This is a genomic window from Xanthomonas sp. NCPPB 2922, from assembly GCF_041520885.1.
In the GTDB taxonomy this organism is placed as follows: Bacteria; Pseudomonadota; Gammaproteobacteria; order Xanthomonadales; family Xanthomonadaceae; genus Xanthomonas; species Xanthomonas campestris.
Genome location: NZ_JBGOFY010000021.1, coordinates 1 through 56,082 on the forward strand (window position 1 = coordinate 1; position 56,082 = coordinate 56,082).

The following is a 56,082-nucleotide window of genomic DNA, read 5'->3' on the forward strand; positions in this document are numbered from 1 at the left end:
CTATCAGAGATAGTCCGTATCGGTGGTCTCGACGCATCTTCTTTTTCAAAAGAACACCTTACAATATGCAGCTCTCTTGCCTGCCATCATTTTCTTTACTGGTCTCCCACCGAAAGCAATTGTCTATTGAGTTACGGCCATTTGATCGTGGAGCCATACGTGAAAGCGACAGCTCGCCTAGGCGGCTTCGCTACCGCAGGCAAAAAAGACAATTTACAAAATCCAGAGTTGGAAAGCGGCCTGGCAGCGGTTGAAAAATATTATCCCGCTTACATCACAGATAATAATGACAAGATCAATGAGGATTCAACAGCACTTCTAAAGACTGCGCGATTCACCATCACCCAAACTTTAAGCGAAACCGCCGTAATTGCATGCGATAATGGTTCACTGCACTCAGATTACTTAAACTGCGGACTTGAACTGGCAGAATTTCAAACCTATGTTAATTTTCTATGCGGAAATGAAAGCCATGCCATCCATGCGCTTGTCATATCACAATACGGAACGCTAATTGAGTTAGTTCGAAGCACCTCGAATCTAAAGTCCATTTTCGATTCAATTGATAATGATGCGACACCCCCACCACCGCCCCCTGAGCAGACGGGACCCGTTATAAAAGGAAAGAAATTTAAGTTTTAAGATCTTGCATGGAGATTTTTTTTGCATATCGTTCTTCCACGGCTGCTTGTATGGAATTTAGGAAGGCGCCAGGATCGGCGCCTTCCGGAATATCGATTCTCCATTTTTCGAAATACACTCGGACAGCATCATCAGCCAGAGCAGAAGCATTCCCAATACTCTTGCTCTTTAGTGCAGCGATGTAAGCGGCAACCCAGATCGAGTGAGCAACGTCATCATCTATCACATACCCACAAGATATCTTTTTCAAAATAAAATACTCCAAAAGCGATGAGCAAATTTATTTAAATAAATAAAATTGTCAAGACATTCACCTGATTCTCGGCTTCGGAGTTTGGAATTTTAATGCCATCTCTTTATTTGAGTCGAAACATGCATGGCCATCATTTTCCATCGTTGTTGTTTTAAGAGATGATCCGATATCAACAGCTGATAGTGCTTCCACCATTAGTTTCCTGGCACGGTCGGTCCGCCATTGCCTCAATTTCATTACTCGCTTTGAGACCATATGCTTTGCTTTCTGAGCTTGGCGATTAGCTAACGCTGACTCCGCCGTTGGCGCTTCACCATCGAACTCCGAGAGCTTAGCCTTTGCGGCAAGGTAGTCACATTGCGCACGGTAGGGACTGACCAGCATGCGTGCGTATCGCACCATGCATCGGCCCAGCTGCTCAGTGTCCTCGAACAGAAACGGCTTGGTCGCATAATGATCCACTCTCCGGCATATCAAGGCGTCATACGTTTGGTTAAAGCAGTCCTCAATTTGAATGCCCGGAATGCTGTTGAGGATATCCAAAGCTTGCCTTGCGATTTCATGCTGAGCTTCCAACCATTGCTCAATCAGTTCTGCTTCTTGATTTAAAACCTCTGCATCTTTTCCGGTCGCTCTCGCCAAGCGTGTGACCTTGCTGGCTTGTCTGGTCAATGGGCTGTATTGAGTATGGATGCGGTTTAGAACCTGCTGACTCGGCTTTTGAACAGAGTTCGAGCGGTCAGATTGTGGGAAGAACGATTGATTTCCTCTCTCTCGTAAGCGCTCCCTGAGTGCTGCTTCATGGCTATGGCTTGCTGGGACCGCATGAACATCTCTCCCCTGCTGAACTTCTCGACGCTCCCTTAAAATTTGAGCAAAACGTCGATCCGCTGACGTTACCCTTTCTCCTAAGGCAACAGCTTTCTGATGGCGCTTAGCCTGGAAGAATTCACCCCGCGAGATGCGTTTTTTCGGGGCTCTGGTGAGCGCTCTCGCCCTCTCGTAATCGCCTTGCTTGAACGCATCTTGCGCTTGGGCTCTCAGTGTTCGGTGGTCCACTCGTACTTCAACGCCGGCCATGATGAGATGCGCATTGATCACTGATGCGATCTTCCCACGCAGGACTTTCATCTCCGTTGCCCCTGCTCCCCGCCTTGCATCGAACTCAGCACAAGCTCGCTCCCCTAACCCGTTGGCATCGACCTTCCTGGCGGAGATGAGTAGATGCACATGATGATTGCGTTGGTCCCCTCTTCGACCAGGTGAGTGAACAGCCACCAGCACAGCAGCTTGATAGCGATCGACAAGAAGCTGACCAAGATCGAGGGCAAGCATTCTGCGCTGTGGAGCATCTAGACTGTTGGGTAAGGAAACTTCGACTTCCCTCGCCACCCGAGCATTTGCTCTCGTTTCTTGTTGCTCATTAATATCCCAGAAGCTTCGAACATCGAAACACCATCTCGGTGCTCCATCGGGAGCAAGCATTTGTTGTGAGACAACGCCCGATCTTTTCCCATATTTGTGCGTCGTTTTGTGAGCTGTATCCCGCAGATTGATCCCTGCACGATAAGCAGCCGCTGCGACTGACGATTGACCTTTTCCACGACTAAACGATTTGATGCTGACATGATAAATTGCCATTGATTTCCCGGTTGAGGTTGGTTGATAGTGGGAATAACAAAATGGCTAAACTTTCTTTTGTCCAGATCAAACCACTCGACCCGTTTTTGAGAGATAAATCACGGGGTTTTGGTCATTTCTAAGCAGAGCTTCTAGGCCAACTCGATGCGCAAGCAGCGGCTTTTCATCGCGAAAGCGATGCCCACGGTTTTTGCGGATCAAATAACCATATGTGGGCCCTTGACCTTCTCTTTTTTAGGTATTTGTCCTAGGGAATATTAGGTGTGAATTTAAAAAATATTTCACAGGGCGCAGATGGCCAGCGTCCAAGATGAAATGAACATGAACCAAACCTGTACGGACTGGGTATAATGTGATCCCAATTGCCGCAATCAAACGGCAAACAAAGACCGCCAATCACAACCAGAAGGCAGCTACAAAAAATGGAATGGCTTAAATTTTTAACAGGCGAGATCGCTGCTGGCTCCATCATTGCTCTTCTTTCGGCAGCTGTATTTGCATGCTGGCGCTCGGGCTCTCTTCATCCTATCAACACCCGTGTGCTACGTCTTTTTATCAGTAAAGACGACATCGAAGACGAAGTCATTCGGAAGAATTTGGCGGATCACTCAGCACTTGCTGAATTTCGAATGGCACATCAAATTCGCGTCCAAACGCTTAGAGACGCCAAGGCCCTGATTGGTTTTTCGGATTTGCACAATATCCCGCTCAAACTCATTGGGCATGCCGGCTGGGCATTTGATCTCAAAAGCCATGTCATCCACCCGAAGCGAGTTCACTCTAAGTGGTGGGTGATCCTTCCATTCATCCCTCTCGCAGCATCGATTTTTCTTGCTGTCGTCTTGGGTGTGATTGCAACAAAAGATAGCTTATTGGTTAGCTTGAAAGAGACAGGGACCGATTTATATATTTCAGAAACTGAGGCAAAAACGACAGGGCTTTTTTCAAGCAGGAGCGACACTTTAACTATCGAACAGTGCAAAACACTGCCGACAAACAAGTCATCCCGCCCACATTCGACCCAAGAGATCTTAAAATCCTTTGCGAGGTGTGGAAAGACCCTGTCCTCAAATCACATTTAGCGAAAGAAGTGCCTAAGCAAAAGCGTGCGTCACTGTTTGCCTTCCCGGTCTTGCTATGGTGCGCTTGGCTCTTCTATACCATATGTAGAGAGTTGATCTCTGCAAATAAACTTAGAGATCTTCTAGAAGAGCGTCAGCTGGGCACAAGCCAATAGCATCGCATCTAGCTTAAACCCGCGCAAAAAAATGAGGAGGGCCTCGCCTCCTCATTTTATATTTCTGATTCTAATTCAGCTTAGGGCGTAGCACTGTCCAAACTATGCGGCTTTTAGACGCGGTGTCAGTCGAGGCGCTGCAAGCCCAACATCTTTTGTTAGCTGCTAGCGACAACTTTTTGACACGTGACATTGGATTTAACGGCAGCCACCTTGACGCCATCAGCATCCACCGCTGTTGTTTCGACGCCGTAGGTGATGGATGCAGCCGACGCGGATGAGTTACACCCGAAGTTCCAAGTGAACGTATTATCAGTAGTTGAATTAATAGTAAAGTCTGCATCATTGCAAGTGCCAGTCGGACAGCTGGCCACATGGGCATGGACTTTGATCGGATATTGTGGAAAGCCTTCGAACTTTACTACGACCGGCGGACGAGTTCTATTGGGACCACTAATGTTGGCAGCGCTGAGCAACTTAAATGGCTTACAGACTTTTGACTCTCTTGAAAGGCGCGCACCTTTCTCAATACCCTTAGCCATCAGCCCTTGAAACACTGTGTCGGCCATCGCAGTTGCGTCGTTGACATTATCTTTAAAGCCTACCTCAACGACCACTGCCGGAAGATTTGCGAAGTTATTCTCACCGTAAAGAGTCGTCGGCTGTTGAGTCGTAACAGCCCAATTTGCATATGTCGAATTCGAATTGATGATCTCTTTCATGGCACAAGTAAGATTTGATGCCAACGTGGAAGCACCGGCTTTACTATTATTATAAAATCAGCGACTACCTGAGGCAGTGGTCTGGGGAGTGCCTTCCTTGGATGCTGCATTCGTATGAATGGTGATCATCTGGTCAGCTTGAACATGATTCGCATACAAGCCTCGCGAACGGATGTCATCATATTCATGATCTTTGGAGTTCCGCTTGTTTTCCGCAGAATAGCTGTTCCAGATCTCCGGGTTATCCGGCAGCAAACTCTTGATATAGTATCTGCCGGCCATATTTTTGAAAGGCGGGCAGACCACAGGGGTCCCAGAGCATGCCTCGTTATAAGCGTCGTTTGAAGTAGATCTTGCAAGATACTGTGTGACGTTGCTACTGCGTGCAGAAACGCTCGTTGCAACTGCTGATGCAAGAACAGATGTTTGCAGATCTTCAATCTGATTGTTGATTGTAGGCCGCTGGTATGCCCACGCGGCTTTGGCAGGATTGGTGGCATTGACCAGCACAAGCCCATGCCCTGCTGAAATGAGCATCACTGGGTTTGCGGCAGATTTCTGTGAGCGAGCCGCCATGCCTTTGCCTGGATTTTCCACCGGAATGCGATCTTCGGGAAAATAATGATAGATATCAAAACCGCCGAAGAGAAACTTAATCTCGGACACGGGAACAGATTGGCCTACGGCATCACTGACGGTTTGAAAAATGAGTTGCAAATCTTCGTCGAATGAAGGGGTGTGTTCTTTAGGGATCGCAGATTTATCGAAATCGATATAGATCGTATCTTTCAGCTGGTCGTAAGTCAGCTTAAATTTAGTTTTTCTTGAAGGCCCATACTTGAAATTATTTTCATTTAATACGTCTTGCACCAACCCAGTCAGATCCGACTCCAATTGCCTTTTCTGTCCTGTGGTCATATTTTCTTGCAACACCTTTTCCTGAGCAAAAACGCCGCCACTCAGGGAAAGCATGAAAACAACGGCAATGCTATGCAGCGAGGCTTTTGTAAGACCAACTTTCATTTCGATATCCTTCCAGTGGACTACGATTTCGGGGGATGGGTCGCGCTATTGTCCTGACGCTGCGCCCGTCGTCAGTATAGTGAAGTTCCGAGCGGTGTCACCATAAGACCGCGCAATCACCGTCGGCTTAACAAAATGTATGGTGATGTCCCACAAGTCTGCAATCGAGGGTAACGTGACCATCTTCACGTTTGATCCAAAATCCTATCGATTATCAGAATTTCCCTACCCAACGATGCGCCAGCCGTCCCTGGACTATTTTTTCCGCGACAGTTGCGAGCGTGACTTGATGTCAGCCAAAAGCGCGTGCTGATCTTTGGTGGGAAGCTGCATGAACTCCTGGATGAGTTCTGCTAGTTCTTCCGTCTCTGCATAGAGGTAGGCAAGAGAGACGCCCAGCGCATCAGCCATCTTCTGGGCGGTCTCGCTGTCGCACTCGTGCACTGCCCGCTCGTATCGATTGATTCGAACGGCTGCAACATCTTCTGGTAGTCCCATGAGCACTCCTAAGGCCTTCTGACTGAGCCGAAGCGTCTTCCTCCGCTTCTTCATGCGGGCGGCGAAGACGACACGAACACTGCGGGCGTTGGGAGAAGTCATGCCCCAAGGATGAACGTAAGCTACGATGCTCGTAAATTACGTTGCCCGTATCTTACGTGTAGCGTATCTTTTGCTTCGTTGCAACCCTCGTGGTGTGCACCCACCTAAGGCAAAGGACCAACCATGTCGAAGCTTCGTATCGCACTCATCATCCTGCTCATTGCCGGGCTGGCAGCCTGCTCAGGAGGCGGTCCAGCTCAGACGGAGAGAGAGCATGCGTTCTTGCAATATGTAAAAGACAACGGCAGTGACGACGCCAGGATTGAAGACTTCAAGAGTGGCAAGTGCACGAAGGCAGAAGGCGCCCCAAGCTATGCCTGCGATGTGAGTGCGGAAGTCACAGCCATGGGACGAAAGTTCGGCCATGAGATGGACGGCGTCTACACCTTTTCGGAAATTGGCGGAGTTTGGAAGGTCACTGGCCGCATCCAGTAATCCTCTTCTCATTGGTATCCCCTCCGCCTTGGAACTTCGATGACTGTCTGGACTTTCCTCCTTCTCCTGTTGGTTGGTGGTGCCCTTTTTATTGTGATTGGATCTGTGGTGGCCTTGAAGCTGCACGGTGAGCGTGCGGCCTTTAAGGAAAATTATCAGCGGACCCATTTCAACAAGCGCACTGGCATCGCGATTTCCACAGCCCGCTCGTCCATTAAATTTAAAATGGTCAGCGCTTCCAAGGCTTATCAGTTCTCGGATGTTCGTTCCTGGGATAAGCATTGGCACCGATCGAAGCATGAGGGAACGATTACTGTGAATGTCCGGGACATCGAGCACCCGAATTGGACGATCCATTTTGGAAATGAGCGCGAGATGGACAAGTGGTATGAGCTTATTCGACAAGCCGTCAATGAAGGCTTGAAGCTTTAATTTAATTTGACGCATTAAAAAGTTGGCCCCAGCCGGGGCCTTTCTTTTAATTTGAACAAGGTCGTCAACTCGCACGGCCGCCTAGGATTTCCTTCTCCCACTCGTTCTTCATTTTGTTCAAGTTTGCAGCCTCGATCCAAAAATTCTCATCTATCTTATCCAAGTCGGTCATAAGCCATGATGTAAAAAGACCGATCTCAAAGCAGCAGAAGAGTGAAGTCTCAACTCTACTAGGCAAAACTAGCCCCAGCCCAACCTCAAAATGTGTGTTTGTTTCCTCCATTTTGATGGAAGGAATGATGGATCTGACATTAGGATGAGCATCGTCATCGATCATTGAGTCATACATGTCAGTGATGAGACCTGCACTTTCTGGCATCAACTTACCGAAACGCTTGCATGTTTTCTTGACTGCATCGCTAAACTCAGCGCGGCACCTTTTTCGAGCATCCTGGTCTCGATGCCGTTTAGCCCACACATCGCCAAGCTCTGGCTTCTGTTCGATAACTTGTGCGTAGCAGGCTGCTTCAAGACACGCTCTGAGAGTAGGGAAGATCGCTGCACGGTATCCAATGAGAGCAGTGTTGATCGATGCACAGAACATGCCTCTGGCACTCAACCGCAGAAGGGCCGCAACGGGCACTTGCAAAGGAGCTGCTGCTGACTTCTCAATGAAGGCGTCCAGCTCAGCGCATCGCCTTACCGCGCTTGCATTCGATTGAATTGCGTCTTTTGCGCAATCGGAAGCAGCTTAAAGAAATTGATAAAGGGATCGCGGGGTATCCAAGATCTGAAAGCTCCGTAGAGGGCCGTAAATGACACCTAATTCATAAGAATCAGGTTGGGCGTGTTGCTTCCCGGTGATTCTTATAATGACTCAGGAATCACCTTGACTGAAGTTGATTCCCGATTATAAATGTGGCATGGGTAAAAAAACAACATCGACTGATTATCACCTCGCCGAGCCTCTTCTTGACGAAGAAGAGCGCGCGTTCCGCACTAAAATGGTAGAAACAACTTATCGAGTCCTCAAAGCCAATAAGGTCCGCCCGCCTAAGCGCGTGAAGCACCTCTCCCAGCTTTATGTCGATGGCCTGATTAGCGATAAAGAGCTAAGCGTGCTCTTGAACGCTCTCACTTCAAAGTGATTGAACAGCGCAACAAATCTAACCCACTTATATAACATTGTTCGCGGCTCCTTACACTGCTGGGGATTTTAAATTTAGCGCAACAAAACAAACTGCATCAAAAATAGCGTTTTCGACATGGGTATTGACAGCCATCTGCTCGACGTTAGTGTCGGGTGCAGAAGGAAACTCCATGCCCGATCATACAAAACAAAGCACATCTTGCAGATGCATCATTAGAAATTTGCCCCTCGGAAATACCGTCATCGGTGAGATTATTGTTGAGGGGGTAGATGCAGCCGAGTGCTTTGACAAAGTGCTGAAAACGCTCACGCGAAGAGCTAGGCGCAAGAAGTCTGACTACAGCGAAGAAAAGCCAACTCTCAAAGTGCGCATGCTTTCGGATGAGATCACGGGATATATCTCCGATCTGAAACGGACAAAAATGACGCTCACACACATTCAATCCAATGAGCAAACGCTTGGTGTCATGTTTGCGGCCATTGGCGATAAACAAATAGCGTCAGTCACAGACACCGATATTCGTGCCGCGTTGGACAGCTATAAGTTTTGGCCCAAAAATGCCAGGCGAAAAAAAGCCTACAAATATCTAAGCTTCCAGGAAATTCTGGAAATAGGCAAAAAGGAAAAGCATTCATCCATAAACGCTGCAACCTACAACAATCACGTTAAGCGGATTAATGCCTTTTTCAATATGCAGCTTGATGCCGAACACATTGAACGCTCACCCGCGAAAGGCATTGCTGTTGAGGTGGATACCTCGACATTGGTCAAAACTCGCCGACCTCTCAGCAGAGATAACCTAGCCCGCATTTTCGAATTAGAACCCTACGCCAAATGGAGCAAGGATATGCCCCACCGATGGTGGCCCGAGTTACGCGCGTATGCGGAGACACTTGCCAAGTTCAATCCCGGCATTGAGATCCCGATCTATACGCCAGGGCAATTTGCAAAAGCGCTATCCGACAGAAAATGCTTCAAAAAATAGCCCCGCGATGCGGGGCTCTTCGTTATCCCGGAAACTTCGGGAATTTTTCGTCCGGATGCTTTGCCTTCCATTCTTTATAAGCCGCCGATCCTTCGTAAGCTGCAAAAGCACGTGGGGTCCTACCACGACCAGACCAAGTTTCTTGCGTGTGGGGAAGCCAATACTTGGGAGCCACTTCCTTACGAGTGCCGGCTGCTTTCTTCGGACGGCCAGGTCCGCCAGCAGAAGCTCCAAGCTGAGCTGCGAGATCTGCTTTCTGCTTGGCGGTAAAGTGCTGGCCGAAGCGGCTCAGCAGATCTGACACTTCCTGAAAAGCGTTCGCTGCTTCTTCTTGCAGCAGATTGGCCTCTTGCTCTTCCAACTTTCTTAGCTCTTCCGCAAGCTTGGCTTTGGCTGAGGCAATTGAATCGAGGGTTTGCTTAATCATTTGCTGATATCCAGTGTGATTAAAAAGTATTCAAAATTGATTGCACCACTCATTTTAACAGCGGTAAGGCAAAAAATTTCGTCCATAGCAATTTCAAAAATGATACTGTAAGTCAGGTCTACCTGCCAATTCCGTTTTGGAGCGTTGTTGCCCAAATTGGCAGGCCGGCTTACCAAAAACGCTGCCATACTGTCCATGTAGAACCCAAATTCATTAAAGATTTGACCTGATTATACTAAATCGAAATTTTAATTTCTGAATATTTAGTGGAGCCCATGATTAATACCGCTTTTTTCGATGAATCTGGCAACACAGGTGCGGATTTCTTACACCAAGCTCAGCCTATATTTGCGCTAGCCTGCACAACCCTTAGTCCCGACAGTGCAAAAGCTCTGACACCGCCTTTGCTTAGGCAAAGTCAGGCAGAAGTAAAATATTCAAAACTCAAACATTCTGCATCCGGAAGAAAATCAGTTATCGCCTTTCTAAACCTGGATATTATCTCACAAGAAAATTTTTTGGTATCAGCAGCGGACAAAAGATTCACTATTGTCGCTCAGTTCGTAGATAAAATAATCGAACCCTCGCTTCATAAAGATGGCATTGACATGTATGCCAACGATATGGCCGCAAATTTAGCCGCGATGCTCCATTATGCTGGCCCCCACGCATTCCCTGATAGTAGATGGGATGAATTTCTTCGGGCTTTCGGCAATGCATTACTTCATCACTCCACCGAATACTATGACAAATTTTACAGAGTCTTGTTAGATATAGTTCAGTTCGAGAATCCAAGATTCAGCATCAAGAAATTTTTACTTACCGGCTTCGGAACACTTGAAGAACGTCTTCAAGTGTTCGAGAGCAATACAGCCTTTGATCCTGCGGTCGATAGCTTTGTTTTGCTTGTTTCCCATCTGATGATGCGAACTCCTAATCGGTTCAGCGTTATCCATGATGTTTCAAAACCACTTAGGAAACAGGAGGACATGCTTCGTTTACTAATGGATTCGGATGCAACTCCAACGAATTTTGGCTATCCCGGCCGAGAAATGGATCTTCCTCTTAGAGTATCAAGCCTCTCATTTGAAGACTCTAAGAACCATCCAGGGCTTCAACTCGCTGACTTAGTAGCGGGCGCAACAACAGACTTTCTTGCTGCTAAAATGGGCTACGCTTCAATGGACGATTTTAAAATAGCCCTCTCTGAGAGTAATTTACCTAAAATTATTGTAACCGTCACTGCTGCTCAGGCTAAAATATCTAAAAGTGCCTCCGCCGCTCCTGGTCGAAAGAGCCTTGCGGATGGAATGGCGTCGTTTTTGGATAGGGCTGAAAGTAGAAAATAAATTAAACCCGAGCGTAATAACTCACAAGTGATTACTTCTTTCACAGCATTATCCTGCACGACGTAGACTGGATCGCTTGGCACGCCTCTTTCTTATTGGAGTAGGCTTGACCTTTGCACTGGAAACACCAGTGCTGCAATCCACCTTGGCTAACATCACATTTGCATATCCCAGCTCAACTAGCCTTGCATGAACGCTTTTGAGGATCACCTTTGCAAAAAAAAGGTAGGTGGAGGCCTGGCTTATTCGACTGGCTAATGATTGCAAAAACAATGGTGTATGGTGCTACATCCCGAACAGAGAACTTCTCACCAGCAGGATCTAGCGGAAGCTGGTGAGTCATTAAAAGCTCTTTGTTCGCGAGGGAAACATACGGCTCATGCGAACGAAGTAGTTCACCAGATACAAGGCCCTGATTGAACAAATGGGCTAGGACAGCAGAACTTCCGTAATGCTTGACATGGATGATTTCTCCACTGCCATAGAGATCGCAAAACTCGACCTTGTCGTGAATTCCTCCGACGCGGAGCATCTTTTTATCCATCAGACACCAGCGGCCACCACTTCCAGCCACTGCGGACTCGTTGTATTGCCCTTCGTCTTCATGATTATAGACAGGTAGAGAGCCGGGATATTTCGCGATGTCTTTAAAGGAACTCTCTACTGCGCTTACAAAGTCTTTGTCAACTTCAAACCAGCGCCCAGCTGAAAGAATGTAAGACTTCCCATCATCATCAATTTCACAATGAATGCAGCGATAAAGCGCCCATCTGTCCACTGTTTTTTCGTCTTCATCAACAGACATCGCATAATGTTTACGGAGAAAAGAAAGACTAGGCTCTTCGCCAGGATGCGCAGCAATCAGAGCCCGAAAACGTAGATCACTCCACACACCCTCTCCCTTTGCGCTTGTGAATTTAAACCCATCGACCTTTTCCCAATCCACAATATCGGGAACTGCCAGCCAGCAACCATCAACAACACCGTTGTTGTGCCAAGCTTCTTTTACTTTATCGACAAGCATGGCATCTAACTTGGTGGCAATTGTTCCTTTGGGGATCAGCTGGCGGACTTGGTCAATCCACGGGAAATTGGCTTGGTAGTCTTTGGACTCGAATTTTTTGAGATAACGCCGCAATAAAGCTCTGAGGCCAGGAACTCTGACGTCAGAGGTGACGGTTAAAGCATCAGTACCGGCCAACCTTCTCCCAAGTCTGAAATCCACTGGGCGACCCACAATGCCGCGAACTAAATCGCGTTCGATATCAACTCCAAAACTTAACGCTGACGCGGCTTGTGCTGTTTGGACTCTGCTATTTTGGTCTTCGACAAATGCCCGCTTATCAATGCTTCGCAGCGCATCGGAATTAATTGAATTGAGCGTTACGATCAATCCGAACCGTTCTTCATAGGCATCCGGATGAAGCAAGAAACGCCCTTGTCCAAAAGTTAGGGCAAAAAGACGCTGATCGACTGGAATTATAAAAGCTGCCGAAGAGGACTGGACGGTCCCAAGAAGCTTTTTATCGATGTAGCTTTCGAACAGCTCAGCCCATTTGGGTGGCTTAGGCTTTGTGTCTTTGACGAACAGCTGTCCATAATTTGAAAGCCCATCTTCAATGGGATGTTCTTTGGCACCATCGATGACAGCATCTCGTGCCGTTTTGACAGACTCACGCAGCAAATAGATCGTAAATGTAGCCAACGTCTCTCCCCCCTGGATGACGCCACAGACTCCGTGTCCCAAGGCTCCGCCTTGGCAGTTCACCCGAGTGTGCCACCAATTTGGCCGGTTGGGTCGTAGGAAAAACCTGATGTCTGCTGAGCCGGTCGAATTGTCTACTCACCTCGCAGCATCTGGGCGCATCTTCTCCCCCCATTTCGAGGTATCAAAGCAGGCACATCTGTTGGACCCAAATTTCTTTAGGTTCAAGGGGTTATCTGAGGGCGTTTACAGGCTCCGCCCACCTCCACCAAACAACGGTCCTAAGACGACCGACCAAGGCCAGGCGTTCTCGAGAGAGACGACTGGCCTTTTTCATGTGCGGTGTTGAGCGTTTGGAGAGCGCTGCCGTGCAGGTCAGGCCGGTCCGCAAGAAGGTTCCGGCACCTGGGTTTGTGCAGCCCCGCCCTGCCTTGCTCAAGAGTGTTTACAGTGCCCCCTCGTTGACGGGCAACCGTGCAAAGCGATGTCACCGGTGTGGGCGGCACAGCAGGTCATCAGGAGACGACCGTGATGCGCCTCGCCCAGCTCCGACAGTGGACACAGCGCGTCAGAGAGTGACGTCACCGGTCTGTGGCGCATGCGCGCGGACCGGCTCGGCCGCATTGCCCTGCATCGGGGTCGCTGGCGCGGTATCGCAGCATAGGCGGTCGAACAGGGCCAGCAATTCGGTGGCTTCCTGTCGCAGCATGACGAAGGCCTGCTTGGTGTGCTCTTCCATTCCCGCTCTCTTTGGCGCGCTCCCCAGCGCTCTTAGAGAGACAGCAGCAAGTGGCGTGCCAGTGTGTTCGCAGAACAGTCATGCCTGCCGGCAGGCAATATGCGCTCGGCAGACAGCTCGCTAGAACAAGTCAAAAAGGGAATTTCCACCGCCGGTTCGGCTCGTGCGCATACACCGTCGAGGCGGGCGATATGCCCTCCCAAGCCCGGCCTCGCCCGCCGGCCTTTGATCGCGTCGGCCCGAGATCAAACGCCGAAGGCCTTGGAATTCAGGCGGCGTCGGCGAGAAGCGATGCCAGTGCTCAGGCGTACTCAAGCTGCCGCTGGGCGTCGGCGTGCATGGCTTCCAGGATCACCATGCCGGCGGCACGGGCGGCGGCCATGGCGCTGCGGTGGTCGGCAAACAGGGGCGAGAGCTCGCCGCGGGCCAGGTCGCCGGCCTTGGATGCACCCACCTGCTGGATGCGCCAGTCCGCGCGCCACCCTTGGGCAGGGTGCGGCAGCGCATTGCACGACAACTGGTAACGCCCAAGAAAAATGACCAACGCGTGCTCGGCTCGATGACTCGCCACAAGGATACCGCCGCCTCCGCGCGCAGGCGACCCCGTGCCGCCACCGGGCAAGCGAAGTGAAGCATAGGCACAGCGCTTGCATCGGACTCGACCAGACGATCGTTGTTTGGGGAACACGGTGTTGACTAGAAAAGCAAAACGCCACGCCGCCGGGGCCTTGATGCTCGGCGGGCTGATCTTTGTGTTGATCGGCGTCGGTGGCTACATCACCTCGCGGCAGTCGCTGACGGCGGCCGCGTGGGTCTCGCATACGCAGGAAGTCATCGCCAGCATCGACGAGATCCAGGCCGGGCTGCTGTCGGCGGAGTCGTCGGCGCGTGGCTTCGTGCTGACCGACAACGAGGCCTTTCTGGGCGTGCATGCCGACGCCATCGGGCGCCTGCCCGGGCGCATTGCACGGCTTGAGGTGTTGGTGCAGGACAACCCCCTGCAACTGCGCAACGTGGCCGCGCTGGACAAGCTGGTGGACATGCGCCTGGTGCAGATCAACGACCTGTTGCACAGCTATCGCGCCACCGGGCTGGATGGCGCGCGCGCCTCCATCGCCAAGGGCGTGTTCCAGACCTCTTCGGCCCTACGCCGGCAGGTGCAACTGATGGGTGAACTGGAGCGCCGGCAGCTGGTGTCGCGCACCCAGGCCAACCACGACAGCGCGCGCTGGGTGCTGTGGATGACGGCGATCGGCATTTTGTCCGGGCTATTGGTCATGGTGCTGGCCTACCGGCTGTTGTCGCGCGAATTGGCCCGCCGTGTGCGTGCCGAGGAAGAAGCCAGCACGAGCAGCACGCGGCTGGCCGAATCGTTCAGCACGTTGGAACGCACCTCGGCAGGCTTGGAAGCCCTGGCGCGCTATTCGGGCCTGCTGCAGAACTGCCGCAACGCGGAAGAAGCCCTGGAAATCACGGCACGCACGATCGCGCCGCTGGTGCCCGGTGTGTCGGGCGCGGTGTATCTGCTGCGCGCCTCGCGCGATCGCGCCGAGCAGGTGGCGGCGTGGGGAACGCTGGCCGATGGCGAACGCGGGAACATTGCGCCCGATGAGTGCTGGGCACTGCGACGCGACCGCACTCACCTGGTGGAGGACGCCAGCGTGGGCATGGTCTGCCAGCATGCCGGCGTCAATCTTCCGCCGCATGCGAGCACGGTCTGCATTCCATTGTCGGCACAGGGCACGCAGCTGGGCATGCTCGCGCTGCGCGGCGACAACGCGCAGGAGCTGGCCTCGCTGACAGTGGCCGAGGCGGCCGCCGAACAATTGTCGTTGGCGCTGCACAACCTGCGCCTGCGCGAGACGCTGCGCCAGCAATCCATCCGTGACCCGCTGACCGGCCTGTTCAACCGCCGCTATCTGGAAGAAGCGCTCAACCACGAGCTGTCGCGCTGCACCCGACGCGTGCAGCCACTGTCGGTACTGATGCTGGACGTGGACCATTTCAAGCAATTCAACGACCTGCATGGCCATAGCGGTGGCGACCGCGTGCTTGCTGCGATCGGCGAACTGCTGCTGGCGCAGACCCGCGGCGAAGACATCTGCTGCCGCTACGGCGGCGAGGAACTGACCATCATCCTGCCCGAGGTCGATCTGGCCACCGCCAGCGCGATGGCGGAAAAATTACGCGCCGGCATCGATGGCCTGCAGGTAATGGCCGATGGCGTGTCACTGCCCAAGATCACTGCCTCGTTCGGCGTCGCGACCTTCCCCGGGCATGCAGGCAACGCCGCGCAGTTGCTGCGCAAGGCCGATGAAGCGCTGTATCGGGCCAAGCAGGCCGGGCGCAATCAGGTGGTCAGCGCGGTAACGCCGGGCAGCGTTTGACGCCAGGCCCGTGCTGTCAGCGACAGGCCTGGCCGTTGTCGTCGGTCGGGATCAGCCCGGCGCTGGCCAGCATGTCGTCGATGCGGCCACGCACATGCGCGGCGTCTTCGGGTGCGGCGCTGTGCAGGACGGCCTCGGCGCGGGCCTGGAAATCCAGATAATCGAAGTCGGCGTCTTCATCGGACGCCACGTTCGGCAGTGCGTCCTGCAGCGCATCCAGGCGCGCATCCAACTCTGAGCGATTAGGCATCGGTGACTCCACGGCAAAGCCCCAAGGTTGCCGCTGCGCCGTCAAGGATCTGCGAAACCGCACAGCGCGTGCGGGATGCGGCATCTGATCGGCTACGGCGTACCGAGGTCCGTGGTGATCAGCGTCGTATGCGGCATCGGCATCCGGCAACGTTGCGCACGCACGAGGCGCTGCCGGGTTGCGCACGCACGAGGCGCTGCCGGCGCGCGCCACCTTCCCTCAACTTTCGCACGCGTCGGCCGATACTGATGCCGACTCCTCCAGAACTTCGCCCGTGATCCTCGATTTGCGGCGGGATTTCCGCCTCGGCATCGTCAAGATGCTCGGGCCGATCACCGCGCTGTTGCTCTGCCTGTACGCGGTGTACCTGGCCATGCATGGCCAAGGGGTGGCATGTGCGTTGACTGCCGCGCTCGGCCTGGTCGCGGTGTGGCGTGGCTGGCGCATGCGCAGTGCCGAGCGCACCGGACGCGGTGGAGTGTGGCTGGCCTCCATCAATGTCGCTGGCTGCCTGATCGGCTGCTGGAGCGGCGGCGACGGCGCCCTGCCCTGGTTGTTCCCGGTGCTGGCCACCAATTATTTTCTCTGCGGCCCGCAGCGCGCGGTGTTGCTGAGCCTGCCATTGCTGGCGGCCTTGCTGTTGCTACCCGGCTTGATCGTCAGCCCTGGCCAGGGCATCTCCACCGTGATGGTCACCTTGGTGACGCTGGCGGTGGGCTACGCGTTCTCGGTGCGCATGCAGGACGACCGCGTGCATCTGGAAGAACTGGCCTCGCTGGATGCGCTGACCGGGCTGCCCAACCGGCGCATGCTCGAGCGCGCGCTCACCCATCAGATCGATCAGCGCCAGCCGCAGGATCGGCTCAACAGCCTGATCATCCTGGACCTGGACCACTTCAAGGACGTCAACGATCTGTACGGGCATGCCGCCGGCGATGCGGCATTGGCTGACCTGGCCACGATCCTGCGGTTCGAGGTGCGTGAGCCGTACCAGGTGTTCCGTTTCGGCGGCGAAGAATTCGTGGTGCTGCTACGCGCCGGCTCGCTGGCGGAACTGGAAGCGGCCACCGAGCGCTTGCGCAAGGTGATCCGCAACGGATTACGCGGGCCCGGCGGACGCATCACCGTGTCGCTGGGCGCGGCCCGCCACGATGGCGAGACGCACTGGCAAGACTGGTTTTCGCGTGCGGACGCTGCGCTGTATCTGGCCAAGAACGGCGGCCGCGACAGCGTGCGCATCGCCGACTGAGTCATCCAGCGCTGATCGGCGATTGCCGATCAGCGATTGATACCGTAATGCATGGGCGGGACGGCCGCGCGGCCGCCCGCCCTGCCATCTCAGCGCTCGGCCACTGCCACCGGCGCGGCCGGTGCATCGCCTTGCTTCCAGCCACCCAACGCCTTGTAGACGCCGACCACGCCGACATTGACCGCCGCTTCGGCCTGCGCCAATGCATCGTCGGCCGCCAACTGGGTGCGCTGTGCATCCAGCAGGGTCAGGAAGTCTTCCGAACCCTCGCGGTAGCGGATCTGCGCCAGTTGCTCGGCACGCCGCGCCGCGTTGGCCTGGTCCACCACGATCGCCAGGCGCGCCTGCTGACGCCCGTAGCCGGTCAAGGCATTTTCGGTGTCTTCCAGTGCCAACAGCACGGTCTGCTGGTACTGCGCCAACGCGCCTTCGGCCTGCGCCTTGCTGGCACGCAGGCGTGCACGTACGGTGCCGAAGTCGAACGCGGCCCAGCTGATCGACGGCGTGATCGACCACGCCTTTGCGTTGCCCTGGGTCAACCTGGCCGCATCGCCAGACAGAAAGCCGACAAAGCCGCTCACGCTGATGCGCGGGAACAGATCGGCCGTGGCCACGCCCACCTGTGCGGTGGCCGCAGCCAGACGCCGTTCGGCGGTGCGCACGTCCGGGCGTTGCCGCAGCAAGCTGGCGGTATCGCCAAGCGGCAAGGCGCGGGCGAACGGCGGTGCGGTACGCGGAACCAAAGTGGCATCCAGCGCATTCGGCTGTTGACCGAGCAACACGGCGATCCGATGGCGGTACTGCGCTTCGGCAGTTTCCAGCAACGGAATGTCGGCTTCGATGGCCTTCAAGCGTGCCAGGCTGCTCTGCACATCCAGCTCGCTGCCGGCGCCCAGGTCCCAACGCGTCTGCGTCAGCTTCTGGGTGTCGCGCAGGTTGGTCAGGGTGCGCTTGGAGACGTCCAGCTGCTTTTGCGTGCCGCGCAATTCGAAATAGTTGCGCGCCACTTCCGCCGCCACCGTGACCTGCACGTCCTGCAGGCCGGCCTGCTCGGCTTCCAGGTCGGCACGCGCCGCCTCCGACGCACGCCGCTGGCGGCCGAACAGATCCAGCTCCCACGCCGCATCCAGACCCAGCGTGGTCTGCTCGGTGAGGAAACGCTGATTACCGGCGATCACCTGTTGTTGTTCGCGGCGATCGAAGCTGCTCTGTGCAGTGATATGCGGCGCCTGGTCCAGCCGGCGTTCGACGAACACCGCACGCGCCTGCTTGACGCGCGAGACGGCAATGCGCAGATCGTGGTTGGCGAACAACGCATCGCGCACCAGTTGTTCCAGCACCGGGTCATCGAACTGCGACCACCAGTTGCCCACCGGCGACTCGGCGCTGTAGGCCGCATCCTGCGCGCCTTGCAGCGTCACCGCGGCCGGCGGTTCGGGGCGGTAATCCGGCCCGACCGCGCAACCACTCAGGATCGCCGCGGCAAGCGCGGCGCCCAGCAAGGTCCTCACCATGGCAGCACCTCGCCCAGGTGGGTGAAGCTGCCATTGGGGCCGTGCGCATCGATCAATGCCATCTGCACGCTGCTGTGTGCGCCCTGCTCCACGTCGATCTCGCCGACGCCACCGTTCATGTCGGTTTTCACATAGCCCGGGTGCACCATGTTGACCTTGATCGCGCTCTCGCGCAGCTCATGGGCCAGGTGCACGGTCCAGCTGTTGAGTGCGCTCTTGGAGGCGTCGTAGGCAGGTATCTTGAAGTCATAGATCGGCGAGCCCGGCTGTGTGTGCAGGGTCAACGAGCCGAGGATGCTGGAGACGTTGACGATGCGCCCGGCCAGCGAACGACGCAGCAGCGGCAGGAACGCCTTGGTCACGCCGACCACCGCAAACAGGTTGGTGTCGAAGGTGCGCTTCCAGGTGTCCAGGCTCTGCTCGGACGGCTTGCGCTGCATGTCCTCGATCATGATGCCGGCGTTGTTGATCAGGATGTCCAGGTGGCCGTGACGCTGCTCCACCGTGCCAACGGCCGCGGCGATGCTGATGTCGTCGTTGACGTCCAGCTGGATGGCTTCCACCGGCAGGCCTTCGGCCTGCAGCTTGAGTGCGGCGGCGACGGCGTCATCGCGCTTGCGGCCAGCCAGCAGCGTGTGCACGCCGGCCTGGGCCAGTTGACGGACGGTCTCCAGGCCGATGCCGCGGGTGCCGCCGGTGACCAGTGCGATCTTGTTGGTGCTCATGTGCAATGTCCTTCAAAGATGGGGGAAGAGGAATCAGGCCTTGACCGGATCATGTGCCACGGCGGCGGGTTCGCCACGGGTCACCCACTTGCGCAGGGCCACGTAGAACACCGGCGTCAGGAACAGGCCGAACAGGGTCACGCCCAACATGCCGGCGAACACGGTGATGCCGGTGACCGAGCGCACTTCTGCGCCAGCGCCATGGCCGAACACCAGCGGCACGGTGCCGGCGATGAAGGCGATGGAGGTCATCACGATCGGGCGCAGACGCAGGCGGCAGGCTTCCAGCGCGGCTTCGACGATGCCCTTGCCGTGCATCTCCAGTTCGCGGGCAAACTCCACGATCAGGATCGCGTTCTTGCACGCCAGGCCCATCAACACCACCAGTCCCACCTGCACGAACACGTTGTTGTCGCCACCGGTGAGCCATACGCCGAACAAGGCAGACAGCAAGGTCATCGGCACGATCAGGATCACCGCCAGCGGCAAGGTCCAGCTTTCGTACAACGCGGCCAGCACCAGGAACGCCAGCAACACCGCCATCGGGAACACGATCAACGCCGAATTGCCCTGGATGGATTGCTGATAACTCAGATCGGTCCACTCGATGTTCATGCCGTTGGGCAACACCTTCGGCGCCATGCCGGCCAGCGTCTGCATCGCCTGGGCGGACGACAGCATGCGCGTGTCCGCTTCACCGATCAGATCGGCGGCCGGGTAGCCGTTGTAGCGGATCACCGGATCCGGGCCGTAGGTCTGGCCCAGCGTGACCATGCTGCCGATCGGCACCATCTGCCCGCGATCGTTGCGTGTGCGCAGGTTGGCGATGTCTTCGACGCTGTCGCGGAACTGTCCATCGGCCTGGGCGATCACCTGATAGGTACGACCGAAGCGATTGAAGTCGTTGATGTACGCAGACCCCAGATAGGTCTGCAGCGTGTCGAACACATTGGTCAGCGGCACACCCTGCGCCTTGGCCTTGTCGCGATCGACCTTTGCATCGAGCTGCGGCACGTTGGCCTGATAGGTGCCGATCGGGAACTGCATGCCCGGCGTCTGCGAGATCGCACCGGACATCGCCGTTACCGCAGTCTGCAACTGCCCGTAACCGAGCCCGGCACGATCCTGGATGTACAGCGAATAGCCGGAGCCTTGACCCAAGCCAAGAATCGGCGGCGGCATGAAGGCGAAGGCGAAGCCCTTCTCGATCTGGCTGATGCGCGCGTTGATCTCGGCATTGATCTGCGCTGCGGTCCGGCTGCGTTCGCTGAAGGGCTTGAGGGTCAGGAACAGGGTGCCGGTGTTGGGCGTATTGGTGAACTGCAGTGGATTGAGGCCAGGAAACGCCACCGCGTGTGCAACGCCCTCGGTCTGCAGCGCAATATCGCTGATCTGGCTGATCACCTCGCTGGTGCGCTCCAGCGATGCGCCTTCGGGCAGCTTGGCACCGGCGATCAGGTACAACTTGTCCTGGGTCGGAATGAAGCCGCCCGGCACCAGTTTGAACATCACCCCGGTGCCGACCAACAGCAACAGATACACCATGAAGACCATACCGCGCTTGCCCAGCGCGCGCGAAACCGCACCCTGATACTTGTGCGAGCTGGTGTTGAAGAAGCGGTTGAACGGACGAAAAATCCAGCCGAACAACCGGTCGATCAACCGCGTCGGACCATCCTTCGGGGCGTCATGGGCCTTGAGCAGCATGGCTGCCAGTGCAGGCGACAGGGTCAGCGAGTTGATCGCCGAGATCACCGTGGAGATGGCGATGGTCACCGCGAACTGCTTGTAGAACTGGCCGGTCACGCCCGACAGGAACGCCATCGGCACGAACACCGCGCACAACACCAGCGCGATGGCGATGATGGGCCCGGACACTTCGCGCATCGCCTGATGCGCAGCAGCCAGCGGGCTCAAACCTTCTTCGATGTTGCGCTCGACGTTTTCCACCACCACGATCGCATCGTCGACCACGATGCCGATCGCCAGCACCAGGCCGAACAGGGTCAGCGTATTGATCGAAAAGCCAAGCACATACAGCGCCGCGAAGGTGCCCACCACCGACACCGGCACCGCCAGCAACGGAATGATCGACGCACGCCAGGTCTGCAGGAACAGGATCACCACCAGCACCACCAGCAGCACCGCCTCCAGCAAGGTGCTCACCACCGCCTTGATGGAATCGCGCACGAAGATGGTGGGGTCGTAGGCCGCCGACCAGGCCATGTCCTGCGGGAACTGTTTTTCCAGCTCCGCCATCTTGGCGCGCACCGCATCGGACAACTCGATCGCATTGGCGCCCGGGGACTGGAAGACACCCATGCCCATCGCGCTCTTGCTGTCCAGTTGCGAGCGCAGCGTGTACTTGCCGGCACCCAGTTCCAGCCGCGCCACATCCGACAGGCGCACGATCTCGCCGCTGGTACCGCTGCGGATCACGATGTTGCCGAATTCTTCTTCGGTGGTCAGGCGGCCCTGTGCATTGATCGACAGCAGGAACTCGCTCTTGTTCGGCATCGGCTCGGCGCCGAGCTGGCCGGCGGACACCTGCACGTTCTGCTCGCGGATGGCGGCCACTACATCGCTGGCGGTGAGCCCGCGCGCGGCGACCTTGTCCGGATCCAGCCAGATCCGCATGGCGTAATCGCCGGCACCGAAGATCTGGATCTGGCCCACGCCCGGCAGGCGCGACAGCTCGTCCTTGACCTTCAAGGTGGCGTAGTTGCTCAGGTACAGCGAGTCGTACTTGCCCTTGGGGGAGGTCAGATGCACGACCATGGTCAGCGTCGGCGACTGCTTCTGCGTGGTCACACCCTGGCGCCGCACGTCTTCGGGCAGACGCGCCTGCGCCTGACTGACGCGGTTCTGCACCTGCACCTGCGCCTGGTCCGGATCGGTGCCCGGCTTGAAGGTCACGGTGACCACCAGCACGCCATCGGAGCCGGCGACCGACTTCATGTACATCATGTTTTCCACGCCGTTGATGGCTTCCTCAAGCGGCGTGGCGACGGTCTCGGCGATGACCTTGGGATTGGCGCCCGGATACACCGCACGCACCTGCACGCTCGGCGGCACCACTTCGGGGTATTCGCTGATCGGCAGCAGCGGCATGGCGATCAGGCCGGCAGCGAAGATGATGATCGACAGCACCGCCGCAAAGATCGGTCGGTCGATGAAAAAACGGGAAAAGTCCATTGGGGTGGTCCTGAAAGAGGTTGCCGCCGGGTGGCGGCGCGACACGCCCCGCCCTGAACCGGCCTGATGAAAAGGCCGGTAGTCACGGGCGGGCGATGCAGCGATGAATCAGTGCAGCGGTCGAACCGGCTGCGCAGCCGCCGGACAGGCGCGACTGCTTGCCAGGTGTGATCGACGAGGCTTATTTGGATGCGGTGCGCTTGTCCGAGGTGGGCACCATCGCCACGGCCTTGGCATCGACCGGCATGCCGGGCATGAAAATCTTCTGCACACCATCGACCACCACGCGGTCGCCGGCCGCCAACCCCTTGCGCACGATGCGCAGACCATCGGCAGTGCGGCCAAGCTCCACATCGCGTCGCTGCGCCTTGCCATCCTTGTCGACCACGTACACGTACTTGCGGTCCTGGTCGGTCAGCACGGCCTTTTCATCGACCAGCATGGCCTTGAACTGGCCGCTGCCGAGCAACTGCACATGCGCATATAGGCCGGGCGTGAACTGCCGATCGGCGTTGTCGAGCACGGCACGCACGCGGATGGTGCCGGTGCTGCGGGTGACCTGGTTGTCGAGGAAATCCACGCGCCCGCTGTGAGGGAAGCCCTGCTCGCCGACCAGGCCGATGCGCACCGGCAACTCGCCGCCACGTTCGTCCGGACGCTCGCCGTTGCGGCTCATCTGCGAGTAGCGCAGGAAGGTGCCTTCATCGGCATCGAAGTACACGAACACCTTGTCCAGCGACACCAGCGTGGTCAGCACGCTGGCGCTGTCGCCGGCGGTGACCAGGTTGCCGGCGGTAACCATCGCGCGCCCGGCGCGGCCGTCGATCGGGGCACGCACGCGTGTCCAGTCCATGTTGAGCTTGGCGGTGTCCACGGCGGCCTGTGCGGCCAGCACTTCGGCATCGGCCTGGTCGGCCGCGGCGCGGCGTTGTTCCCAGGTTTCGGTGGAGATGGCCTGCTGCTCGGACAGCTTGCGCGCACGCGTCGCTTCGCTGCGGGCCAGGCTGGCCTGGGTGCGGGCACGCACCAGCGCGGCATTGGCGCGGGCAAACTCGGCGCGGTAGCTGCGGTCGTCGATGCTGAAGAGCACATCGCCCTTCTTCACTTCGGTGCCTTCGGCGTAATTGACCTTGTCGATATAGCCGGACACGCGCGGGCGTAGTTCCACGCTTTCCACCGGCTCGATGCGGCCGCTGAATTCATCCCACTGGCTGATCTCTTTCAGCAGCACCGGGGCGACACTGACGCTTGGCGGTGGCGGAGCACCGGTCTCGGCGGCCTTGCTGCCGCAACCGGCCAACACGACCGCGAGGACAGCGCCCGTCAATACAGTACGCAAGGGAAAACGGAACGGGGTGGCGTTCGGGGTCATGGGGAAATCTCTCGGGTGGGAAGGGGAAACTGCAGACCGGCCAGGCGGCCAGCCGACGGTGCGGTCTGCGGGCGACGGCTGACGGTCACGATGGCGTGTCCGGGCTGACTAGGCCCGGCGATCAACGAGACGGCGGCGCGGCCGACGTCCACGGCCCGGATCCATTCCGGGCAGGCCTCCTTGGCACGGCTGGGCGTGCACACCGGCTGCTCGACCGACAGCAGGTGCACGCGCACGCCCAACGGCTTGGCTTCTTCGTGCAGCACCTGCGCCAGCATGCGGGTGGCCGCCGCGGCGATGGAGATATCGCCGTGCGCCGACCACGCGCGCAGTGCACACGGGCTGCCGAGCAACAGGTAACGGCCGCCGCCATCGGCCTCGGCCAGTAGCGGCATCAGATGCCGGGCGGCCGCCAGGTGCGGAAGCAGGTCGCGGTCCAGCCGGCGGCGCAAGGCGCTGACCGGGCGGTCCAGCAGGCGGCCGGCCTTGAGCGGGCTGCCCAGGCTCGCAACCACCGCCGCCAGCGGGCGTGGACGTTGCGCCAGCTCGGCAGCCAGCGCCTGCGCGGCGGCGTCATCGGCCACCGAGCCCTGCACCGTCTCCAGCAAGGGGCTGTCGCTATGACGGGCGCGCAACGCAGCCAGCTTGGCAGCATCGCGGCCGACCACCAGCACCGGCAGCTGCGCCTCGAGCAGCGCGGCAACGATGCCGGCACCGACGTTGCCCGCGCCACCCAGGACGACCGTCTCGGATTGGACCATCCCAGTCACGGGACTTTCACTCCCGAAATCGGGACAATCCCACACATGGCCCAACGTGCAGATAGCCCGCTGCGGCGCACCGGCGCACCGCCGGCCTGCCGCTTGGGCGAGGCAGCAAAGGCGCGCGAAACGCTGGAATGCCGGCGTTTTACCGGCATCTGCACTGGATCGAACGCGCTCTCAAGGGCGTCGCGGGGATTGGGGGACAAGCCGAGAAGTTGGCGCAACCACATGGCGGCGCTCCTGCGTGGAGGGGATGCCGCATAAGCTAGGCCTCAAAGCAGCACTTGATTAGTCCGGATTTAGGGGAATAATCGTCCCGCAAGCGGTCCAATCCCTCCAGACTCCGGAAGGCACCCCTCATGACCCACGATCTCAACGACACCCTGATCTTCGTCAAGGTGGTCGAACAAGGCAGTTTCATCGCTGCCGCCAACTCGCTCGGCCTGCCCAAGACCACGGTCAGCCGCAAGGTGCAGGAACTGGAAACCCGGCTGGGTGCCCGCCTGCTGCACCGGACCACGCGTCGCATCGGCCTGACCGAAGCCGGCGCGGTCTATCACGAACACTGCCAGCGCATTGCCCGTGAACTGGAAGAAGCCGAGAGCGCCGTCGGCCAATTGCAATCGGGCCCGCGCGGCTGGTTGCGCTTCACCGTGCCGTACTCGCTGGGCATCACCTGGATCGCGCCGTTGCTGGGCGAATTCCACGCGCAATACCCGGAAATCCAGCTGGACATGCACCTGGGCAACGAGAAGCTGGACCTGATCGGCGGCGAAGCCGATCTGGCCCTGCGCGTGGGTGCCCTGCCCGATTCCAACCTGGTTGCGCGCAAGCTGGGCAGCCTGCGCACGCAGGTGTTTGCCAGCCCGTCTTACATCGAACGCTATGGCGAGCCGCTGCATCCGGACGAGTTGCAGTTCCATCGCACGCTCGCCCTGCGCAAGAACCGCAACGTGCACAACAACCGCTTCTTCTGGTCGCTCAGCGACGGCAGCGATGTGCGCGAATTCCCGGTCAATCCGTTGATGGTGGCCAACGACCCGGCCGCGCTCAATGGTGCGGTGCTGTGCGGCGAAGGCTTGTTGCTGACCGGCGATGTGATGGCCAAGCCGTTCGTGCAATCGGGCATGGTGCGGCGTGTACTGGCCGGTTGGACCGGGCCGGAAGTGGACTTCAACGCGGTCTTTGCCGGTGGCCGGTTGGTGTCGCCGAAGGTGCGGGCGTTCGTGGATTTCCTGGTGACACGCCTGAACTTCGATGCCGATTACATGATGGCGCAGTGCCCTGCACGGCTGGCCGCACAGCGCGCCAATGGGGATGCGGAGGTGGAGGTTGAAGTGGAGGCCGAGTTGCGCGCCGAGGGTAAGCGCATTTTGGAGAAAGCTACGGCGTGACGGGCGTTTTGTGCGGTCTCGACGCGTAGCAAAGCAGGTGTTCCTTCTCCCAGTGGGAGAAGGTGCCTGCGGGACTGATGAGGGTGAGGCGCGTTGGTTGTTCTGATATTCGTAATCGGATTTGCGTCTAGCTCGCGCAAGAAAGTTGATGCGACGCTTTAAGCGAATCCCTGATCCCGACATTCCATTCCCGGCTTCAACGCAGAGCTTTCGCGCCTGCGGCGCGAGTTCCTTTTGTCTTGGCAAAAGGAACCAAAACCGCTGTCGCCGACGCAATCCGGTGCGGTGAAGCCGCACCTGTGCCCTGCGCTCCTCGCCACGCGTGGCACGGCGCCCAAACTCGCTACGCTCAGACAAGGGCGCCTCTTCGGCCACGCGCAGCTGCGGTGCTCGGCTTGCTTTAAGGCGACTGGGTGAAGCAGGAGCAAAAGCGGAACAGCGGTGCCGAAGCAAAGTTTCAGGCTTGGCAGGCGACGGATCGCTGTGTTGATCGCAAACAGGGCAATACAGCGACAGCGACAGCGACAGCGACAGCGACAGCGACAGCGACAGCGACAGCGACAGCGACAGCGACAGCGACAGCGAGTTCAATGATGAGGAATGCAGACGTTTTGTTGGACGTTTTTTTGCTCTTGTTTTTTGTTTGTGTTGGCGTTTTGCGTAACCAGTGATCTGGACCTTGCTCTTACTTCAGGCCGTCTGTAACTCAAAAAAAGGCCGCTTTCGCGGCCTTTTTTATGCATCCGGTGACGCCAGTTACACGTCACATGACGCCATCAAACTCAGCGCATGCCGGTAGTGCTGGCGGCGCCTTCCTGGCGTAGCGGAATCAGGCGGATTTCGACGCGGCGGTTCTGTGCGCGGCCGGCGTCGGTGCTGTTGTCGGCGATCGGGTAGCGCTTGCCAGCGCCCATGGTTTCCATGCGTTCGCGCTGCACGCCCTGGGCGGTCAGGTACTGGGCCACCGCGTTGGCACGCTCTTCGGATAGGCGCTGGTTCACCGCATCGCTACCGACGCTATCGGTATGCCCCACCACTTCCACCATGGTCTGGTTGTACTCACGCAGTGTCGAGGCCACGCCGTTGAGCGCGGTGTAGAACTGCGGCTTCAACGCAGACTTGCCGAAGTCGAAGGTGATGCCGTCGGGCAGGTTCAAGGTGATGTTGTCGCCCTGGCGCTGCACGTCGATGCCGGTGTTGGCGGTGCGCTCGCGCAACGCGCGTTCCTGACGATCCTGGTACTGGCCAACGGCCGCACCACTCAATGCGCCGATACCGGCACCGATCATCGCGTGCTGGCGGCGTTCGGTGGCGCTGTCGCCGGTGAGCAGGCCGGCGGCGACGCCGATCGCGGTACCGATCAGCGCATTGCGGCCGGTGCGGTTCTGCTGTTGGGTCTGGTCGCCGTACTGGTCGCGCTGCACGTACGAGCCGCCGGTGGCGCAGGCGGACAGCGCGATGGCGCTGGCCAAGGCCACGGCAAGGCTCTTGCTGGCTGCTGGGGACATGGTGTTCTCCTTTGGCCGGACCATCCGGCGCTGAATCGTGCCGCGAGGATAAACAGCGCAACGCGACTGGCACATGATGAAATCGCCCACCGCCAGCGCTCGGCTAGCGGTTCGTTCAGGAAAACGTTTTCGCTTAGCCGCGCGTGCCTGCGTAGGCCGCCAACGCGGCATCGCGCCCTTCGGCCAGGCCGATGATTGGCGCGCGCGGATAGGTCGGTGCCAGCCGCGCCAGCGACAAAGGATGCAGCCACGGTGCAAAGCGCTCTTTCACCGGCAATGCCGCCAGCTCGGGAATCCAGCGCGTGATGTAGGTGGCTTGCGGGTCGAATTTCTCGGCCTGCGTCACCGGATTGAACACGCGGAAATACGGCGCGGCATCGGCGCCAGTGCCGGCCACCCACTGCCAGCCCATCGTGTTGTTGGCCAGGTCGGCATCCACCAAGGTGTCCCAGAACCAGCGCGCGCCCTCCAGCCAATGCACGCGCAGATGCTTGCACAACAGGCTCGCCACGATCATGCGCACGCGGTTGTGCATCCAGCCGGTGTGCCACAGCTGCCGCAGCCCCGCATCGGCGATCGGGATGCCGGTGCGCCCGCGCTGCCATGCGTCCAGCGTGACCGGATCCACCGTGGCCCAGTCGAAGCCGGCAAAGCGCGGGTTGAGGTTTTGCGTGGTGGTGTCCGGGAAGTGATGCAGCAGGTGGTACGCAAAATCGCGCCATCCCAACTGGCGGATATAGCCGTCGATGTCCACGCCATTGCGCGCGCTACGCTGCGCCTCCAAGGTGCTGGCAATGCGCCAGGGCGCGATCTCGCCGAAATGCAGATGCGGCGACAACTGCGACGTGCCAACGCGGTCGGGACGGTCGCGGTTTTCGCGGTAACCCGACAGCGCTCCGTCGACAAAGATCTCCAGCATCTCGTGCGCACCGGCTTCGCCCGGCTGCCAGTGTTCCCAGAAGCCCTGGTCCCATGCCGGCGTGGGCAGCAGGTTCAGCGCATCGACGTGCACACCGTCCAGCGACGCGGGCAAGGGCGGCAGGCTGCGCGGCGCGGGCATGGTATCGGGCAAACGCAGCTGGGTGAGTGCATTCCGCCAGAACGGCGTAAACACCTTGTACGGCCCGCCCTGCTGGGTGGCCAGGGTCCATGGTTCGAACAACAGCGCGGCGTTGCAGCTTTGCACCTCCAGCCCACGCTCGCGCAGGCTGCGCTTGATCTGCGCATCGCGTGGCTGGGTGGCCGGCTCATATTTGCGGTTCCAGTACACCGCTACCGCTTTGGTCTGCGCGATCACTGCGTCCAGCACCTGCGCACTGTCGCCCTGGCGAATAAGCAAGGCGCTGCCGCGCGCACGCAAGGAGGCATCCAGTGCGGCGAGACTGCGATGCCGCCACGCACGCGACGCTGCGCCCGGCGCCCATTGGCCTTCTTCGTGCGGGGCATCGACGTAGAGCGGAATCGGGTCGTGCCCGGCATCGAGCGCGGCGCGCAAGGCGGGGTTGTCCTCCAGACGCAGGTCGCGACGGAACCAGACGATGGCGTAAGACATGCAGACTCGGCAGCGGCAGGTGAGGCCGCGCAGCATAAGCCAGCGGCCGCAACGATGGCGCGATGCCAGCCGCGGAGTCTGTGCGAAGCGTTCGCTGGCGCACCGTCGGTGCCGCGATGTGCGACAGCGATCGCTGCGCGTCATGCCCTGCCAGCCTTACGCGCGCTGGTGCAGCTCCGCGCGCATGGCGTCCCAGGCATCGCTGCTGACACATGCGGTGTCGGGCACCTGCGCCCGCATTCCTCGTCGACCGTCATCCCTGAGGTCAAGATGCCACACGTTGCCAGCGGCTTACTCGAAGCTACCCACCGAATCGTGCGCCAGATTGTCAAAGCGCGTGTATTCGCCGAAGAACTTGAGCTTGCACGAGCCGGTCGGGCCGCCACGGTGCTTGCCGATGATGATCTCGGCCAGGCCCTTGTCGGGCGAGTTTTCCTTGTTGTAGTAGTCGTCGCGGTAGATGAACACGATCATGTCCGCGTCCTGCTCGATTGCGCCGGATTCGCGCAAATCGGCCATTACCGGGCGCTTGTCGGTCCGCGTTTCCAGCGAGCGATTGAGCTGCGACAACGCAATCACCGGCACGTTGAGTTCCTTGGCCAGGCCCTTGAGCCCACGCGAAATTTCCGAAATTTCGGTCGCGCGGTTTTCGCTGTTGCCCGGCACCGACATCAGCTGCAGATAGTCGATGACGATCAGGCCCAGGTCGTGTTCGCGCTTGAGCCGGCGGCACTTGGAACGCAGCACTTCCGGCGACACGCCGGGCGTGTCGTCGATGAAGATCTTGGTTTCCTTCAACATCTTGATCGCGCCGGTGACGCGCGCCCAATCCTCGTCTTCCAGCGCACCGGTGCGCAGGCGTTGCGCATTGATGCGGCCGTTGGAGGAGATCAAGCGCATCGCCAGCTGCGACGCCGACATTTCCATCGAAAACACCGCCACGCCTTTCTTGGACTTGATCGCGGCGTATTCGGCAATGTTCAACGCCAGCGTGGTCTTGCCCATCGCCGGACGTGCGGCCAGGATGATCAGATCGGTCGGCTGCAGGCCGGCGGTCATCGCATCGAAATCGGTGTACCCGGTCGGCAGGCCAGTGATGTTGCCGCCGTTTTCGAAGCGGTTGCGCAGCTCTTCGAACGCGTCCTTCAAGGCGCCCGGCATCGCCACGAAGTCGGTCCGCCCACGCGCGCCTGCTTCGGCGATCTTGAACACCGCTTTTTCCGCCGATGCCAGCAGCTCGACGCTCTCGCGGCCTTCTGGCTGGAAGCCATCGTTGACGATGTTGGTGCCCACTTCGATCAGCTGCCGCAACACCGCCTTGTCGCGCACGATTTCCGCGTAGGCGGCGATGTTGGCCGCCGACGGCGTGGTGCTGGCCAGCTCGATCAGATAGGCGCCGTCGCCCACCTGCTCCAGCTTGCCCTGCGACTCGAACCACTCGCCCAGCGTAACCGCATCGAACGGGCGATCCTTCTCGGAGAGCTCGCGGATGGCGCGGTAGATCAGCCGATGGTCGCGCCGGTAGAAGTCGTTCTCGGTGAGCTGGTCGTTGACCTTGTCGAACGCATCCGGCGCCAGCATCAGGCCGCCCAGCACCGCCTGCTCGGCTTCCAACGAATGGGGTGGAACCCGCAACTGGTCCAGGCGCGGCTCGGGACGATCGTAGTCATCACGATCGCGGTCGCGATTGCGGTTGGAACGGAAGCCGGGACGAGCGGACATGGACGGACAGCCTGACGCGAGGGAGACGGGGGCAGGAAGCATAGTCATCGCCGGCGGCGAGGACCATGCACAACTCTGTGGATAACTGGTGCATAGCCAGTGCACCACAGCCTACGCCGGTGCGGTCTCACTGCCCGCGATGCCCTGCCCCGTCTAGCCTGCGGGCATGCAGGCCCGGCCCGCGCGCTCAGCGTGTGTGGTGTGCGATCCAGGCCAGGAAGCTGTCGACAAATCCCTGCAGGAACTTGCGGCTATCGGCATCGGCAATCTGGCCGTCGGCGCCGAACAAGCCATCCTTGTATTGCAGATAGATCTCCGGCTGGCCGAGCACGTGCATGTCCAGGTAGGCCAGCACGCCTCGCAGATGCTGCTGCGCCAGCGCGGTGCCGATCGCGCCGACCGAGATGCCGGCGATGGCGGCCGGCTTGCCGGCGAAGGCGCTGTCGCCATACGGCCGCGAGGCGGTGTCGATGGCGTTCTTGAGCACGCCGGGGATCGAGCGGTTGTATTCCGGGGTCACGAACAGCACCGCATCGGCGGCGCGTAGTTGCTGCTTGAGGCGGGTGCCTTCGGCCGGGTAACGCTGTCGCGGTCCTCGTTGTACAGCGGCAGGTCGCCGATCTCCAGGAACTCGAACGTGGCCTTGTCGCCGGCCAGCTGCGCCAGCGCCTGGGCCAGCTGACGGTTGTAGGACTGCGCGCGCAGGCTGCCGACCAATACCGCAATGGTGTACTTGCTCATGGGGAACGCTCCGTGGGAACCAGCGCCCCACTGTAGGCAGCGTGGCGCGCACACCCGGTGAAGCGCCGCCCGCGCTACGACCGGACGATGGCGGCCCGCTGCGCGCGCCAGTGGTCCTGCCAGGCCTGGAACATCAGCACGGTCCACAGGTGGGTGTGCCACTTGCGCTCGCCGCCATTGAAGTCGCGCCACAGCCCGGCCACGGTATCGGCAGCGAACACGCCTTCGCGCTGCAGCGTGCCGTGTGCCAGCAGATCGTCGGCCCAGCCGTGCAGGTCGCCGCGCAGCCACGCACTCACCGGCGCACCGAAGCCACGCTTGCCGCGGTAGACCATCGGCTCGGGCAGATAGCGGCACAGCACGCGCTTGAGCAGGTACTTGCTGACCCCGTCGCGGTACTTGAGCGACAGCGGCAACGACCAGGCGAACTCGGCCACGCGCCAGTCCAGCAGCGGCGCGCGCGCCTCCAGCCCCACCGCCATGGTGGTGCGGTCGACCTTGCACAGCAGATCGTCCGGCAGATACGCAGCGAAGTCGGCCAGCATCATTGCGTCGGCCGGCGTGCCCGAGCCATGCAGCGGATCGGCCAGGCTGTAGAAACTGTCTGGCTCGGTCGCACCCAGCACCACCGCGGCCGGGTCGCGCCAGCGTGAGATGCGGTTGCGGTAGATGTCGCCGATGCCGCGTGCGCCCGCCTCGGCCACCAGTGCCGCCAGCCCGCCGGTGCGGGAGGCTTCGCCGCTCTTGCGCGCTGCCACCGCCATCAGCCGCCGCAGCGGCGCCGGTACCAGCCCGTGCATGCGCCAGTTGCGCAGCGCGCGCTGGTAGCGCCCATACCCGAAGAACAGCTCGTCGCCGCCATCGCCGGATAGCGCCACGGTGACGCCACCGCGCGCCAGCCGCGCCACCAGCGCGGTGGGCACCTGCGAGGCGTCGGCGAACGGTTCGTCGAACATGTCCGGCAAGGTCGGCACCACCGCCAGCGCATCGGCGCCGCTGACATACAGCTCGGTGTGATCGGTGTGCAGGTGCGTGGCCACTTCGCGCGCCAGCGGCGCTTCGTCGTGGTGCGAGCCCTCAAAGCCGATGCTGAAGGTGTGCACCGGCTGGTCGCTCTGCGCCTGCATCATCGCGGTGACGATCGACGAATCGGTGCCGCCAGACAGGAACACGCCCACCGGCACGTCGGCCACCATGCGCAGCGCCACTGCATCGCGCAGCACGCTATCGAGTTGATCTTCGGCCTGGGCATCAGTGCCGGTGAATGGCGCGGCCAGCGCACGCTGCATGGCCTCGCGGGCATTCCAGAACGGTTGCTGGGCCTGGTCGGGCCGGTGTGCGGCGGCGCCGGCGGCCACCGCTTGGGCGTCCAGCCGCAGCACCCGCCCGGGCATCAGCTTGAAGGTACGTTCGTGGATGCAGGCCGGCGCCGGGATATAGCCCAGCCGCAACAGCAGGGTGAGCGCATCGCGGTCCACGCCGTTGTCGAAATCCGGGTGCTGCCACAGCGCCTTGAGCTCGGAGCCGAATACCAGCGTGTCACCGGCCCAGCCGTAGTACAGCGGCTTTTTGCCCACGCGGTCACGGGCCAGCGACAGGCAATGGTCGCGTTCGTCCCACAGCGCCAGCGCGAACATGCCGTTGCAGCGCGCCAGTGTGTCGTCCAGGCCCCACTCCACCACTGCGGCCAGCAGCACTTCGGTATCCGAATGCCCGCGGAAGCGGTGCCCGAGCGCCGCCAGCGCCGCGCGCAACTGCGCGAAGTTGTAGATCTCGCCGTTGTAGGCCAGCACGTAGCGGCTGTCGGCCGAGCGCATCGGCTGATGGCCGAGCGGAGAGAGATCCAGAATGCTCAGGCGCTGATGCGCGAGCGCAATACCGGCCTGCGCATCGCACCAGGTGCCGGCATCGTCGGGGCCACGGTGGCGCAAGGCGCCGCCCATCGGCCGCACCAATGCCTCCAGCTGCTCGCCGTGCATGCGCGGTGTTGCCAGCAACAGTCCTGCCAATCCACACATCGTCAGTGCTCCTGCCGGCCGCTCATGCGCTCACCGGCGCAGGCATCGCCACGAAGCCCGGCAGCGCGCGCACCCGCTGCAACCAGTCGTCAATCGCCGGCCAACGCTCCAGATCGAAGCCGCCGTCTTCGGCGCAATGGGTATAGGCGAACAACGCGATGTCGGCGATGCCGTAGTCGGCGCCGGTGAACCAGGCGTGCTGGCGCAGGTGCTGTTCCATCACCCCCAGCGCCTGCTCGCCGCGCGCGCGCAGCTGCGGCAGCTCGGCTCGGCGTGCGGCATCGCGCGGCGTCCACAGGCTGATGAAGCGCGCCACCGCCACGTAGGGCTCATGGCTGTACTGTTCGAAGAACATCCAGCTCAGCGCCTGCGCGCGTTGCCAGGTGTCGGTGGGCAGATACGGCGTGCCTTCGGCCAGCCAGAACAGGATGGCGTTGGATTCGGTCAGCACGCGGCCGTCGTCGCGTTCCACCATCGGCACCTTGCCGTTGGGATTCTTGGCCAGATACTCGGGCGTGCGGGTCTCGCCGGAAGCGCTATCGACCTCGACCCAGTGGTAGCGGCTGCCGAGCTGCTCCAGCAGCAGACGCACCTTGTAGCAGTTGCCCGAGCTGGACATGCCATGCACGGTCAGGGGGGGACGCACGGTCGAGGTCACGCTGACTCCGCGGCAGCAACGAGGGGCTGGCAGTGTCACAGCCCTTCGCGGCTTTGCAAAGCCCTGCCGCGGGCGCACGCGGACGGACGCATCTGCCAGTCATCCACCTGCCTACTGCCACCCGCAACGATGCAGATGGCCTGCAGCCGCCGCCCTGCCGTCATTGCGGCGCTGACTTAGCTGGATCCATCAACGCCTTGCGAACCGCACGCCAATCAGCGCATCACCCATAACGCGAGCGGCACACCGATCACCGCGATCAGCATGCCCAGCAGCGACGCGGTCAAGGCCAGCGCCCCGAACGCACGGGCGCGCCCGCACTGCGCCGCGCCGGCCACGGCCTGCAGCGCGGCAATCGCCCACCACAGCGCGCCCAGCAGCAGCACGAACACGTACATCGCCAGTTGCGCCAGTTCCGCCCCGTTGCGCGCGCCGGTCCGCAGCAGCGTGACATCGCCAGCGAGCGCCACCAGGCCGGCCAACAGACAGACCAGCCACGGCAAGGCGCTGCCCAAGGCGGCCGGCAGCACGCGGCCCAGCGATGCGGTGCTGCCCATCCAGCGCAACACCGGCTTCAGCAACACGCCGCCGAGCACGGCCAGCGCATAGACGCCGATGCCGCCTGCCAGCCGCGCCCACAGTGGCCAGCTCTGCAACAGCATCCAGGCCATCAATGCCGCAGAGACCGCTGCGGTGATCCACGCGCTCCAGCGCAGGCCTGGCTGCTGCGGCATGCGTTGCGCAACGGCATACGGGTCGAACAGCATCCCGCCCAGCCCACCGAGGCGCCACCACACCACGCACGCCAACAGCAGCACGATCAACGCCCCCAGCGCTGCCATCGGCTGCAGCAGTGCGCGCCAGTTGATCGGCGCGCGCGGCGCTGGCGTTGCCAGATCGTGGTTGAAATACAGCAGGTCGCGCGCACGCTCCATGTCGGCCGCCGCACGCTTGATGCCGTTCGGGGGAATGCGGTCGGACAACCGCTGCCACTCGCCGACGATCTCCAAGGTGCCATCGCGCATGGCCACGGTGCGCGAGAAGCGGAACCACGGGTTGGCCACCTCATCGCGCTGCGCCTTTACCGAGATTGCAGGCGTCACGTGCACGCGCACGGTCTGGCGCGCCAGCCGCGGCCCTTCCAGGGCCAGCGGGCTTTTTCGCGCGGCGCTTGGCAGCGTGTCCATCCAGTCGCTGAGCTGAAACAGCGGGAAGCCGACCTCGTCGCCTTCGTCCTTGGCCCATTCAAGCCGGTAGGACTCGTGGGTGCGCGCCTGCGAGCGATCGTCCGGCTGGGTGAGCGTCGGCTCCTCCTGCTGGGTCAGCGCGGTGTAGTACTGCTGCATGTACTCCAGATAGCGTTCGCCCACCGCCTCGGCACCGTCGGCGTCGAACCGCGCCGCGACCGGATCGCCGTAGCCCTGGCGATACACCGTGTCCACGCTGAAGGTCGCCACGCGCGGCGAATCCCCCATAGCGATATGGATGTCTTCTTCCACCTCAACCTGCGGCACCGTCGGCCGCGGCGCGGGCACCGCGACCAGCTCGGTCTGCCCGGCAACCACCGGCAAGCCGCGCACGAACGGCAGTGGGCGGCGCTGCGCCAGTGGACCTTGCTCGCGGTCGCGCGTGGCATCCACCCATACCTCGCCCTGCGGCAGATGCGCGCGCACCACCACATGATCGAAGGCATACGGGCTTGGCAGGCGGTTTTCCAGACCATGGCCGCGCTCGCTGTGCACCAGCACCGGCTCGGCGCGGATGCCGGCCAGTTGCAGCAGCGCGATCAGCAGCGTGGCCTTGTCCTTGCAGTCGCCGTAGCGGTTACGCAGCGTCACCTCCGGCGCATGCGGGGCGTGCGAGTTCTCGCCCATGTCCAGGCCCACATAGCGGATCTCGCCCTGCACGAAGGCCACTGCGCGCAGCAGCGCGCCCTGAGGATCGGTGTTGCGCAACTGCAGGCTCTGCACCATGCCGGCGGCCACCTGCGCATCCTTGAACGCGTGCGGGTAGAGCTGCAGCGCCCATGCCGCCACCGCGCCCCAGCTGCCGGCGGTCGACACTTCGATCACGCCATAGGGGTCGACATCGTCGGGGGCATCTTTCTCCGGCTGCACCGCGGCAATGTTGCTCGCGGCAATCTCCAGCGTGGTCACCCCGTCGGCACTGCTGACATGCCGGCTGAAGCCCGGCGCGGCGATCTTCCATTGCAAGGACAACGTGGAGGGATAGCGCACCCGCACCCGGCGCTCGCCCAAGGGCACGCCGTAGCGCGCATCGAAGACGTCGTAATAGCCCTGGCCAAACACCGGGTTACTGCCGGTGAGGGTCACGCCGTAGTCGACACGGTCACCCACGCGCAGGTCCGGCACGGTGATCGACAGCGTCACTGCGCCATCGATCAGCCCTTCCTCCAAGCCGCTCTCGCGGCGCAGCCGCGCGTAATGCGCCTGCGTGCGCATGTCGATCCGGCGACCGTCGCGCCAGACCTCCAGGCTGTTGAGCACCAGCTGCTGGTACTGCGGCTGGTAGTCGATCGAGATCTGCCCGGCCTCCTCCAGGTCTTTTTCGCGCCGCACGCTGTAGCTCAGCCGCCGGTACGCCTGCGGCGCGCGGCCGGTGAGATCGACCTGGTCAGAGACCAGTTCATAGCGCAAGCCGCTGGTACCGGCCACCTTGTCCGGCACGGCGTCGGCCACCACCCACGCCGGCGCGGGCGCCATACGCGGCGCATCACGGGCCTGCGCGGCCGGCACCGCCAGCACCGCAACGACGGCCAGGCACACCCACACTCCCCACCACACGCCACGCAGGCGTTGCATCACATCCTTGCCGATCAAGCACCCACTCCTCGTCAGAACGCATTGAGCCCGGTCAGGGCCCGTCCTACCACCAGTTGATGCACGGTTTCGGTGCCCTCGTAGGTGATCACCGATTCCAGATTCAGCGCATGCCGGATCGCCACATGCTCGGTGGTGATCCCCGCCGCCCCAAGCAGGTCGCGGCACTCGCGCGCCACATCCAGTGCCATGCGGCAATTATTCCACTTCGCCAGCGAGATCTGTTCCGGGCGCAGCGTGCCGGCCTCCTTCAGTCGCCCCAGTTGCAGCGCCAGCAGTTGCGCGGTGGCGATCCGGCGCGCCATGTCGGCCAGCTTGATCTGCGCGCTTTGCGTGGCCGCCAGGGGCCGCCCGAACAGAATGCGTTCGCCGCTGTAAGCCAGCGCCTCGCGCAGGCAGGCGACCGCCGCCCCGATCGCGCCCCAGGCGATGCCGAAGCGCGCCTGGCTCAAGCAGCCCAGCGGCGCCTTCAATCCCAGTGCATCCGGCAAGCGTTGCTGCTCGTGCACGAAGACATCGTCCAGGAACACCGCCGAGGTGACCGAGGCACGCAGGCTCATCTTGTGGCCGATGTCCTGCGCACGGAAGCCCTCGCTGCGCGTGTCCACCAAAAAGCCACGCACGCCGTCGTCGGTATGCGCCCAGATGATTGCCAGGTCCGCGATGCTGCCGTTGGTGATCCACATCTTGGCGCCACGGAGCCGCCAACCGTCACCGTCGCGCACCGCGCGCGTGGTCATCGCCGCCGGGTCCGAGCCGCCCTGCGCCTCGCTCAAGCCGAAACAGCCGATCACCCGGCCGGCGGCCATCTCCGGCAGCCACTGGCGCCGTTGTGCGTCGCTGCCATAGGCATGGATGGGATACATGCACAGCGACGATTGCACGCTGACAAAGCTGCGCAAGCCGCTATCGCCGCGCTCCAGCTCCTGGCAGATCAGCCCGTACGCCACCGCGCCCAGGCCGGCGCCGCCCTCGCTCACCGGCAGGCTGGCACCCAGCAAGCCCAGCGCTGCCAGCTCGGGGACCAGTTCGCGCGGGAAGCGCGCGGCGTCGAATGCCTCGCCGATGCCGGGCAGCACCCGCGTATCGGTGAAACGTGCCACCGCATCCTGCACCGCGCGTTCGTCATCGCTGAGCTGCGCACGCACGTCGAACAAGTCATCAGGCCGTACCGGCATTGCGCGCCTCCAGGTGGGATGCGGCGATTATCTGCCAGTTGCGCCGTCCACAGGCGACCATCCACAGACGAGCGCTCTGCGCGCGGGCAGCGCCGCGGCGTCCGCACAAACGAGAAGAGCCGGCAATGCCGGCTCTTCTCTCTACTGCGCACCCAACTGCTGGTGCGCGTTGGCGCTTACTGGCGGGTGCTGCTGCTCGGGCGGTCCACGGCCGACGCGGTCTGCGTCACCAGCTGACCATCCACCACCGGCAGGCGCTCGCTGGCCGGCTTGTCGTTCATGCGCACGGTCTTCTCGAAACCGTCATAGCGGTAGGTCACGTCGTAGCCCACCACGTTGTCGGCATCGCCCAGCGAAATGCGCTCGCCCGGCTTGCTGTCCATGCGCATGGTGGCGGTGGTGCCATCCTGATTGCGGTAGGTCACGTCATAGCCGACCACGCGCGAGGACTGCGAGTTGGCATTTTCGGTATGGCACTGACGCTCGGTGCGGTCGACCACGCGGCCACCCACGTGATTGCGATCGACGCGGTTGCCGACCATGCCGCCGCCCACTGCACCGGCCACGGTGGCGAGCTTGCGGCCGTTGCCGCCGCCCACCTGGTTACCCAGCAGACCGCCGATCACGGCACCGGCCACCGTGCCGCCGACGTTGCCGTCGCGCTCGGGCAGGCGCTCCTGCACCACCACGTCGCGGCAGACTTCGCGCGGCGAGGAGCTGGTGGTGGTTTCGCGAATGGCGTTGCTGTTGATGACCTGCGCGTACTGCGGCTCGCGCTCGGTGATCGGTGCAACCTTCACCACATCGGCATATTCCAGGCCGCGCGGTGCGGGCTCGCCGTTGGCGACGAAATCACCCGAGGACGGGCGGTTATTCATGAAGGCAGCCGTGGCCACGCCTCCGACCAGCAACGCTCCAGCAGCGACCAGTATAGTTGTCGTATTGCTCTTCATGACCAGCTCCGTGCGGACACGCCGCGTTGTTGACGGCGTGATTCCAGCACGGGAACCCTGAACAAAAACGCCCTCGCTCATGAATGCCGCAGTTAAGTTCAGCTAGCGGTTACTTCATGCATCGCTAACAGCAGGAGCCTGCGCATGCGTAATCCACTCACTTCACGTGCCCTGGACTGGGCCAGCAAGCTGCGATATCCCACGTTGTTCAAGCTGGCGGCCGCCCTGTTCCTGGTCGACATGGTGGTGCCTGATCCCATTCCGTTCCTGGACGAACTGCTGTTCGGCCTGAGCACCTTGCTGCTGGCCAACTGGAAGACGCGCAAGGCGCCACTGCCTGCACCGGTGCGGCGCGACTGATGCACTTGATCGACAGCCACTGCCATCTGGACGCAGGCGAGTTCGACGCCGACCGCGCCGCGGTGATTGCGCGGGCACAGGCCGCCGGCGTCATGCAGCAGGTGGTGCCGGCGATCACCGCCGCCAGCTGGCCGGGCCTGCGTGAAGCCTGCGCGCTGGCGCCGGGCCTGCATCCCGCGTACGGGCTGCACCCGATCTTTCTGGACCAGCACCGCCCCGAACATCTGGAATTGCTGGCTGAGTGGATTGCGCGCGAGCGCCCGTGCGCCATCGGCGAATGCGGCCTGGATTTCTTTCTCGATGGCCTGGATGCGCAGGCCCAGCGGCACTACTTCGATGGCCAGCTACAGCTCGCCAAGCGCTTCGATCTGCCGCTGATCGTGCATGCGCGCCGCGCCGTCGAGGAGGTCATTGCGCGCATCAAGGCGGTAGGCGGCATCCGCGGCGTGGTGCACAGCTTTGCCGGTAGCCCGGAACAGGCGCAGCAATTGTGGAAGCTGGATTTCATGATCGGCCTTGGCGGGCCGGTCACCTATCCGCGCGCCAATCGCCTACGCGGCTTGGCCGCGCAGATGCCGCTCCAGCATCTGCTGCTGGAAACCGATGCGCCCGACCAACCGGACGCAGAGATTCGCGGGCAACGCAACGAACCGGCGCGTCTGCGCACCGTGCTGGACTGCATCGCGCAGCTGCGCGGCGAGCCGGCCGAAGCGATCGCGACGCAGACCAGCGCCAATGCGCGGCGGCTGTTTGGCTTGCCGGCCTGACTGTGTGCGCCAATACGCCACTACTTGCAGACCAGCGGCCAGACGCTACGACGCCGCCGCATCCGTCGGGGCAGGCAACGCTGCCGCGCTCTTGGGCTTGAGCAACATCTCCAGCGCCTTGCCGACCGCGACGAACGCGAACGTGCCGGTGATGTGCGTGGCCGCGCCCAGCCCGGCACCACAGTCCAGCTTGAGCGCGGCATCGGCGCCCAGTTGCGGACGAATGCCGCAAACGCTGCCATCGGCTTGCGGGTACTTCACGTTCTCTAGCGAATACACCGCCGGCACGCCGAAGTAGCGCTTGGCGCTTTTCGGAAAGTTGAAGTCGCTGCGCAACTTCTTGCGGATCAGTGCCAGCATCGCGTCGTGCTCGGTGCGCGAGACATCGCGTACACGCACCAGGGTCGGATCGGTACGCCCGCCCGCCGCGCCCACCGTCAGCAGCGGCAGCTTGCGACGCCGGCACCAGGCGATGGTTTCGACTTTCACGCGAAAACTGTCGCAGGCATCGATCACCAGATCGAAGCCCTCGCCCAGCAGGCTCTCGATATTGCCGGCGGTGAGAAACGACTCCACCGCATCGGCCTCGATCTCCGGATTGATTGCCACGCAGCGCTCGGCCATTGCGCGCGCCTTGTTGCGCCCGTACTGGCCGGCCAGCGCCGGGAGCTGCCGGTTGGTGTTGGAAACACATAGATCGTCGGCATCGATCAGCCGCAGATGGCCCACGCCGGTGCGGGCCAGCGCCTCCACCACCCACGAGCCCACCCCGCCCATGCCCACTACCGCGACCCGGCACGCAGCCAGCCGCTCCACCGTGCCAACTCCGTACAGCCGGTCGATACCGGCAAAGCGTTCACGCCATTGTGCTTTCATCGGCCTATTTTACGCGCCCCAACCAAGGCGCGCTCACCTGGAGCAGCCATGTCCGCACCGCCTCCCGCGCAATCCCATGCGACACGCTATGTGTTCGTTCTCGTGCTGGGCGTACTGATCGGCCTGGTCTGCACGGTGATGGTGGCGCGCACGCTGCAGGCACGGCGCGACCCGGTGCCGGACAGCCTGATGCAGGTCATGGAGCATCAACTGCGCGCCCTGCCAGGCCCAGCCAGTGGCAGCTGTGAACCAGCCAGACAACACGCGCGGCTGCAGACGCTGCAGCTGCTGGTCACTGACCTGGAGCCGGTGTTCGGCGACCTGGGCGAAGACCGGCGCTTTGAAGAACACGCGCAGGCACTGCGTACTGCGATCGCTGCGCCACTGCACGCGCCGAACCTTGATTGCGCTGCGCTGGCACAGGCGCGGACCCAGATTTCCGAGGCCTGCGAGGCCTGCCACCGTGACTTTCGATGAAGGCCTCGCTCGGGTTTCGTTAAGCCTGGAGTGATCCAGTTGGCAGGCCGTTCACCTGGACCATCACAGGATGACGTCGCCGCGGCCCCGACCGCCTACCGAATTCCTGGAGAGACCTCATGAAGACCCGACTGCTCGTCATTGGCCTGGCCGCCACCGCAACCCTGGTCGGCTGTGCCACCTCCCAGCCCCAGTACGGCAGCTATCGCGGCGACCGCGGCTACGACCAGGGCGGCTACTCGCAGCAGAACCGCTGCGTGGATTGCGGCATCGTCACCCGCATCGATGAGGTTGGCCCCACCCGCAGCGCTCCGACCGGCACCGGCGCGGTACTCGGCGGCATTGTCGGCGCGGTCGCTGGCCGTCAGATCTCCAAGGAGACCGGTGGCAGCAAGGGCAACAAGAACGTGTCCGCCGTTGCCGGTGCCGCTGCCGGCGCCCTGGCGGGCAACGCGATCCAGAACAACGTCACCAGCGAGAGCTACGACGTGCAGGTGCGCATGGACGATGGCCGCGTGATCATGGTCAACCAGCGCGACCTGGCCGGCGTGCGCGAAAACGCTTATGTGCGCGTGGTCAACGGCAAGGTCGTGCTGCGCTGAGCGCACGCCGCTTGAGGCCTTAGTGAGCAGAAAGGCCCGGCAACGGGCCTTTCTGCCGTCTGCGCAATGCGTGTGCTCAGACCACCTGCACCGCGTCGGCCTGCAGGCCCTTCTGGCCTTGCACGACGGTGAAGCTGACCTTCTGACCTTCCTTGAGGCTCTTGAAGCCCTGGATCTGGATCGCGCGGAAATGCACGAACACATCCTCGCCATTTTCGCGGCTGATGAAGCCGAAGCCCTTGGCATCGTTGAACCACTTCACGACACCATTTTCGCGTTCGATGTTGGACATCTCGACTGACTCCCTACGACACTGTGTATGGAATTGGCGGCGGTGGCTGGTTGCAAGGAGGAAGCGAGGTACAAGGATGTAGCGGATCGGTCGATCTACCGCATCAGGCCACGATTCACTGTGACCCCGGCAAACAGCTGCGGCTGCAACTTAACCCGCACAAAACGAAATTTCAAGCACCCCTTGCGCATTTTTGTCAACCCTGAAATAGGACATTTCTAGACCATCATGGACACCACCGTCGTCTACTACATTCTGGCCGGCGTGCTGGTCCTGGTCGGGCTTGCCGGGGTGATCCTGCCGGCCCTGCCCGGGTTGCCGCTGGTGTTTGCCGGCCTGTTGCTGGCGGCCTGGGCGGACGGCTTCGCGCATGTGGGATGGGTCGCGCTGGTGGTGCTGGGCGTCATGACGGCGCTGTCCTTCCTGATCGACTTTCTGGCCACGGTGTACGGCGCGCAGCGGGTCGGCGCCAGCAAGCTGGCGCTGTGGGGCTCGGTGATCGGCGCCATTGCCGGAATTTTCTTCATGCCGATCGGGCTGTTCGTGGGTCCCTTCGCCGGCGCCTGGATCGGCGAGTACTGGCAGACCCGCAAGACCGGCCAGGCCACCAAGGTGGGCATCGGCACCTGGCTGGGCATCGTGTTCGGCACTGCCACCAAGCTGGCGCTGGGCATGTGCATGCTGGGCGTGTTCGCGATCGCCTGGTTTTTCTGAGCGACAACAACCGCAGGCCGGCAACGGCGCGCGCTTCATCGGCAGCTCCGCGGCCGCAGTCGCGTCCGACTTGTTATGCCGCCGTGTACACATGGCTTATGCAGACGCGACCGTTATCCTGCGTCCTTCTGCGCCTGTGTGGCGCCTCCACCTCGGCCAGCACCCATGTCCAAGCACCGTACCCGTCCCCTAATGCTGATCGCCCTGGCCGCTGCGCCGCTGGCGCATGGGCAGGAAATCGCTCCGCAGCCGGCATCGCCGCAGGCCTGTACCTCCGTGACTTCGGATGCCGCACGCCTGGCGTGCTACGACCAGGCGCTGGGATATACCCCGCAGGCCGTGCAGGAGGCAGATGCCGCCGCGCAGTTGGCCAAGCAGGCCGCCAAATCGGAAGACACCCGCAAGATCAGCCGCATGGGCGATTTCTTCCGCGCCGACGGCCAGGACCAGCCGAAGGAAGAAGCGGTCGCCAATGCCGGCCGCGGCTCGCTGCTGGACCGCCGCTGGGAGCTGGCCAAGGATTCCAAGCTGGGGACCTTCCAGCTGCGCGGCTACAAGCCGGTCTACCTGCTGCCGGCATTCTGGACCAGCGACACCAACCGCACGCCGCAGTCGCCCAACCCGTCCAACTCGGTCAGCACGCCGCAGCAACTGGACAGCGCCGAACTGAAGTTCCAGCTGAGCTTCAAGACCAAGGTGGTTGAGGATCTGTTCGGCGACAACGGCGATATCTGGATGGGCTATACCCAGAGCTCGCGCTGGCAGGCCTATAACTCGGATGCCTCGCGCCCGTTCCGCGAGACCAATTACGAACCGGAAGCGATGCTGGTGTTTCGCAACAACTACAGCATCTTCGGCTGGAAAGGCCGCATGAGCGGCATCAGCCTCAATCACATGTCCAACGGCCGCGAAGACCCGCTGTCGCGTTCCTGGAACCGGGTGATCCTCAACATCGGCCTGGATCGCGAGAACTGGGCGCTGACCTTGCGCCCGTGGTTCCGTATCAAGGAAGACCGTGCCGACGACAATAATCCGGACATCGAGGATTACATGGGCCGCGGCGACGCCACCCTGGTCTATAATAAGGATGGCCACGAATTCGCCTTGATTGCCCGGCATTCGCTGCGTGGCGGCGACCGCTCGCACGGCTCGGTGCAACTGGATTACGGCTTCCCGATCACCAACCTGTTGCGCGGCCACGTGCAGGTGTTCGATGGCTATGGCGAGAGCCTGATCGACTACAACCACAAGGCCACCTATGTGGGCGTGGGCGTGTCGTTGCTGGAATGGTTCTGATGCGTCGGCCGCAGGGGTGCACGCAGGCCCGTCAACGCCCGCTGTAGCTCCTGAAGGCCGATGTTGTCGCAGCAGCGACGGCACAATCAGTTGCCATGAAAAAAGCCGGCATCGCTGCCGGCTTTTTCAATTCAGATGTTTCAGCGCAGCAGCAGGAGCAGAAAACGCCGCACACCCGCGTGTTGCCACCGCCTCAGACGTCGAAGAAATCGACCCTGCCGTCCTTCAGCGTGTAATACGCACCAACCACACGGACGCGGCTTTCGCGCAGCGGTTCGAGCAATGCCGGCTCGGAGGCACCACGCAGGCGGTCCACGGTGCGCTTGACGTTTGCCTTCACCGATGCCGCCAGCAGATCTTCACCGCCCTTGCTCTTTGCCGTCAGCACGGCCGGGACGATGGGTTCGATCATCGCGCCGATCGCGCCGGGGAAGAACGCGTTCTGCTCGACCACCGACACCGCCGCCGCCACTGCGCCGCAGCTTTCATGCCCCATCACCACCACCAATGGCACGCCGAGCTGGCTCACTGCGTATTCGATCGAGCCCAGCGCGGTGGTGTCTACCGTGTTGCCGGCATTGCGTACGATGAACATCTCGCCCAGGCCGCGGCCGAACAGCAGCTCCGGCGGCACGCGCGAATCCGAGCACGACACCAGGATCACGAACGGGGTCTGCCCAAGGGCAAGCTCCAGGCGGCGCTTGCCGTCGGAGATCACCTTCTTGGGGCGGTTCTCGACGAACGCCTTGTTGCCGTCACGCAGCACCTGCAGCGCCTGTTCGGCGGTGAGGTCGGTCTTCTTGCTGGGCGCGGCGCGCAGCGAGAACGGCAACGAGGCAGCGGCGGCAGCCACCGGTGCGCAACATGCGCATTGCAACAGTTTGCGACGCGATACGGACTGCAACATGGTAGAGCCCCTGTTCTCTGTGTGTCTCGCGATCGTACACCTGGGCAGGCATAACCCAGCGGACTCAACTGTAACTATCGACACACCGCTTCGCCTGCGCGTTCGCGGTTCAGGTCCAGTCGGTCAGGCCCTCGCGCCGGTAGGTCTCCTGGAAAGCCGGCCGCGCCTTCATCCGCTGGGCATGCGCGTGCAAGGCGGGCCAGGTATCCGTGGGTTTGGGCATATTGCGCGACCAGCGCATCAGCATGGTCAGCAGGAAGTCGGCCGCCGACAGCGTGTCGCCCAGCAGATACGGGCCGTGCGCCTGCAGGTGCGCGTCCACCTGCGCCCAGGCCGCCTCCAGTTTCTGCCGGGCCTGCGCTTGCGCAGCGTCGACCTGCGCAGCGCCGGCCGGCTCGTCCGGGTAGAACCAGGCGCGATACGCCGGCTGCAAGGTGTTGGCGCAGAAGAACATCCACTGGTAGTACGCCGCACGTGCCGGCGTCCCCGGCGGCGGTGCCAAGCCCGCCTGCGGGTACAGGTCGGCCAGGTGCAGCACGATGGCCGCCGCTTCGGTCAGCACCTGCCCCTCCAGCACCAGGGTCGGCACCACGCCGGCCGGGTTGAGCGCGAGATACGCGGGGGATTTTTGCTCGCGCCGGTCGAAGTCCAGTGGATGCAGCACGTGCGGCACCTGCAGTTCGATCAACATCCAGTGCACGACCAGGGCGGCGGTGCTGGGGGCGTGGTACAGCGTCGTGGTCATGCAGGCTCGCTCGTTAGGTGGGACAGGACTAGTTGGTACAGGAACGCAAACAGGCAAGCTTGTGCGGTTCACAGCGATTGGCATCGCTTTGCTGGGTGCAATCGAACACCTGCGCCATGCAATTGGCCCGCTGCGCCGGATTCTGGGTTGCGTCGCAGCTCTTTCCGCGTGGTGCAACCGCCATGCGGCAACTGCTCTCGCTTGGCCGGTCGGCGTTGCACTGCGCCGCGCTGCGGTTGCACTGCGCGATGCAGCGCTCCATCACCGAGGGCCCGTCGAAGCGCGTCGCGGTGTCGCTGGGCTTGAGCGGCTTTTTCTCGGCAAACGGCACCGGCGCGGTGGGCTGCGGCGCGTAGTTGCCGGAAGGAAACAGCACGGTGGGCTGGGTCTTTTGCTGCGCTGCCAGCGGCAGGCTGGCACACACCAAGACGGCAAGGCAGATGAGGCGGAGCATTCCTGTTCTCCTGAGGGTGCTGGCATGTGCACCCCGAGCATAGCCCGTTGCTGTTGGGCCGTCCTGCCACGCGAGACACGCATGCAGGCATCTTTTTCCAGCGCACAAACATCGCGTGCCAATAACAGATATACGCGGCGCCCAAACTGAAAACGGCGACGCAGTGGGTGTGCGTCGCCGTTCCAGGTTTGCTTATTCCACCACTACCGGAATCTTGCCGATGCGCGACTGCCACAGCCGCGGGCCGGTCTTGTGCACCGATTCGCCGGTGGAATCCACCGCCACCGTCACCGGCATGTCCTTGACCTCGAACTCGTAGATCGCCTCCATGCCGAGATCTTCGAAGGCCAGCACGCGTGCGGCCTTGATCGCCTTGGACACCAGGTACGCCGAGCCGCCGACCGCCATCAGGTACACAGCCTTGTTGTCGCGGATGGCGTCGATCGCCGCATCGCCACGCTCGGACTTGCCGACCATGCCCAGCAGCCCGGTTTGTTCGAGCATCTGGCGGGTGAACTTGTCCATGCGCGTGGCGGTGGTCGGGCCGGCCGGGCCCACGACTTCGTCGCGCACCGGGTCGACCGGGCCAACGTAATAGATGAAGCGGTTGGTGAAGTCGACCGGCAAGGTCTCGCCGCGGTTGAGCATGTCGATCATGCGCTTGTGTGCGGCATCGCGGCCGGTGAGCAGCTTGCCGTTGAGCAGCACCACTTCGCCCGGCTTGAAGCTGGCCACTTCTTCGCGGGTGATGGTGTCCAGGTTGACCCGGCGCGCGTTGGTCGGGTTGTAGGTGAGCTTGGGCCAGTCTTCCAGCGAAGGCGGGTCCAGCATCACCGGGCCGCTGCCATCCAGGGTGAAGTGCGCATGGCGGGTGGCCGCGCAGTTCGGGATCAGCGCCACCGGCAGGTTGGCGGCGTGGGTCGGGTAGTCCTTGACCTTGATGTCCAGCACCGTGGTCAGGCCGCCCAGCCCCTGGGCGCCGATGCCCAGCGCGTTGACCTTTTCGTACAGCTCCAGGCGCAATTCTTCGGCGCGATTGGAGGCTCCACGGGCCTGCAGGTCGACGATGTCGATCGGCTCCATCAGCGCTTCCTTGGCCAGCAACATGGCTTTTTCGGCGGTACCGCCAATGCCGATGCCGAGCATGCCCGGCGGGCACCAGCCGGCGCCCATGGTCGGCACGGTCTTGAGCACCCAATCGACGATGGAATCGGAGGGATTGAGCATGGCGAACTTGCTCTTGGCCTCCGAGCCGCCGCCCTTGGCCGCCACGATCACCTCAAGATGGTCGCCCGGCACGATCTTGGTGTTGACCACCGCCGGGGTGTTGTCCTTCGTGTTGGCGCGCTTGCCGGCCGGGTCGGCCAGCACGCTGGCGCGCAGCTTGTTGTCCGGGTGGTTGTAGGCGCGGCGCACGCCCTCGTTGACCATGTCTTCCACGCCCATCGTGGCGTCGTCCCAGCGCACGTTCATGCCGATTTCCAGGAACACGGTCACGATGCCGGTGTCCTGGCAGATCGGGCGGTGGCCTTCGGCGCACATGCGCGAGTTGATCAGGATCTGCGCAATCGCGTCCTTGGCGGCCGGCGACTCTTCGCGCTCGTAGGCGGCGGACAGATTCTTGATGTAGTCGACCGGGTGGTAGTAGCTGATGTACTGCAGCGCATCGGCGACGGACTGGATGAGGTCTTCCTGCTTGATCGAGGTCACGGCTGGCTCTACGGCTGGCGGGGGCAATCCGGGCATTTTAGTCCAAACCGCCGGCCAGGCCGGCGCAGCCAGAAGAAGGCAGCGTTGCACGCGGCGATTGCGTGGCGCGTGGGCACTCGCGGCGCCGCGCTTGATCGCGGGCACGGGGGCAACGTACGGCCGCCCTGCTCCGCTGTGGCGCCCAACACCCCCAGCGCACGCGGCCCCCGGCACACTATGCCCATGTCAGCATCCCGACCCGGCGCCAGCGCGCCCGCCCCCCGTACCGGCCCCACCCTGCGCGAGCGCTTCGATGCGCTGCGCAACCTGCCGCCCTTCCTGCGCCAGATCTGGCAGACCAGCCGCTGGTTAAGCGCCAGCAGCATCGGCTTGCGCGTGTTGCGCGCGTTGATGCCGATCGCCACGTTGTACATCGGCAAGCTGATCATCGACGAGGCGATCCACCTGGTGGGCCAACCGCCGGCATTTGATTCGTTGACCCAGGCATTGGCCAGCGGCCGGCTCAACCGGCTGCTGGAGTTGCTGGCGCTGGAACTGGCGCTGGCGATCGGCTCGGACCTGCTCGGCCGCCTGGTCGGCTACGCCGATGCCTTGCTGTCGGAGTTGTTCAACAACGCGGCCAGCGTGCGGCTGATGGAACACGCCGCGCAGCTGGATCTGGAGGATTTCGAAGACCCCGACCGGCAGGACAAGCTGGATCGCGCACGCCGCCAGACCATGAACCGCATGAACCTGATGAGCCAGTTGTTCGGCCAGGTGCAGGATGCGATCACCGTGGCCAGCCTGGCGGTTGGCCTGCTGGTGTATGCGCCCTGGTTGATCGTGCTGCTGGCCATTGCGTTGATTCCGGCCTTCATCGGCGAGGCGCATTTCAATGCGCTGGGCTATTCGCTCAACTTCCAGTGGACCCCGGAGCGCCGCCAGCTCGACTACCTGCGCCAGGTCGGCGCCAGCGTCGAAACCGCCAAGGAAGTGAAGATCCTCAACCTGCACCGGTTTCTGATTACGCGCTACCGCCGGCTGGCCGACAAGTTCTTCCAGGCCAATCGCGCGCTGGCGCGCAAGCGCGCGCTGTGGGGCGCGCTGCTGGCGGCACTGGGCACGCTGGGCTATTACGCGGCCTATGGCTACATCGCCTGGCGCACGGTGCGCGGCGATTTCAGCATCGGCGATCTGACCTTCCTGGCCGGCAGCTTCCTGCGCCTGCGGCAATTACTGGAGGGCCTGTTGATCGGGTTTTCGCAGGTCGCCGGGCAAGCCTTGTATCTGGACGATCTGTATTCGTTCTTCAACATCGTGCCGGAGATCCGCTCGCGCCCGAACGCGCTGCCGGTGCCGCGGCCGATCCGCCAGGGCTTCGTGTTCGAGGACGTGGGCTTCCGGTACCCGGAGGCCGAACACTGGACGATGCGGCATCTGAATTTCGAGCTGCGCGCCGGCGAAGTGCTGGCACTGGTCGGCGAAAACGGCGCCGGCAAAACCACCTTGGTGAAACTGCTGGCGCGGCTGTACGACCCGGACGAAGGCCGCATCCTGCTCGACGGCCACGACCTGCGCGATTACGACCTGGACGATGTGCGCGCCAATCTGGGCGTGATCTTCCAGGACTTCGTGCGCTACCACCTGAGCATCGGCGAGAACATCGGCGTAGGCCAGGTGGATGCGATGGACGACACCGATCGCATCCGCACCGCCGCGCAACGCGCGATGGCCACCGAGCTGATCGACAGCCTGCCCGATGGCTATAACCAACTGGTGGGGCGGCGCTTCAAGAGCAGCGTGGACCTGTCGGGCGGGCAGTGGCAGAAGATCGCCATCGCGCGCGCCTACATGCGCGATGCGCAGCTGATGATCCTGGACGAGCCCACCGCCGCACTGGATGCGCGCAGCGAGTTCGAGGTGTTCCAGCGCTTCAAGGAACTGTCAGACAACCGCACCGCGGTGCTGATCTCGCACCGTTTTTCCAGCGTACGCATGGCCGACCGCATCCTGGTACTGGCCGATGGCCGCATCGAAGCAAGCGGGACCCACGCCGAACTGATGGCACAAGGCGGGCGCTATGCGGAGCTGTTCGAGCTGCAGGCGGCGGGGTATCGGTGATTGGGGCGGGAATCGGGAATGGGGATTCGGGAATGGTCAGACGCAGCTTCCCGCGGCTGAGAGGGACTGAGCGTGCTGATCCAACGTGTCCGGCCCACTCGCTCACTGCACCGATTCCCGATTCCCTATTCCCAACTGCCGGCCAAATGAGAGTTCATCTCATTTGGCCAGCTTGAGGTAGAATCGGCGGGCACTCTTCACTACGACACTAAACGGCATGTCTTCCGCTTTCGGCGCCGAAACGGTGCTTGAGGTCCGCCACTGGACCGACGCCTACTTCAGCTTCACCACCACCCGCGATGCCGGCTTCCGGTTCGAGAATGGTCAGTTCGTGATGATCGGCCTGGAGACCGAGACGCGGCCGCTGCTGCGCGCCTACTCCATTGCCAGCGCCAACTGGGAAGAACACCTGGAATTCTTCAGCATCAAGGTGCAGGACGGCCCGCTCACCTCGCGCCTGCAGCACATCCAGCCGGGCGACAAGGTCCTGGTGGGCAAGAAGCCCACCGGCACGCTGCTGATCAGCGACCTGCATCCGGGCCGCAACCTGTACCTGTTGGGCACCGGCACCGGCCTGGCGCCGTGGCTGTCGATCATCAAGGACCCGGAAACCTACGAACGCTTCGACAAGGTGATCCTCACCCACGGCGTGCGCTTCGAAAAAGACCTGGCCTACCGCGATTATTTCGAGCGCGAGCTGCCGCAGCATGAATTTTTGGGCGAGCTCCTGCACGACAAGCTGCTGTATTACCCGGCAGTCACGCGTGAGGCGTTCGCCAACCAGGGCCGCCTGACCGAGCTGATGGCCGACGGCCGCATGCAGCAGACGCTGGGGTTGCCGCCGCTGGATCCGGCCAACGACCGCTTCATGATCTGCGGCAGCCCGCAGATGCTGGCCGACCTGCGCACCCTGCTCGACGCACGTGGGTTTGAAACCTCGCCGCGCATCGGCACCCCCGGGCATTACGTGTTCGAGCGCGCGTTCGTCGAGAAGTAAGGCAACCACGCGAAGACCCCGCGCGGTGCGGAGTTTTATCTGGCGGCTTCGCCGGCACGTCGCGTCGTCACAGGAGCGCACCCGGGCGCGACGGAGCATTCCCAGTAACGCTTCATCGCGCCCCAGGGCGCTCCTACGGTTTGGCAGCAGCCTGCCAACTCAAGCGCCCAGCGCGCGTTCGATATCCGCCGCCAGCGCCTCCGGCTTGGTGGTTGGCGCATAGCGCTCCAGCACACTGCCATCGCGGCCGATCAGGAATTTGGTGAAATTCCACTTGATCGCTTCCGAGCCCAGCACGCCGCGTTTTTCGTGTTTGAGCCATTGCCACAGTGGGTGGGCACCGCTGCCATTGACCTCGACCTTGGCCGCGAGCGGAAAATCCACCGCGTAGTCCAGCGAGCAGAACTGGCGGATGTCCGCCGCATCTCCAGGCTCCTGATGACCGAACTGATCGCAGGGAAACCCGATCACCACCAGCCCGCGATCGCGGTAGCGCTGCCACAGCGCCTGCAGGCCGGCGTACTGCGGCGTAAAACCACATTTGGAGGCCACGTTGACCACGAGCACCACCTTGCCGGCGTACTCGGCCAGCGACTGGGGTTGACCGTCCAGGTCGGTGAACTGGTAGGTGGAGAGCGTGGTCATCGGCAGGTCCGCAACGGAAACCGCAAGCCTAACGCAGCGCCGCCCACAGCCAGGAAATGTCCCACCTCGATGTCGCGCCACGCTCGCGTCTGCCTGGCGGCCATGCCTTTTGTCACACGCCTGTCCCGGCCGGCTGCGCTAGCCTCGGCGGTTCGCACTTTGGAGTAACGCTCTTGACCACCCGTCTTGCCTTTGCCCTGGCCGCTTCCCTGGGACTTGCCATGCCGTCCTACAGCATCGCCGCACCCGCCGCCACCCAGGCGACCGCGACCGCCAACCCGTTCTTTGCCGACAGCACGCTGCCGCTGCACTACCCGCAGTTCGACAAGATCAAAGACAGCGACTTTGCGCCTGCCTTCGACGCCGGCATGGCCGCGCAGTTGAAGGAAGTGGACGCGATCGCCAACCAGAAGGCCAAGCCGACCTTCGACAACACCATCATTGCGCTGGAAAAGAGCGGCGCCACGCTGGATCGCGCCACCACGGTGTTCTTCAACCTGGTGGGCGCGGACACCAACGATGCGCGCAAGAAACTGCAGGCCGACTACTCGGCCAAGTTTGCCGCGCACCGCGATGCGATTTCGCTCAACGGCAAGCTGTTCGCGCGCATCCAGACCCTGCACGACCAGCGCAGCAAGCTTGGCCTGGATGCGCAAGGCGTGCGCCTGGTCGAGAATTACTACAGCGATTTCGTGCGCGATGGCGCCAAGCTGTCCGATGCCGACAAGACCACGCTCAAGGCCATGAACGCCGAGCTGGCCAACCTGGGCACCACCTTCAGCCAGAACGTGCTGGCCGAGGTCAACGCCGCCGCCGTGGTGGTGGATGACGTCAAGCAGCTCGATGGCCTGTCTGACGAGCAGATCGCCGCGGCCGCCGAAGCCGCCAAGGCGCGCAAGCTCGACGGCAAGTACGTGATCGCCCTGCTCAACACCACCGGCCAGCCGCCGCTGACCCAGCTCAAGAACCGCGAGCTGCGCAAGAAGATCTACGACGCCTCGGTGTCGCGCGGCAGCCATGGCGGCCAGTACGACAACACCGCCCTGGTCTCGCGCATCATGACCCTGCGTGCCAACAAGGCCAAGCTGCTGGGCTTCCCCACGTACGCTGCGTATTCGCTGGAAAACCAGACCGCCAAGACGCCTGAAGCGGTCAACGCGATGCTCGGCAAACTGGCACCGGCCGCGGTGGCCAACGCCAAGCGCGAAGCTGCCGCTCTGCAGGCGATGATCGACAAGGAACAAAAGGCCGCACGCAAGCCGACCTTCAAGCTGGAAGCCTGGGATTGGGCGTACTACAGCGAGAAAGTGCGCCAGGCCAAGTACAACTTCGACGAGTCGCAGCTCAAGCCGTATTTCGAGCTGAAGAACGTGCTGGAAAACGGCGTGTTCTACGCAGCCAACCAGGAATACGGCCTGACCTTCAAGCAGCGCACCGACCTGCCCACCTACCGCGACGACATCACCGTCTATGACGTGTTCGACGCCGACGGCAAGCAGCTGGCGATCTTCATTGCCGACATGTATGCGCGCGAATCCAAGCGCGGTGGCGCCTGGATGAATTCCTACGTCTCGCAGTCGGAGCTGACCGGTTTCAAGCCGGTGGTGGCCAACCACCTCAACATCCCCAAGCCGCCGGCCGGCCAGCCGACGCTGCTGACCTGGGATGAGGTGACCACCATGTTCCATGAGTTCGGCCATGCCTTGCACGGCATGTTCTCGGACGTGAAATACCCGTATTTCTCCGGCACCAGCGTGCCGCGCGACTTCGTCGAGTTTCCCTCGCAGGTCAACGAGATGTGGGCCGACGAGCCGTCGATCCTGAAGAACTACGCCAAGCATTATCAGAACGGCACGCCGATGCCGCAGGCATTGCTGGACAAGGTGATTGCCGCGTCCAAGTTCAACCAGGGCTTTGCCACTACCGAGTATCTGGGTGCGGCCATGCTCGACCAGAACTGGCACCAGATCAGCGCCAACCAGGTTCCGGACGCCGCAGGCGTAATGGCGTTCGAAGCCAAGGCGCTGGCCGATGACGGCATCGCCTACCCGCCGGTGCCGCCGCGCTACAAGACCCCGTATTTCAGCCACATCATGGGCGGCTATGCGGCCGGCTACTACGCCTATATCTGGTCGGAAGTGCTGGATGCCAATACGCAGCAGTGGTTCAAACAGCACGGCGGATTGAGCCGCGCCAACGGCGACCGCTTCCGTCAGACCCTGCTTTCGCGCGGCGGTAGCGTGGATGCGATGGAGTTGTTCCAGAACTTCGCCGGGCATGCGCCGCAGATCGAGCCCTTGCTGGAGAAGCGCGGCCTCAGCGCACAGGGTGGCGACGGCGCCACGCCGGAAGCGCCGCAGTCCAAGCCGTAACGGCTTGAGATTCGGTTAAGAGCAACGATCAAAACGACTGCGCAGCCGCCAGGCGGGCGCGGCCGGTGCTCGGAATCGGCATGTGCCCACGTACACTCCGGTTCCTCCGCGCCGTCCGCACCCACCTGACGGCTGCTCGCTACGTTTTTGTTAGCCGCTCTAAAAACAATGCCGCCTTGTACTGCCAGGCGGCATTGTCGTTTGAAGCCCGCAAGCAGCGATTACTGTTCGACTGCGTCCACGCCAGCGAGCAATTTCTTCAGCAGTTTCTCAAGGCGCACCTGCTCGGCCTCGCTGATCTGCGCGGTCTCCGCATCCAGCAAGGTGCAGGCCTCCGGCAACAGCCGATCGATCAATGCCAGCCCAGCCGGCGAGAGCGTCAAGGTGATCTTGCGGCGGTCGTCCGGGCTGCTGGCGCGCGCAATCAGCCCTTTCTCGTGCAATTGATCGGTCAGCCGGGTGATGTTGGCCGGCTTCTCACTGGCCGCCTCTGCCACTTCGGTTGGCGTGATTGCCTGCCCCGGCGTCCCATACAACATCATCAGGATTTCGTACTCCGGCGGGCTGATGCCATGCGGCTTGAGCCGCACGCAGGCCTGGGTGTGCAGCCGCTTGTAGAGGTGCTTGATCAGCCGCACCAGGACGGCCGGCTCCCGGGGAAAAGGCGGGTAACGCTCGCAAGTGTGGTCGACGCGTTTAGCGGTTGGATCAAAGCTACTCATGGCACCGTTGATTACATTACTGAATGGCTAAACCATTCAAACACATCGTCGGCGCGTGCACGTATCAGCGTGCGAAGAGATGTGCATATTCCGGCGCTACCCATGTCAGCAATGTTGCGGCGGGAATCTCGGCCGTTTGCGTGCCGTCCGAATACGGGCCCACCTGATACGGCGGAAACACGAAGCGCAGTGCGCTGATCTTGCCGGCGGAATTCAACACCGGCACGAACTGCGCAAAGTTATCCGCCTGTGCAGCAGTGCCCTCGGCAATCATGCGATCGGCCGAGGCCACCTGTTCGGCTTGCTCTTCCGCCGGCACGCGGTCCGCTTCCACGCGTTGCTCGGCGGCCGCATGCAGGCGCTGCGCCACCGCCTGCCCGATCTGCTCCCAGCCGGCCGGATCCGGAATCAGGGCCTGCGCGGTGAGCTGCTTGCGCTCCTTGATCAGCCAGACGAAGCGCGCCACCAGCGGTTCGCCATGTGCACCGCCGGTATAACGGCTGCCGTCGGCCGACACCACGATGAGATCGGCGCTCTGCAGCACCTTCTCAAATGCCAGCGATAGCTCGTACGGGACAGCGGGCTTGTCGTTGCCCAGCCCCGACACTGCCTGCATGAGCTCGCTGCGTGCGTCCTGCGCATAGCCACGGATCAGCGCCTGCAATTCGGGATGCGCCTCCAGCCC

The 56,082-nt window shown here is 61.6% G+C and carries 55 protein-coding genes, 1 other RNA gene and 1 pseudogene (1 of these 57 only partly in view); 21 read left to right on the forward strand and 36 right to left on the reverse strand.

Features of this window, described 5'->3' with window-relative positions; all coding sequences use genetic code 11:
- Positions 1-642 (forward strand): hypothetical protein (locus tag ACD584_RS18145; protein ID WP_372357321.1); only part of this gene is annotated, 642 nt, incomplete at its 5' end.
- Here the strand turns inward: ACD584_RS18145 and ACD584_RS18150 are convergent.
- A complete protein-coding gene (locus tag ACD584_RS18150; protein WP_139328351.1) occupies positions 632-892 on the reverse strand; it encodes a hypothetical protein in 261 nt (86 codons plus the stop codon). The genes ACD584_RS18145 and ACD584_RS18150 overlap by 11 nt on opposite strands.
- A 60-nt stretch (positions 893-952) precedes the next feature.
- A complete protein-coding gene (locus ACD584_RS18155) occupies positions 953-2,536 on the reverse strand; it encodes a MobA/MobL family protein (RefSeq protein WP_076036040.1) in 1,584 nt (527 codons plus the stop codon).
- 422 nt (positions 2,537-2,958) lie between these two features.
- Between ACD584_RS18155 and ACD584_RS18160 the strand changes: the two genes are divergently transcribed.
- Both ACD584_RS18160 and ACD584_RS18165 read left to right on the forward strand, forming a co-directional pair.
- A complete protein-coding gene (locus ACD584_RS18160; RefSeq protein WP_254843733.1) occupies positions 2,959-3,618 on the forward strand; it encodes a DUF6216 family protein in 660 nt (219 codons plus the stop codon).
- Positions 3,585-3,773, forward strand: a complete 189-nt coding sequence (locus ACD584_RS18165) for a hypothetical protein (protein ID WP_254843734.1) — start codon at positions 3,585-3,587, stop codon at positions 3,771-3,773. The genes ACD584_RS18160 and ACD584_RS18165 overlap by 34 nt, the downstream gene beginning before the upstream one ends.
- Before the next feature lie 158 nt (positions 3,774-3,931).
- Here the strand turns inward: ACD584_RS18165 and ACD584_RS18170 are convergent, their stop codons facing one another.
- The 3 genes from ACD584_RS18170 to ACD584_RS18180 all read right to left on the reverse strand — a co-directional run bounded on the left by ACD584_RS18170 (position 3,932) and on the right by ACD584_RS18180 (position 6,070).
- Positions 3,932-4,495, reverse strand: coding sequence for an N-acetylmuramoyl-L-alanine amidase (locus tag ACD584_RS18170; protein WP_274340443.1), 564 nt, complete (start codon positions 4,493-4,495; stop codon positions 3,932-3,934).
- Positions 4,496-4,552: 57 nt separating this feature from the next.
- Complete coding sequence (locus tag ACD584_RS18175; protein WP_139328353.1) at positions 4,553-5,518, reverse strand: hypothetical protein; 966 nt, start codon at positions 5,516-5,518, stop codon at positions 4,553-4,555.
- A 255-nt stretch (positions 5,519-5,773) separates the two neighbouring features.
- Positions 5,774-6,070, reverse strand: a complete 297-nt coding sequence (locus ACD584_RS18180; RefSeq protein WP_076037734.1) for a helix-turn-helix domain-containing protein — start codon at positions 6,068-6,070, stop codon at positions 5,774-5,776.
- A 171-nt stretch (positions 6,071-6,241) separates the two neighbouring features.
- Between ACD584_RS18180 and ACD584_RS18185 the strand changes: the two genes are divergently transcribed.
- Together ACD584_RS18185 and ACD584_RS18190 are read left to right on the forward strand one after the other, a co-directional pair.
- A complete protein-coding gene (locus ACD584_RS18185; RefSeq protein WP_076036041.1) occupies positions 6,242-6,553 on the forward strand; it encodes a hypothetical protein in 312 nt (103 codons plus the stop codon).
- Positions 6,554-6,592: 39 nt separating this feature from the next.
- A complete protein-coding gene (locus ACD584_RS18190) occupies positions 6,593-6,985 on the forward strand; it encodes a hypothetical protein (RefSeq protein WP_012438753.1) in 393 nt (130 codons plus the stop codon).
- A 64-nt stretch (positions 6,986-7,049) separates the two neighbouring features.
- Here the strand turns inward: ACD584_RS18190 and ACD584_RS18195 are convergent, their stop codons facing one another.
- Positions 7,050-7,634: a hypothetical protein gene (locus ACD584_RS18195; RefSeq protein WP_139328354.1), complete on the reverse strand. Its 585-nt coding sequence runs from the start codon at positions 7,632-7,634 to the stop codon at positions 7,050-7,052.
- A gap of 274 nt (positions 7,635-7,908) precedes the next feature.
- On the opposite strand from ACD584_RS18195, the gene ACD584_RS18200 reads away from it, so the two are divergent.
- On the forward strand, positions 7,909-8,133 hold the full coding sequence (locus ACD584_RS18200) for a hypothetical protein (RefSeq protein WP_012438755.1): 225 nt from the start codon (positions 7,909-7,911) through the stop codon (positions 8,131-8,133).
- Positions 8,134-8,305: 172 nt separating this feature from the next.
- Complete coding sequence (locus ACD584_RS18205; protein WP_228438071.1) at positions 8,306-9,121, forward strand: hypothetical protein; 816 nt, start codon at positions 8,306-8,308, stop codon at positions 9,119-9,121.
- 22 nt (positions 9,122-9,143) lie between these two features.
- Here the strand turns inward: ACD584_RS18205 and ACD584_RS18210 are convergent, their stop codons facing one another.
- Both ACD584_RS18210 and ACD584_RS18215 read right to left on the reverse strand, forming a co-directional pair.
- Positions 9,144-9,548, reverse strand: coding sequence for an H-NS family nucleoid-associated regulatory protein (locus tag ACD584_RS18210; protein ID WP_076036043.1), 405 nt, complete (start codon positions 9,546-9,548; stop codon positions 9,144-9,146).
- Positions 9,545-9,745, reverse strand: coding sequence for a hypothetical protein (locus ACD584_RS18215; protein ID WP_147309016.1), 201 nt, complete (start codon positions 9,743-9,745; stop codon positions 9,545-9,547). The genes ACD584_RS18210 and ACD584_RS18215 overlap by 4 nt, the downstream gene beginning before the upstream one ends.
- A gap of 78 nt (positions 9,746-9,823) precedes the next feature.
- Between ACD584_RS18215 and ACD584_RS18220 the strand changes: the two genes are divergently transcribed.
- Positions 9,824-10,897 carry a DUF3800 domain-containing protein gene (locus tag ACD584_RS18220; protein ID WP_116923824.1) on the forward strand — a complete coding sequence of 358 codons (1,074 nt, stop codon included), beginning with the start codon at positions 9,824-9,826 and terminating at the stop codon, positions 10,895-10,897.
- A gap of 175 nt (positions 10,898-11,072) precedes the next feature.
- Here ACD584_RS18220 and ACD584_RS18225 read toward each other — a convergent pair whose 3' ends face one another.
- The 3 genes from ACD584_RS18225 to ACD584_RS18235 form a co-directional block, all read right to left on the reverse strand.
- Positions 11,073-12,602 (reverse strand): DUF6119 family protein, encoded by a 1,530-nt coding sequence (locus ACD584_RS18225; protein WP_175611519.1) that lies wholly within the window; start codon positions 12,600-12,602, stop codon positions 11,073-11,075.
- A gap of 568 nt (positions 12,603-13,170) precedes the next feature.
- Entirely contained in the window at positions 13,171-13,341 is a 171-nt protein-coding gene (locus ACD584_RS18230) for a hypothetical protein (RefSeq protein WP_042598759.1), read from the reverse strand.
- 301 nt (positions 13,342-13,642) lie between these two features.
- Positions 13,643-13,885, reverse strand: a complete 243-nt coding sequence (locus ACD584_RS18235) for a hypothetical protein (RefSeq protein WP_040941519.1) — start codon at positions 13,883-13,885, stop codon at positions 13,643-13,645.
- 187 nt (positions 13,886-14,072) lie between these two features.
- On the opposite strand from ACD584_RS18235, the gene ACD584_RS18240 reads away from it, so the two are divergent.
- The gene (locus ACD584_RS18240; RefSeq protein WP_175611800.1) at positions 14,073-15,728 is read left to right on the forward strand and encodes a diguanylate cyclase; all 1,656 of its coding nucleotides are present in this window, start codon (positions 14,073-14,075) and stop codon (positions 15,726-15,728) included.
- A gap of 16 nt (positions 15,729-15,744) precedes the next feature.
- On the opposite strand, the gene ACD584_RS18245 is transcribed toward ACD584_RS18240, so the two are convergent.
- Positions 15,745-15,978, reverse strand: coding sequence for a hypothetical protein (locus ACD584_RS18245; protein ID WP_014507301.1), 234 nt, complete (start codon positions 15,976-15,978; stop codon positions 15,745-15,747).
- Between the two features lie 274 nt (positions 15,979-16,252).
- On the opposite strand from ACD584_RS18245, the gene ACD584_RS18250 reads away from it, so the two are divergent.
- Entirely contained in the window at positions 16,253-17,227 is a 975-nt protein-coding gene (locus ACD584_RS18250; protein WP_070692787.1) for a diguanylate cyclase, read from the forward strand.
- A gap of 89 nt (positions 17,228-17,316) precedes the next feature.
- On the opposite strand, the gene ACD584_RS18255 is transcribed toward ACD584_RS18250, so the two are convergent.
- The 6 genes from ACD584_RS18255 to ACD584_RS18280 all read right to left on the reverse strand — a co-directional run bounded on the left by ACD584_RS18255 (position 17,317) and on the right by ACD584_RS18280 (position 25,027).
- On the reverse strand, positions 17,317-18,741 hold the full coding sequence (locus ACD584_RS18255) for an efflux transporter outer membrane subunit (RefSeq protein ID WP_014507299.1): 1,425 nt from the start codon (positions 18,739-18,741) through the stop codon (positions 17,317-17,319).
- Complete coding sequence (locus tag ACD584_RS18260; protein WP_040941522.1) at positions 18,735-19,466, reverse strand: SDR family oxidoreductase; 732 nt, start codon at positions 19,464-19,466, stop codon at positions 18,735-18,737. The genes ACD584_RS18255 and ACD584_RS18260 overlap by 7 nt, the downstream gene beginning before the upstream one ends.
- Before the next feature lie 33 nt (positions 19,467-19,499).
- A complete protein-coding gene (locus ACD584_RS18265) occupies positions 19,500-22,661 on the reverse strand; it encodes an efflux RND transporter permease subunit (protein WP_076036046.1) in 3,162 nt (1,053 codons plus the stop codon).
- 181 nt (positions 22,662-22,842) lie between these two features.
- On the reverse strand, positions 22,843-24,033 hold the full coding sequence (locus ACD584_RS18270; RefSeq protein ID WP_011036629.1) for an efflux RND transporter periplasmic adaptor subunit: 1,191 nt from the start codon (positions 24,031-24,033) through the stop codon (positions 22,843-22,845).
- Positions 24,030-24,803: an SDR family NAD(P)-dependent oxidoreductase gene (locus tag ACD584_RS18275; RefSeq protein WP_175611520.1), complete on the reverse strand. Its 774-nt coding sequence runs from the start codon at positions 24,801-24,803 to the stop codon at positions 24,030-24,032. The genes ACD584_RS18270 and ACD584_RS18275 overlap by 4 nt, the downstream gene beginning before the upstream one ends.
- A complete protein-coding gene (locus ACD584_RS18280; protein ID WP_076036048.1) occupies positions 24,800-25,027 on the reverse strand; it encodes a hypothetical protein in 228 nt (75 codons plus the stop codon). Before ACD584_RS18280 ends, ACD584_RS18275 begins: the two co-directional genes overlap by 4 nt.
- A gap of 129 nt (positions 25,028-25,156) precedes the next feature.
- Between ACD584_RS18280 and ACD584_RS18285 the strand changes: the two genes are divergently transcribed.
- Complete coding sequence (locus ACD584_RS18285) at positions 25,157-26,191, forward strand: LysR family transcriptional regulator (protein ID WP_011036627.1); 1,035 nt, start codon at positions 25,157-25,159, stop codon at positions 26,189-26,191.
- Between the two features lie 782 nt (positions 26,192-26,973).
- Here ACD584_RS18285 and ACD584_RS18290 read toward each other — a convergent pair.
- The 9 genes and pseudogenes from ACD584_RS18290 to ACD584_RS18330 all read right to left on the reverse strand — a co-directional run bounded on the left by ACD584_RS18290 (position 26,974) and on the right by ACD584_RS18330 (position 39,361).
- Positions 26,974-27,699: an OmpA family protein gene (locus tag ACD584_RS18290; protein WP_011036626.1), complete on the reverse strand. Its 726-nt coding sequence runs from the start codon at positions 27,697-27,699 to the stop codon at positions 26,974-26,976.
- Between the two features lie 133 nt (positions 27,700-27,832).
- On the reverse strand, positions 27,833-29,251 hold the full coding sequence (locus ACD584_RS18295) for a deoxyribodipyrimidine photo-lyase (RefSeq protein WP_175611521.1): 1,419 nt from the start codon (positions 29,249-29,251) through the stop codon (positions 27,833-27,835).
- A gap of 291 nt (positions 29,252-29,542) precedes the next feature.
- Positions 29,543-30,973 (reverse strand): replicative DNA helicase, encoded by a 1,431-nt coding sequence (locus ACD584_RS18300; RefSeq protein WP_076036050.1) that lies wholly within the window; start codon positions 30,971-30,973, stop codon positions 29,543-29,545.
- A gap of 187 nt (positions 30,974-31,160) precedes the next feature.
- Positions 31,161-31,714, reverse strand: a pseudogene (locus tag ACD584_RS18305) (NADPH-dependent FMN reductase).
- A gap of 74 nt (positions 31,715-31,788) precedes the next feature.
- Positions 31,789-33,732 carry an asparagine synthase (glutamine-hydrolyzing) gene (asnB, locus tag ACD584_RS18310; protein WP_076036051.1) on the reverse strand — a complete coding sequence of 648 codons (1,944 nt, stop codon included), beginning with the start codon at positions 33,730-33,732 and terminating at the stop codon, positions 31,789-31,791.
- A 22-nt stretch (positions 33,733-33,754) separates the two neighbouring features.
- The gene (locus ACD584_RS18315) at positions 33,755-34,378 is read right to left on the reverse strand and encodes a glutathione S-transferase family protein (RefSeq protein ID WP_076037737.1); all 624 of its coding nucleotides are present in this window, start codon (positions 34,376-34,378) and stop codon (positions 33,755-33,757) included.
- Between the two features lie 227 nt (positions 34,379-34,605).
- On the reverse strand, positions 34,606-37,152 hold the full coding sequence (locus tag ACD584_RS18320) for a DUF3857 domain-containing protein (RefSeq protein WP_175611801.1): 2,547 nt from the start codon (positions 37,150-37,152) through the stop codon (positions 34,606-34,608).
- 92 nt (positions 37,153-37,244) lie between these two features.
- Positions 37,245-38,408, reverse strand: a complete 1,164-nt coding sequence (locus ACD584_RS18325; protein ID WP_076036053.1) for an acyl-CoA dehydrogenase family protein — start codon at positions 38,406-38,408, stop codon at positions 37,245-37,247.
- Between the two features lie 176 nt (positions 38,409-38,584).
- Positions 38,585-39,361, reverse strand: coding sequence for a glycine zipper 2TM domain-containing protein (locus ACD584_RS18330; RefSeq protein WP_011036618.1), 777 nt, complete (start codon positions 39,359-39,361; stop codon positions 38,585-38,587).
- A 144-nt stretch (positions 39,362-39,505) separates the two neighbouring features.
- Between ACD584_RS18330 and ACD584_RS18335 the strand changes: the two genes are divergently transcribed.
- Positions 39,506-39,721: a DUF6116 family protein gene (locus tag ACD584_RS18335; RefSeq protein ID WP_076036054.1), complete on the forward strand. Its 216-nt coding sequence runs from the start codon at positions 39,506-39,508 to the stop codon at positions 39,719-39,721.
- A complete protein-coding gene (locus ACD584_RS18340) occupies positions 39,721-40,488 on the forward strand; it encodes a TatD family hydrolase (RefSeq protein WP_076036055.1) in 768 nt (255 codons plus the stop codon). Before ACD584_RS18335 ends, ACD584_RS18340 begins: the two co-directional genes overlap by 1 nt.
- Before the next feature lie 45 nt (positions 40,489-40,533).
- Here ACD584_RS18340 and ACD584_RS18345 read toward each other — a convergent pair whose 3' ends face one another.
- Entirely contained in the window at positions 40,534-41,364 is an 831-nt protein-coding gene (locus ACD584_RS18345; RefSeq protein ID WP_076036056.1) for a ThiF family adenylyltransferase, read from the reverse strand.
- A 48-nt stretch (positions 41,365-41,412) separates the two neighbouring features.
- Between ACD584_RS18345 and ACD584_RS18350 the strand changes: the two genes are divergently transcribed.
- Complete coding sequence (locus tag ACD584_RS18350; RefSeq protein ID WP_076036057.1) at positions 41,413-41,841, forward strand: cytochrome c; 429 nt, start codon at positions 41,413-41,415, stop codon at positions 41,839-41,841.
- A 119-nt stretch (positions 41,842-41,960) separates the two neighbouring features.
- Positions 41,961-42,443 (forward strand): glycine zipper 2TM domain-containing protein, encoded by a 483-nt coding sequence (locus tag ACD584_RS18355; protein WP_011036613.1) that lies wholly within the window; start codon positions 41,961-41,963, stop codon positions 42,441-42,443.
- A 76-nt stretch (positions 42,444-42,519) separates the two neighbouring features.
- Here ACD584_RS18355 and ACD584_RS18360 read toward each other — a convergent pair whose 3' ends face one another.
- Positions 42,520-42,735, reverse strand: coding sequence for a cold-shock protein (locus ACD584_RS18360; RefSeq protein ID WP_003483561.1), 216 nt, complete (start codon positions 42,733-42,735; stop codon positions 42,520-42,522).
- Positions 42,736-42,963: 228 nt separating this feature from the next.
- On the opposite strand from ACD584_RS18360, the gene ACD584_RS18365 reads away from it, so the two are divergent.
- Both ACD584_RS18365 and ACD584_RS18370 read left to right on the forward strand, forming a co-directional pair.
- The gene (locus ACD584_RS18365) at positions 42,964-43,449 is read left to right on the forward strand and encodes a DUF456 domain-containing protein (RefSeq protein WP_011036612.1); all 486 of its coding nucleotides are present in this window, start codon (positions 42,964-42,966) and stop codon (positions 43,447-43,449) included.
- Between the two features lie 165 nt (positions 43,450-43,614).
- Positions 43,615-44,745 carry a phospholipase A gene (locus tag ACD584_RS18370; protein WP_076036058.1) on the forward strand — a complete coding sequence of 377 codons (1,131 nt, stop codon included), beginning with the start codon at positions 43,615-43,617 and terminating at the stop codon, positions 44,743-44,745.
- A 193-nt stretch (positions 44,746-44,938) separates the two neighbouring features.
- On the opposite strand, the gene ACD584_RS18375 is transcribed toward ACD584_RS18370, so the two are convergent.
- From ACD584_RS18375 to ACD584_RS18390, 4 genes are all read right to left on the reverse strand, one after another.
- Positions 44,939-45,577: a carbonic anhydrase gene (locus ACD584_RS18375; protein WP_175611802.1), complete on the reverse strand. Its 639-nt coding sequence runs from the start codon at positions 45,575-45,577 to the stop codon at positions 44,939-44,941.
- 184 nt (positions 45,578-45,761) lie between these two features.
- A complete protein-coding gene (locus ACD584_RS18380; protein ID WP_076036060.1) occupies positions 45,762-46,397 on the reverse strand; it encodes a glutathione S-transferase family protein in 636 nt (211 codons plus the stop codon).
- A 28-nt stretch (positions 46,398-46,425) separates the two neighbouring features.
- Positions 46,426-46,851, reverse strand: a complete 426-nt coding sequence (locus ACD584_RS18385; RefSeq protein ID WP_012438785.1) for a hypothetical protein — start codon at positions 46,849-46,851, stop codon at positions 46,426-46,428.
- A gap of 192 nt (positions 46,852-47,043) precedes the next feature.
- A complete protein-coding gene (locus tag ACD584_RS18390) occupies positions 47,044-48,561 on the reverse strand; it encodes a fumarate hydratase (protein WP_014507279.1) in 1,518 nt (505 codons plus the stop codon).
- 222 nt (positions 48,562-48,783) lie between these two features.
- Between ACD584_RS18390 and ACD584_RS18395 the strand changes: the two genes are divergently transcribed.
- Positions 48,784-50,661: an ABC transporter ATP-binding protein gene (locus ACD584_RS18395; RefSeq protein ID WP_070692755.1), complete on the forward strand. Its 1,878-nt coding sequence runs from the start codon at positions 48,784-48,786 to the stop codon at positions 50,659-50,661.
- Between the two features lie 217 nt (positions 50,662-50,878).
- Positions 50,879-51,658: a ferredoxin--NADP reductase gene (locus ACD584_RS18400; protein WP_012438788.1), complete on the forward strand. Its 780-nt coding sequence runs from the start codon at positions 50,879-50,881 to the stop codon at positions 51,656-51,658.
- 159 nt (positions 51,659-51,817) lie between these two features.
- Here the strand turns inward: ACD584_RS18400 and ACD584_RS18405 are convergent, their stop codons facing one another.
- Entirely contained in the window at positions 51,818-52,303 is a 486-nt protein-coding gene (locus ACD584_RS18405; RefSeq protein ID WP_011036604.1) for a glutathione peroxidase, read from the reverse strand.
- A gap of 173 nt (positions 52,304-52,476) precedes the next feature.
- On the opposite strand from ACD584_RS18405, the gene ACD584_RS18410 reads away from it, so the two are divergent.
- Together ACD584_RS18410 and ACD584_RS18415 are read left to right on the forward strand one after the other, a co-directional pair.
- Entirely contained in the window at positions 52,477-54,675 is a 2,199-nt protein-coding gene (locus ACD584_RS18410; protein ID WP_175611522.1) for a M3 family metallopeptidase, read from the forward strand.
- An 80-nt stretch (positions 54,676-54,755) separates the two neighbouring features.
- Positions 54,756-54,831, forward strand: a non-coding RNA gene (locus ACD584_RS18415) — sX9 sRNA.
- 65 nt (positions 54,832-54,896) lie between these two features.
- Here ACD584_RS18415 and ACD584_RS18420 read toward each other — a convergent pair.
- Together ACD584_RS18420 and ACD584_RS18425 are read right to left on the reverse strand one after the other, a co-directional pair.
- Positions 54,897-55,397 (reverse strand): MarR family winged helix-turn-helix transcriptional regulator, encoded by a 501-nt coding sequence (locus tag ACD584_RS18420; protein ID WP_011036602.1) that lies wholly within the window; start codon positions 55,395-55,397, stop codon positions 54,897-54,899.
- A gap of 64 nt (positions 55,398-55,461) precedes the next feature.
- Positions 55,462-56,082 carry the 3' portion of a DUF3298 and DUF4163 domain-containing protein gene (locus ACD584_RS18425; RefSeq protein WP_175611523.1) on the reverse strand. The gene runs 216 nt beyond the window's last position, so the window shows 621 of its 837 coding nt (coding positions 217-837); its start codon lies off the right edge, out of view; it ends in the stop codon at positions 55,462-55,464.

What these genes read in the sequence shown, in the direction of transcription:
- ACD584_RS18295 (WP_175611521.1), bottom strand. Translation starts at nt 29,251, where the DNA reads ATGTCTTACGCCATCGTCTGGTTCCGTCGCGACCTGCGTCTGGAGGAC.
- ACD584_RS18385 (WP_012438785.1), bottom strand. Translation starts at nt 46,851, where the DNA reads ATGCTCCGCCTCATCTGCCTTGCCGTCTTGGTGTGTGCCAGCCTGCCG.
- ACD584_RS18350 (WP_076036057.1), top strand. Translation starts at nt 41,413, where the DNA reads ATGTCCGCACCGCCTCCCGCGCAATCCCATGCGACACGCTATGTGTTC.
- ACD584_RS18300 (WP_076036050.1), bottom strand. Translation starts at nt 30,973, where the DNA reads ATGTCCGCTCGTCCCGGCTTCCGTTCCAACCGCAATCGCGACCGCGAT.
- ACD584_RS18185 (WP_076036041.1), top strand. Translation starts at nt 6,242, where the DNA reads ATGTCGAAGCTTCGTATCGCACTCATCATCCTGCTCATTGCCGGGCTG.
- ACD584_RS18335 (WP_076036054.1), top strand. Translation starts at nt 39,506, where the DNA reads ATGCGTAATCCACTCACTTCACGTGCCCTGGACTGGGCCAGCAAGCTG.
- ACD584_RS18200 (WP_012438755.1), top strand. Translation starts at nt 7,909, where the DNA reads ATGGGTAAAAAAACAACATCGACTGATTATCACCTCGCCGAGCCTCTT.
- ACD584_RS18365 (WP_011036612.1), top strand. Translation starts at nt 42,964, where the DNA reads ATGGACACCACCGTCGTCTACTACATTCTGGCCGGCGTGCTGGTCCTG.
- ACD584_RS18170 (WP_274340443.1), bottom strand. Translation starts at nt 4,495, where the DNA reads ATGAAAGAGATCATCAATTCGAATTCGACATATGCAAATTGGGCTGTT.
- ACD584_RS18255 (WP_014507299.1), bottom strand. Translation starts at nt 18,741, where the DNA reads ATGGTGAGGACCTTGCTGGGCGCCGCGCTTGCCGCGGCGATCCTGAGT.
- ACD584_RS18355 (WP_011036613.1), top strand. Translation starts at nt 41,961, where the DNA reads ATGAAGACCCGACTGCTCGTCATTGGCCTGGCCGCCACCGCAACCCTG.
- ACD584_RS18420 (WP_011036602.1), bottom strand. Translation starts at nt 55,397, where the DNA reads ATGAGTAGCTTTGATCCAACCGCTAAACGCGTCGACCACACTTGCGAG.
- ACD584_RS18155 (WP_076036040.1), bottom strand. Translation starts at nt 2,536, where the DNA reads ATGGCAATTTATCATGTCAGCATCAAATCGTTTAGTCGTGGAAAAGGT.
- ACD584_RS18345 (WP_076036056.1), bottom strand. Translation starts at nt 41,364, where the DNA reads ATGAAAGCACAATGGCGTGAACGCTTTGCCGGTATCGACCGGCTGTAC.
- ACD584_RS18205 (WP_228438071.1), top strand. Translation starts at nt 8,306, where the DNA reads ATGCCCGATCATACAAAACAAAGCACATCTTGCAGATGCATCATTAGA.
- ACD584_RS18260 (WP_040941522.1), bottom strand. Translation starts at nt 19,466, where the DNA reads ATGAGCACCAACAAGATCGCACTGGTCACCGGCGGCACCCGCGGCATC.
- ACD584_RS18160 (WP_254843733.1), top strand. Translation starts at nt 2,959, where the DNA reads ATGGAATGGCTTAAATTTTTAACAGGCGAGATCGCTGCTGGCTCCATC.
- ACD584_RS18180 (WP_076037734.1), bottom strand. Translation starts at nt 6,070, where the DNA reads ATGAAGAAGCGGAGGAAGACGCTTCGGCTCAGTCAGAAGGCCTTAGGA.
- ACD584_RS18290 (WP_011036626.1), bottom strand. Translation starts at nt 27,699, where the DNA reads ATGTCCCCAGCAGCCAGCAAGAGCCTTGCCGTGGCCTTGGCCAGCGCC.
- ACD584_RS18395 (WP_070692755.1), top strand. Translation starts at nt 48,784, where the DNA reads ATGTCAGCATCCCGACCCGGCGCCAGCGCGCCCGCCCCCCGTACCGGC.
- ACD584_RS18370 (WP_076036058.1), top strand. Translation starts at nt 43,615, where the DNA reads ATGTCCAAGCACCGTACCCGTCCCCTAATGCTGATCGCCCTGGCCGCT.
- ACD584_RS18175 (WP_139328353.1), bottom strand. Translation starts at nt 5,518, where the DNA reads ATGAAAGTTGGTCTTACAAAAGCCTCGCTGCATAGCATTGCCGTTGTT.
- ACD584_RS18285 (WP_011036627.1), top strand. Translation starts at nt 25,157, where the DNA reads ATGACCCACGATCTCAACGACACCCTGATCTTCGTCAAGGTGGTCGAA.
- ACD584_RS18190 (WP_012438753.1), top strand. Translation starts at nt 6,593, where the DNA reads ATGACTGTCTGGACTTTCCTCCTTCTCCTGTTGGTTGGTGGTGCCCTT.
- ACD584_RS18210 (WP_076036043.1), bottom strand. Translation starts at nt 9,548, where the DNA reads ATGATTAAGCAAACCCTCGATTCAATTGCCTCAGCCAAAGCCAAGCTT.
- ACD584_RS18240 (WP_175611800.1), top strand. Translation starts at nt 14,073, where the DNA reads ATGCTCGGCGGGCTGATCTTTGTGTTGATCGGCGTCGGTGGCTACATC.
- ACD584_RS18380 (WP_076036060.1), bottom strand. Translation starts at nt 46,397, where the DNA reads ATGACCACGACGCTGTACCACGCCCCCAGCACCGCCGCCCTGGTCGTG.
- ACD584_RS18230 (WP_042598759.1), bottom strand. Translation starts at nt 13,341, where the DNA reads ATGGAAGAGCACACCAAGCAGGCCTTCGTCATGCTGCGACAGGAAGCC.
- ACD584_RS18220 (WP_116923824.1), top strand. Translation starts at nt 9,824, where the DNA reads ATGATTAATACCGCTTTTTTCGATGAATCTGGCAACACAGGTGCGGAT.
- ACD584_RS18215 (WP_147309016.1), bottom strand. Translation starts at nt 9,745, where the DNA reads ATGGACAGTATGGCAGCGTTTTTGGTAAGCCGGCCTGCCAATTTGGGC.
- ACD584_RS18280 (WP_076036048.1), bottom strand. Translation starts at nt 25,027, where the DNA reads ATGTGGTTGCGCCAACTTCTCGGCTTGTCCCCCAATCCCCGCGACGCC.
- ACD584_RS18400 (WP_012438788.1), top strand. Translation starts at nt 50,879, where the DNA reads ATGTCTTCCGCTTTCGGCGCCGAAACGGTGCTTGAGGTCCGCCACTGG.
- asnB (WP_076036051.1), bottom strand. Translation starts at nt 33,732, where the DNA reads ATGTGTGGATTGGCAGGACTGTTGCTGGCAACACCGCGCATGCACGGC.
- ACD584_RS18265 (WP_076036046.1), bottom strand. Translation starts at nt 22,661, where the DNA reads ATGGACTTTTCCCGTTTTTTCATCGACCGACCGATCTTTGCGGCGGTG.
- ACD584_RS18325 (WP_076036053.1), bottom strand. Translation starts at nt 38,408, where the DNA reads ATGCCGGTACGGCCTGATGACTTGTTCGACGTGCGTGCGCAGCTCAGC.
- ACD584_RS18405 (WP_011036604.1), bottom strand. Translation starts at nt 52,303, where the DNA reads ATGACCACGCTCTCCACCTACCAGTTCACCGACCTGGACGGTCAACCC.
- ACD584_RS18330 (WP_011036618.1), bottom strand. Translation starts at nt 39,361, where the DNA reads ATGAAGAGCAATACGACAACTATACTGGTCGCTGCTGGAGCGTTGCTG.
- ACD584_RS18340 (WP_076036055.1), top strand. Translation starts at nt 39,721, where the DNA reads ATGCACTTGATCGACAGCCACTGCCATCTGGACGCAGGCGAGTTCGAC.
- ACD584_RS18360 (WP_003483561.1), bottom strand. Translation starts at nt 42,735, where the DNA reads ATGTCCAACATCGAACGCGAAAATGGTGTCGTGAAGTGGTTCAACGAT.
- ACD584_RS18245 (WP_014507301.1), bottom strand. Translation starts at nt 15,978, where the DNA reads ATGCCTAATCGCTCAGAGTTGGATGCGCGCCTGGATGCGCTGCAGGAC.
- ACD584_RS18270 (WP_011036629.1), bottom strand. Translation starts at nt 24,033, where the DNA reads ATGACCCCGAACGCCACCCCGTTCCGTTTTCCCTTGCGTACTGTATTG.